The 57,671-nt window shown below is 45.3% G+C and carries 34 protein-coding genes (2 of these 34 running past the window's edge); 5 read left to right on the forward strand and 29 right to left on the reverse strand.

The window, feature by feature from the left end; genetic code table 11:
• From ACRRU2_RS10360 to ACRRU2_RS10395, 8 genes are all read right to left on the reverse strand, one after another.
• Window positions 1-598, reverse strand: partial view of an FAD-dependent oxidoreductase gene (locus ACRRU2_RS10360; RefSeq protein ID WP_432501341.1) — the start only. The gene continues 980 nt to the left of window position 1, outside the view; the window shows 598 of its 1,578 coding nt (coding positions 1-598); its start codon is at window positions 596-598; its stop codon lies beyond the left edge, outside the window.
• A 146-nt stretch (window positions 599-744) separates the two neighbouring features.
• Complete coding sequence (locus ACRRU2_RS10365; RefSeq protein ID WP_432501343.1) at window positions 745-2,283, reverse strand: extracellular solute-binding protein; 1,539 nt, start codon at window positions 2,281-2,283, stop codon at window positions 745-747.
• A gap of 109 nt (window positions 2,284-2,392) precedes the next feature.
• Window positions 2,393-3,301, reverse strand: a complete 909-nt coding sequence (locus tag ACRRU2_RS10370) for a carbohydrate ABC transporter permease (protein WP_331699703.1) — start codon at window positions 3,299-3,301, stop codon at window positions 2,393-2,395.
• 13 nt (window positions 3,302-3,314) lie between these two features.
• Window positions 3,315-4,271, reverse strand: a complete 957-nt coding sequence (locus tag ACRRU2_RS10375) for an ABC transporter permease (RefSeq protein ID WP_331699704.1) — start codon at window positions 4,269-4,271, stop codon at window positions 3,315-3,317.
• A gap of 130 nt (window positions 4,272-4,401) precedes the next feature.
• A complete protein-coding gene (locus ACRRU2_RS10380; protein ID WP_432501346.1) occupies window positions 4,402-6,003 on the reverse strand; it encodes a response regulator transcription factor in 1,602 nt (533 codons plus the stop codon).
• Complete coding sequence (locus ACRRU2_RS10385; protein ID WP_432501348.1) at window positions 6,000-7,838, reverse strand: sensor histidine kinase; 1,839 nt, start codon at window positions 7,836-7,838, stop codon at window positions 6,000-6,002. The genes ACRRU2_RS10380 and ACRRU2_RS10385 overlap by 4 nt, the downstream gene beginning before the upstream one ends.
• A gap of 217 nt (window positions 7,839-8,055) precedes the next feature.
• Complete coding sequence (locus ACRRU2_RS10390) at window positions 8,056-9,672, reverse strand: S-layer homology domain-containing protein (protein ID WP_432501350.1); 1,617 nt, start codon at window positions 9,670-9,672, stop codon at window positions 8,056-8,058.
• Window positions 9,673-10,634: 962 nt separating this feature from the next.
• On the reverse strand, window positions 10,635-11,450 hold the full coding sequence (locus tag ACRRU2_RS10395) for a TerC family protein (RefSeq protein ID WP_331699709.1): 816 nt from the start codon (window positions 11,448-11,450) through the stop codon (window positions 10,635-10,637).
• 366 nt (window positions 11,451-11,816) lie between these two features.
• Here ACRRU2_RS10395 and ACRRU2_RS10400 point away from each other — a divergent pair, with 366 nt between their 5' ends.
• A complete protein-coding gene (locus ACRRU2_RS10400; RefSeq protein ID WP_331699710.1) occupies window positions 11,817-12,137 on the forward strand; it encodes a thioredoxin family protein in 321 nt (106 codons plus the stop codon).
• A gap of 34 nt (window positions 12,138-12,171) precedes the next feature.
• On the opposite strand, the gene nfsA is transcribed toward ACRRU2_RS10400, so the two are convergent.
• From nfsA to ACRRU2_RS10425, 5 genes are all read right to left on the reverse strand, one after another.
• Window positions 12,172-12,915, reverse strand: coding sequence for an oxygen-insensitive NADPH nitroreductase (gene nfsA, locus ACRRU2_RS10405; protein ID WP_432501352.1), 744 nt, complete (start codon window positions 12,913-12,915; stop codon window positions 12,172-12,174).
• A gap of 25 nt (window positions 12,916-12,940) precedes the next feature.
• Window positions 12,941-14,146: an MFS transporter gene (locus ACRRU2_RS10410; RefSeq protein ID WP_331699712.1), complete on the reverse strand. Its 1,206-nt coding sequence runs from the start codon at window positions 14,144-14,146 to the stop codon at window positions 12,941-12,943.
• A 103-nt stretch (window positions 14,147-14,249) separates the two neighbouring features.
• Window positions 14,250-15,248 (reverse strand): LLM class flavin-dependent oxidoreductase, encoded by a 999-nt coding sequence (locus ACRRU2_RS10415; RefSeq protein WP_432501354.1) that lies wholly within the window; start codon window positions 15,246-15,248, stop codon window positions 14,250-14,252.
• Window position 15,249: 1 nt separating this feature from the next.
• Entirely contained in the window at window positions 15,250-15,687 is a 438-nt protein-coding gene (locus tag ACRRU2_RS10420; protein ID WP_331699714.1) for an Rrf2 family transcriptional regulator, read from the reverse strand.
• A gap of 70 nt (window positions 15,688-15,757) precedes the next feature.
• Window positions 15,758-16,516 carry a DUF4184 family protein gene (locus tag ACRRU2_RS10425; RefSeq protein ID WP_432501357.1) on the reverse strand — a complete coding sequence of 253 codons (759 nt, stop codon included), beginning with the start codon at window positions 16,514-16,516 and terminating at the stop codon, window positions 15,758-15,760.
• A gap of 69 nt (window positions 16,517-16,585) precedes the next feature.
• On the opposite strand from ACRRU2_RS10425, the gene ACRRU2_RS10430 reads away from it, so the two are divergent.
• The gene (locus tag ACRRU2_RS10430; protein WP_432501359.1) at window positions 16,586-19,885 is read left to right on the forward strand and encodes an SNF2 helicase associated domain-containing protein; all 3,300 of its coding nucleotides are present in this window, start codon (window positions 16,586-16,588) and stop codon (window positions 19,883-19,885) included.
• An 817-nt stretch (window positions 19,886-20,702) separates the two neighbouring features.
• On the opposite strand, the gene ACRRU2_RS10435 is transcribed toward ACRRU2_RS10430, so the two are convergent.
• The 4 genes from ACRRU2_RS10435 to ACRRU2_RS10450 all read right to left on the reverse strand — a co-directional run bounded on the left by ACRRU2_RS10435 (window position 20,703) and on the right by ACRRU2_RS10450 (window position 29,681).
• Entirely contained in the window at window positions 20,703-25,883 is a 5,181-nt protein-coding gene (locus ACRRU2_RS10435) for a chitinase N-terminal domain-containing protein (protein WP_432501361.1), read from the reverse strand.
• A 157-nt stretch (window positions 25,884-26,040) separates the two neighbouring features.
• Window positions 26,041-27,684 carry an extracellular solute-binding protein gene (locus ACRRU2_RS10440; protein WP_432501363.1) on the reverse strand — a complete coding sequence of 548 codons (1,644 nt, stop codon included), beginning with the start codon at window positions 27,682-27,684 and terminating at the stop codon, window positions 26,041-26,043.
• 128 nt (window positions 27,685-27,812) lie between these two features.
• Window positions 27,813-28,703, reverse strand: a complete 891-nt coding sequence (locus tag ACRRU2_RS10445) for a carbohydrate ABC transporter permease (protein WP_432501365.1) — start codon at window positions 28,701-28,703, stop codon at window positions 27,813-27,815.
• A gap of 12 nt (window positions 28,704-28,715) precedes the next feature.
• Window positions 28,716-29,681 carry an ABC transporter permease gene (locus tag ACRRU2_RS10450; RefSeq protein WP_331699720.1) on the reverse strand — a complete coding sequence of 322 codons (966 nt, stop codon included), beginning with the start codon at window positions 29,679-29,681 and terminating at the stop codon, window positions 28,716-28,718.
• A gap of 241 nt (window positions 29,682-29,922) precedes the next feature.
• Here ACRRU2_RS10450 and ACRRU2_RS10455 point away from each other — a divergent pair, with 241 nt between their 5' ends.
• Window positions 29,923-32,274: a helix-turn-helix domain-containing protein gene (locus ACRRU2_RS10455; RefSeq protein WP_432501369.1), complete on the forward strand. Its 2,352-nt coding sequence runs from the start codon at window positions 29,923-29,925 to the stop codon at window positions 32,272-32,274.
• Window positions 32,275-32,357: 83 nt separating this feature from the next.
• Here ACRRU2_RS10455 and ACRRU2_RS10460 read toward each other — a convergent pair whose 3' ends face one another.
• The 7 genes from ACRRU2_RS10460 to htpG form a co-directional block, all read right to left on the reverse strand.
• Window positions 32,358-33,743, reverse strand: coding sequence for a Glu/Leu/Phe/Val family dehydrogenase (locus tag ACRRU2_RS10460; protein ID WP_432501371.1), 1,386 nt, complete (start codon window positions 33,741-33,743; stop codon window positions 32,358-32,360).
• Between the two features lie 47 nt (window positions 33,744-33,790).
• Window positions 33,791-34,975 (reverse strand): DegT/DnrJ/EryC1/StrS family aminotransferase, encoded by a 1,185-nt coding sequence (locus ACRRU2_RS10465; RefSeq protein WP_432501373.1) that lies wholly within the window; start codon window positions 34,973-34,975, stop codon window positions 33,791-33,793.
• A 47-nt stretch (window positions 34,976-35,022) separates the two neighbouring features.
• A complete protein-coding gene (locus ACRRU2_RS10470) occupies window positions 35,023-36,711 on the reverse strand; it encodes a hypothetical protein (RefSeq protein WP_432501375.1) in 1,689 nt (562 codons plus the stop codon).
• A gap of 14 nt (window positions 36,712-36,725) precedes the next feature.
• The gene (locus tag ACRRU2_RS10475; RefSeq protein ID WP_331699766.1) at window positions 36,726-37,967 is read right to left on the reverse strand and encodes a DegT/DnrJ/EryC1/StrS family aminotransferase; all 1,242 of its coding nucleotides are present in this window, start codon (window positions 37,965-37,967) and stop codon (window positions 36,726-36,728) included.
• Between the two features lie 327 nt (window positions 37,968-38,294).
• Entirely contained in the window at window positions 38,295-38,939 is a 645-nt protein-coding gene (locus tag ACRRU2_RS10480; RefSeq protein ID WP_331699725.1) for a hypothetical protein, read from the reverse strand.
• A 20-nt stretch (window positions 38,940-38,959) separates the two neighbouring features.
• A complete protein-coding gene (locus tag ACRRU2_RS10485; protein WP_432501377.1) occupies window positions 38,960-39,928 on the reverse strand; it encodes a stalk domain-containing protein in 969 nt (322 codons plus the stop codon).
• A 285-nt stretch (window positions 39,929-40,213) separates the two neighbouring features.
• Window positions 40,214-42,094, reverse strand: coding sequence for a molecular chaperone HtpG (gene htpG, locus ACRRU2_RS10490; protein ID WP_331699728.1), 1,881 nt, complete (start codon window positions 42,092-42,094; stop codon window positions 40,214-40,216).
• A 381-nt stretch (window positions 42,095-42,475) separates the two neighbouring features.
• Here htpG and ACRRU2_RS10495 point away from each other — a divergent pair, with 381 nt between their 5' ends.
• Window positions 42,476-44,182, forward strand: a complete 1,707-nt coding sequence (locus ACRRU2_RS10495; protein ID WP_432501380.1) for a methyl-accepting chemotaxis protein — start codon at window positions 42,476-42,478, stop codon at window positions 44,180-44,182.
• Window positions 44,183-44,292: 110 nt separating this feature from the next.
• Here ACRRU2_RS10495 and ACRRU2_RS10500 read toward each other — a convergent pair whose 3' ends face one another.
• The 3 genes from ACRRU2_RS10500 to ACRRU2_RS10510 form a co-directional block, all read right to left on the reverse strand.
• A complete protein-coding gene (locus tag ACRRU2_RS10500) occupies window positions 44,293-45,171 on the reverse strand; it encodes a carbohydrate ABC transporter permease (protein ID WP_331699730.1) in 879 nt (292 codons plus the stop codon).
• Window positions 45,172-45,186: 15 nt separating this feature from the next.
• Entirely contained in the window at window positions 45,187-46,152 is a 966-nt protein-coding gene (locus tag ACRRU2_RS10505) for an ABC transporter permease (protein WP_331699731.1), read from the reverse strand.
• 94 nt (window positions 46,153-46,246) lie between these two features.
• Window positions 46,247-47,896 carry an extracellular solute-binding protein gene (locus ACRRU2_RS10510; protein WP_331699732.1) on the reverse strand — a complete coding sequence of 550 codons (1,650 nt, stop codon included), beginning with the start codon at window positions 47,894-47,896 and terminating at the stop codon, window positions 46,247-46,249.
• Between the two features lie 346 nt (window positions 47,897-48,242).
• On the opposite strand from ACRRU2_RS10510, the gene ACRRU2_RS10515 reads away from it, so the two are divergent.
• A complete protein-coding gene (locus tag ACRRU2_RS10515; protein WP_432501385.1) occupies window positions 48,243-50,543 on the forward strand; it encodes a helix-turn-helix domain-containing protein in 2,301 nt (766 codons plus the stop codon).
• Between the two features lie 168 nt (window positions 50,544-50,711).
• Here ACRRU2_RS10515 and ACRRU2_RS10520 read toward each other — a convergent pair whose 3' ends face one another.
• Together ACRRU2_RS10520 and ACRRU2_RS10525 are read right to left on the reverse strand one after the other, a co-directional pair.
• Window positions 50,712-51,296: a 50S ribosomal protein L25 gene (locus ACRRU2_RS10520; RefSeq protein ID WP_331699734.1), complete on the reverse strand. Its 585-nt coding sequence runs from the start codon at window positions 51,294-51,296 to the stop codon at window positions 50,712-50,714.
• A gap of 253 nt (window positions 51,297-51,549) precedes the next feature.
• Window positions 51,550-57,671, reverse strand: the 3' portion of a protein-coding gene (locus ACRRU2_RS10525) for a GH36-type glycosyl hydrolase domain-containing protein (protein WP_432501387.1). The gene runs 2,056 nt beyond the window's last position; only the last 6,122 of its 8,178 coding nucleotides appear in the window; its start codon lies off the right edge, out of view — the gene reads right to left on this strand; it ends in the stop codon at window positions 51,550-51,552.

Here is a 57,671-nt window from a genome sequence, read left to right on the forward strand (position 1 = left end):
CATGCGGCTCACCCGTCTCGCTTTTGGCTTCGGCTCCGGTTACATATTCCGCGCCAACGAGCGGAAGTAAATCCCCGCATTCCGTAGCGTCCAAAAAGTAAGCCCCTGTCAGCCTCAACACCTCTTCAGAGACGATATTCTTCACCTGCACCCATTCAATGGCGTCAGACGCAGTTGAAGCTGATTCAGGCACATAGCCATATAAAACAGTGATTCTGCCGCTGCTTATATAAGGAGCAAGCATATCCTCGATAATTTGCAGCGCAACCCGCGGCTCGTGACAAATGCGGCTAACCCAGCCATTGCCGGGATTGAGCCGTTCATCCTCCAATGCCTCTTTCGTCATCGGATAATTATTCTTATAGTAGCTTCGCACACGGTCGCGGAATTCCCGGTATGTCCGGGTGCAGCCAAAGCTTTCGATCCAGCGATGCTCATCTGGCGGCACCGCCTGGCTTGTCAGCTGGCCGCCCAGCCAATCGGTCTCCTCCGTCATGATGACTCGCATCCCCATGCTGGCAGCGGCAAGAGCCGCTGTGCAGCCGCCTGTTCCGCCGCCTAATATGACAACATCTGCTTCCAACTCGCTTTTTTTCATTTTTCAAACCACCTTTACAATAGAATGAAGCTGTTCCTATATTCAAGTGTAACACTTTCAACTATGGTATTCGATACATTGAATCTTGCTCTCCGTTACAGCCAGAGCCCGCAGCAGCTTGCTGCGGGCTCCATAGGCCTGCTTATTTATTTTGTTGTAGCATACCAATCATTGGCTGCCTTCATCATTTCATCCCCGCCGTCAGCTCTCCATTGCTGTACAAACTTATCGTAGTTGCTGATTGGCTCTGCTCCAGTAATAAACTTAATAAACTCATCCTCCACAAATTTGTGAAGCTTCAGCTTATGCTTGGAAACATCAGCGATTGGCGGAGCAAATGTTAAAGCATCGTAGTAAATTATGCCCTTCGCATTTTCCTGCATCGTTTCATAATAAGTTTGTACGAATGGATTTTTGCGTACACGCGCCTGCCAATAGGTTGGATATTTCTCTTCATCGATTCCTGTTAACAGATCGCTCGCAAAGTTCCATTCATCCTCAAAAATAGGAAGGATCGGGTAGTATTTACCGTCCTCAAACTTATGATGCTTGCCTTCTTCTCCAATCGCAAGCTTTTTGAACGTTGCTTCTTCAAATTTCATATCCAGATATTTGATCGCTTCTTCTTTATTAGGCGCCCACTTCGGAATAACGATAAAGTTCGAAATACCGCCTGAAGCCATCGCGCCTGCTTTGCCGCTTGCGTCCTTCATTGGAGGCAGTATGCCGATTATAGCATTCGGATTGCTGGATGACATTGCATTATTAATATTTGCCGCATTCCACCAGCCTTCACGCAGCATAAAGGCCTGGCCGCTTGAGAATCTTTCGATAAGAATGTTTGCCTGATTAATCGCCCACTCCGGATCAAGCAAGCCATCTGTATACAACTGATTCATAAACGTTAAGTATTCGACTGTTTTCGGGTCTTCTACCATATGAATAATCTTATCGCCTGCCACATTGAATTGTTGGCCTATGCCATAATTCCAACCCATAGCAGAACCAATTTCACCTTGGAAAGGGTCCTTGCCGCCCGTCAAAGGAATAACCTTTTTCTTTGCTTTAATTTCTTTCAGCACATTGACCAGCTCATCCAAATTCGTCGGAGCCTGCAAGCTCAGCTCATCCAGCCAATCCTGCCTGTATAATAAGGCAGTGCCGACAGACAAGCCGCTCGCTGAGGACTCAGGGATCGCCAGTATTTGCCCATTCATCTTCGCGCCGTTCCAAGTATTTTCACTAATCACATTTTTCATATTCGTTCCATGCTTTTCAATCAGCTCATCCAGCGGCTCTAGTGCTCCTGACGAAGCCAGGTGAGCGAATTGAGTGGGATTCACCTTCACAAAATCATAAGGCTCTTGATTAGCCATTAGAAGATTTAATTTTTCATCGGCATTTTCTACCGGCAGCATATCATATTTGACTTCATAGCCAGTAGCTTCTCTTAAAAAATCAGAAACAACATAACTGTTAGGATCAAAGCGGTTGTAAGGCATAAGCTGGCGCAGCACAGGTTTTTCCTTATTTTCTGCAGGCGTTTCACTAGCAGGTGTATTATTGCTTGGAGATGGCGATGGCGAGCTGGAGCTGCCACCCTCTTTGCCGCCTCCGCTGCTGCAGCCAATAATTAATGACAGGATCATAATGATGGATATTGAAGTCATAATTGCTTTTTTCATATCTCTACCTACCTCCCTATTGTAAATGAAAAATTATAACCACTGCATAATTCCCATTCCCTGGCATCCTTCCGCCTTCTCCCTCACCTCCTGCTGAAATTTACATGCTTTAACCCTTCACGGAACCGATTAGAACGCCTTTGACAAAATACTTTTGCAAAAATGGATAGACGATTAAGATTGGCAGCGTCGCCAAAATAATGGAGGCCGCCTGGATCGACTGCGGCGATGCATTCATCGCAGCCTCGACATTTATTTGATTGCCGCTTCTTAGGAAGGCATCGCTCGATGTAACGAACAGCTCCTTCAAGTACAGCTGCAGCGGCTTTAAGCTTGGCGAGTTAATATAAATTAAAGATGCGAAATAATCATTCCAAAATTGCACTGCGTAAAATAGCGCGATTGTCGCAAGCACGGGCAGCGAAAGCGGGATCGTAATGCGCCATAGAATGGTCAGGTTGGAGGCACCGTCCAATTTGGCCGATTCCTCCAGGCTATCCGGCAAATTTTCGAAATAGCTTTTAATAATGAGCATATTGTAGACGCTGATCATCGCGGGCAGAAACAATACCGGCAGCTGGTCAACCAATCCGATGCTGCGCATAAGCAAGTAAGTAGGAATCAAGCCGCCGCTAAACAGCATCGTAAAAATATACATGATGATAAAAAATGTTCTGCCGCGCAGCCTCACCTTTGATAATGGATACGCTGCCAATGCAGTCATAAATAAAGCAAGCAGCGTTCCGACAACGGTAATAAAGACAGAGACCTTTAATGCATTGAGGAACATGGCATTGCTCGCCACGTATTTATAGGTGCCGAATTGGATATCAACAGGAAGTAAATTGACCCTGCCCGATAACACTGCCGCTTCGCTGCTTAGCGATTTCGCAATCAGATTGATAAAAGGAAACAGCGTCGTCAGACTGAAAAGAATGAAAAAAGTATAGTTGAACACAGAAAATATTTTTTCTCCGACAGAATCTTTAATAGCATTTGAGCCTGTTACTGCTTTCATAATTGATACCCCCTTACCAAATGCCGCGCTGCAAATATTTTCTGCTCAAGTAATTGCCTGTAATAATGAGGAAAAAGGCGATGATCGATTCAAACAATCCGACTGCGGTAGAAAAGCTGTAATTTTGCTCCCCGAGTCCGACACGGTACACATAAGTGCCTATTACGTCTGCCACCTTGTACACGCTCGGATTGTACATGACGAGAATTTGCTCGGTGCCTGCTTCCAGAATCGCGCCAAGCCTCAATATAAACATCAGGGCAATAATCGGAATAAGGCCCGGCAATGTAATGTGGAACGTCTGCCTCCATTTATTAGCCCCGTCGATTTTGGCCGCCTCATACAACTGCGGATCGATGCCAGCCATCGCAGCCAAATAGATGATCGAGTTCCACCCGATCTCCTTCCAGCCGGCAGAGGTGATCAGCAGGGAGCGGAATATGTCATTGTCCAGAAAAAAGCGAATCGGCTCTCCGCCCAGCGACACGATCAGCTTATTGACTAGCCCGCCATTTACGGAAAGCAGGTCAATGAATAAACCGCTTACAATAACCCAAGAAAGAAAATGTGGCAAATAGACGATCGTTTGGACGGTCCGCTTGAAAATAGCTTTTCTCAGCTCATTCATCATAATGGCGATAATAATCGGCAGCGGGAACAAAAATACGATTTTATAAATCGAAATAATGAGTGTGTTGCGGAATACTTGCATAAAGCCTGATGAAGTAAACAATCTTTCAAAATGCTTAAGACCGACCCATGCGCTTTCCGCCATGCCTTGAAAAATATTAAAATCTTTAAAAGCGATTATGATACCATACATTGGCGTGTACTTGAACAGCAGCAAAAATGCGATACCAGGAATTAATGCAATATATAAATCCCAATCTTTCCTTATATCTACCAGCAATTGCTTTATAAATTTTCCGAATTTAGAGCGGTTGGGTCCGACCTGGTGCACGGACTTCATAGTGTGTTCCCCCCAATCAAGTTGTTCGTAGCATCCAATCTGTGATCATTGTAAGATGTTTGGCACTAAAGTAGTAGGCGGCTATCATTACCTTTTCTGGTATTCTCATTTCCTTTTTTCAAAAAGAATGTCATTGTTTAACTTCGCCCGGTGTCACACCCCAATATTTGCGGAATACTTTTGTAAAATAGCTGACGTCCCGATAACCGACTCCATAGGCCGCATCATATACTTTAGCTCCCTGCTGCAGCAGCTGCTTGGCGCGCTCCATTTTATGCTCCAGCACATAAGCAGAAAACGTTTTTCCCGTTTCTTGCTTGAACAAGCGGCTTAAATAAGAAGAATTTACAAAAAGCCGGTCTGCTACTGTATGCAGCGTTAATTCTGTATCCAGCTCCTTCTCGATCATTTGTAAAATTTGCTTCACGATTTGATTGCTGACTGCTTGGCGCTGATACTGCACATGCGCCATAATCTGCTTGACCGCTCTCTGCAGCCAGGAATATATTTGCTCTTTGGTCGCAAGCTGATGATGATTGTACAAATAATCAAAATCTGCTCCAAGCACCTCCTTGAGCCGCCACCCCTGCTGCAAAATTACTTTAGTCAGCATGCTGCTGAAATAAAGCACCTGCTCCTGCACATCATCAATCGTTTCCGCCTTATCCAGCCCATGCTCCCATAATTGCAATAAGAGCTCCCCTGCCTGCGGCTCATCGCCCGTTTCAACCGCAATCTCAAATCTTTTCTCCAGATTCGGCAAAATAGACAGCTCGGCCATGCTTCTCTTCTGCTCCCGATAAGGGATCGCAATATTATGGCCGTATATGACTCTGCTTTGCAAAGCGCGTATCGCTTGGGCATAAGTAAGATGAAGCTGGGTCAACCGGCAAGTATCGCCGCAAATTCCTGCGCTCGCGGTTAGTTTCAAGCATTCTTTTACTTTCGACAGCAGCTTGGCAACCGTTACATTCACATGGAGCATCATATATTGAGCATCTTCAGACTGCGGGCTGCTGAAAATAAGTACAGTAAAGCCCTCCGGCGCCGTAAATACCCAAACATTATTTTCTTGCTCCAAAATTTCCTCGACGATACTGTGCAGTGTAAATTGAAGCAGCGGCCCGTCATCGCAGCCAAAACGCATTTCATCATCCGGCAGCGGATCCATATCCAGCACAACGGCCGCATATTGATCATCTGCAGACAACCGAATATGCAGCTCGCTGCTGTACTTTTTAATTTCCCACTCCGTATATTTGCCGCTTGTCCAATTACGGAAAAAATTGTTTTGCAAATGCGGCAGCTGCTGTCTCCACTTTTGCTGCAGCGCCGCCTGATTATGCAGCTGATCCAGCTGTCTGCGCAGCTGCCCGGCTGCATCCAGCACCGATTCCAAAATTTCCGTATCACCGGCAGGCTTTAGCAAATATTTCATAACGCCAATTTCAAGCGCTGATTGCGCAAACGAGAAATTATCATGCCCGCTTAAAATAATAATTTTAACCATTGCATCTATCGCCAGTATTTCACGCGCGAGCGTGATGCCGTCCATCTCTGGAATATGGATGTCCAGCAATACAATATCAGGCTTCTTAAGGCGGTACATTTCCAAAGCCTCATACCCTCGCCCAGCCAGGCCTATAACTTCAATGCCATGCTCCTCCCAAGCGATATTATTTGCCAAGCTTGTTCTTAAGCGAATTTCATCCTCAACAATCATTAAGTTCATGCTTCCTTCACCCCATGCTGCTTATTTTTAAGCGGTTGCAAATTAAAGGATTCCTGGCAATGCTCCAGCGGCAGCTTAAGCTCGATCGTCGTTCCGCTTCCTTCCGTGCTGTCTATGCTAAGCTCTGCCTTATTGCCATAAAACAATTTGATGCGCGAAAAAACGTTGCGCAGCCCATAAACGTCTTGCGCATTGTCTTCCAAAAAGGAGAATGGGCCGACAGAAAAGTCGGACAGCCGGTCAAGCTGCTCGCGAATATAATCCATCCTTTCTTTTTCAATGCCAATTCCGTTATCCTCAACAGTAAGTACTAGAAATGCATCTTCCAGCCTGCTGGATATCCACAAGTGGCCGTCTGTTTTACTTTCCAGCCCATACAATATCGCATTCTCCACCAATGGCTGCAGAAGCAGCTTCAAAATATGGACAGATTTGCTTTCCTCCTGGAGCTCGTAGCTTACCGAGAAGGACTCGAGGAACCGCAGCTGCTGCACCCGTATGTAGAAATGAAGATGCTCAATCGTTTCCTCCACCGAAAAAGTTTCGCGGCCTTTGCTTAAACTAAGTCTGAAAAACCGCGACAGGTTAAGCACCATTTCACTAATTTCAGCCGCTTCATAGTTTTTGGCTGTCCAATAAATCGAATCGAGCGTATTGTACAAAAAATGCGGATTAATTTGCGACTGTAAAAATTTCAGTTCGGCATTGGCTAGCCGCAGCTGCTGTTCATAATGATTTTCGATCAAATTTCTTTGATCCTCGACCATTTTATTGAATGTGCGCGTCAAGTAGCCTATCTCATCAATCCGCTTATTTTCAAGGCGAACATTTAAGTTACCGCTCCCAAAAGAGTTCATTCCTTTCCATAATCTTTGAATCGGATAAGCGATGCCCGAATAAACCGCCCATGAAATTAAAAGCGCAAGAATGACACTGACCCCGATAATGATATAGGTGAATAATCTCGTTTCGTTAATTTCGCGGAACAGCTCTTTCTCGCTCTGATACAGCTTCAGTGTCCATTTATAGTGGCGTGAGTCAGCTTTTACGGTAAATACTCCGGGTATAGACTCTTCCATATGAACGATTTTCGAGCCGTATATGCCAGTTCCGACGACAAGCTCTTGCTTGTTCGTATACAAATTGATTTGTGCATTCGGAGAAGGCAGCAGCGAGCCGATAAGATCGAGCAGCTTCTTCTTGTTCAATGACATAATAAGTAAATTGGGCTCTCTGCTGGGATTGTTCAGATCCATCACTCGAATAAGCGAAATGCTGTCTGTGTTCATCACAGCACCAAAGGTAGTCTCCTCAGAGAGCTGATAATCCGGCATAATGTACATAATGCCCGTCCCATAATTAGAAGCTAAGTTTCGCAAATTATCGAGCACTTGCTTGTTTTCGAGCTTTTTGCCGCCATGATTCGTTGTAAGCAGCATATGCGAACCGGAATGGAACAGGGAAACCTGAGAAACCATATGGTTAATGGAAGTAATCCCCGCCAATTCCTTCATCACATCGGAAAACATAATGTACGAAAGCGCATCCAAATCTGGACTAACTTGATTAATCTTTTTCAGAATTTCATTGTCAGTAGTCGTCAGTGTCGATATTTCCTCCACATTTTGCAAAGTGACGTCAATATAATCCATCGACGAAGCAAGGGCAGCCTTCGTTGTTTCGATGGTGCGCTCCAGCAATATGCTCTGTGATCTAAAGTTGACATACAAGCTGACAATAACTAAGGGCAGCAGTATTAGCAAAAAGTAAATCGTCAACCGGAGCTGAATCTTACGCGCATATTTTTGATGCAGCCATAAAAAGAATCGTTTCATAACGCCTCCTTGCAGCATAAGAAGATGCCGCCAAATTAATATTGTCACTCGTCATATTTCATGCAGGTATAAAGGAGAAAACTTCCACCTGTCACTATATATTAAGGTGAAAACCTCTACCTGTACCTATATTTTAATGAATTTCCTGAAAAAAACTATAATTGAATCGTTTTGTTGCACAAAAAAAGACTGCCGGCTATTTCAGCAGTCTTTATAATTAAAAATTATAACGATAAAATTTCTCAGCATTCCTCAAACCGGCCCATATTTCTTCACTTTCTCCGCCTATGTACCAGTAAGCTGTGCCTGCAAGGCTTTTATCCTCCACCAGCTTATATTTAGCGGCCAGCGAGCGGCCTTCCTCCAGCCAAATCCGGTGCCCGGCTGCAAATTTCGTATAACTGACAACGTATTGCGCTAACTCCGCATCCCATACAGGCTTAAGCGAGTAGGCTCTGACCAGCGCATTTTGCTCAGCAATCGTCAAATAAGCAGAAGACAACGCAGCGCCGTCTGGTTTTAACGTCCAATCACGATTATAAAAAGGCAGGGCAAGTATGACCTTAGCGTTAGATACTGTCTTGAGAAGCTTTTCAATGGCATGCTTGACGTAAGGAAGCGACGCATTCGGACCTGCTTTGGGACTTCCGCCATAATGCTCATCGTATCCCATCATGACGATATAATCCGCCTGCTTGCCAAGTGCGGCATAATCGAATGCTTCCGTCCAGTCGGTCCCCAAATCAGGCGACACATCAACAGACAGGACCGCCTTGAGCGCATCCAGCCTTTCCGCTAATTGCGTAACAAATGCCGTTAATGCCGGACCATCCTTCGGCGCTACATTTTCAAAATCGATATTCAAGCCGTCCAGTCCATATCGGCTCACCAGCTCCGCTAATTGATCAATTAAATGATTGCTTGCTGCTGAATTCGTCAATATTTGATGCGTTAGAGCCTGATCCGACCGGTTGCCAACCATTGCCCAAATCTGTTTATCGCTTTTTTTTGCCCATGCGATAAGCTCAGGATCTGTTTGATCAAGCACAGCGCCTGTCTTTTCTATGAAATACCAGCGGGGGGTTAGTGTGTTTACATTAGACATAGAAAGGTTCTCAATATATTGCCCGGTCGTTTGTCCGTATTGCCAGCCTATCGTAATTTTTTTATCCGGCTTTTTGTCCAGCTCCTTCACCCATTTGTCTTTCTGCAGCACACGATCAATAAGTACTGCTGTTTCTTCCCTCGTTATAGGTTCAACCGGTCTGAAATTGCCTTTATTATCGCCTTTCATTAATCCCAGCTTATAGACTGAAGCAGCAGCTGCGCTGGCCCAGTCAGCAATTAGGCTGCCATCGCCAAAAACAGTTGACCCAATGGGGGTGTTTCCCGCCTGCTTAAGCGCTCTTGCTATCCATACAGCAGCCTCTTGGCGCGTAACCGGCTTCTCCGGCGCAAAAGCTGCAGCGGATTTTCCGGCTGCCAGTTCAAGCTGAACAGCCGCTTGTACCCACCCGTAATACCAAGCACTCTGCTTGACATCAGCATAAGCATTAATTGGAGTTTCCACTGGCTCAAGCTTTAGCAAGCGATTCAGCACTGCGATAAATTCAGCTCTTGTTATCGATCTGGCCGGCGAAAAGCTGGAGGGCGATGTGCCCGCCAATATTTTTTTATTATATAAATCTATAATTTCATTCTTCGCATAGCTCGTACTAATATCGTCAAAAGGCAGCGCCTTTTCAGCGACAGCAGCCGCAATCGGATAAAATATATTTGCAGCACACAAAATAAGTGCCGTTTTTACTATTAAACGATTAAAATTGTTTTTCATAAAAACCAGATCCTCCTTGCCGCCAACCTACGAATCATATCAAAAATTCATCCAAACATCATCGTAAAAATATTGGCAGCAAGCAAGTCTATCGCCTACTATAGTTTTCTTGCTTTGATAACAAAAGTTACAGGCAGCATCTAGGGGTGCCACTGCGATCAAAATTGGGATTCCGACCGCTGTTGTAGTCCAATTTTTTTGATGAAATAACCCCTGTAAAGGATAAAATTGGCCTACAAAGGCGGACGCTACCGCTTCTCCATTCCCAATCTTGCTCTCCGTTTCCCCTTTCTCATTGCTTATCAATAGTTGCACAGAATGAATCGACAGTCTTCTGAAAAGCGCTATTTCAATGAATCGACAACCTCGCTAGATGGTCAGTCGTTCCGCTATTTGGCCCAAAATCACCATTTTGAGGAGGTAAAGTGACAGACGTTCCGCTATTGGTAAATAAATCGAAGAAAAAGTCCTATTTAGAGCCGAATAGAGGAATGTGTGTCCGCGTAATTAAAAAAATGGCGGTTTTTAGGCAAATAACGGAACGTGTGACCATGTACATTCATTTTGGGCAACATTTGGTAAGCAAAAGAAGGGAACGGAGAGCAAGTTTGGGCATCATTCACAATGAATGGACAATCTCGCCAGCTTCGTTAGAAAAATACTTTTTCAACAGCTTGATAAAATGCATTTAGATTACTTTTTTCACCCAGAGACTAAGCTATCTTCAAGTGATTCTTCGTAAACTTCAATTTAAATATACAATAAATTAAATATACAACAAATACACGAAATTGTTGCAACAGAACCTGATCGCGTAAAGTTTATAATTGCTGTTGAAGGCTAGCATCTATCAAGGAGAGTATGTTCATGAAAAAAAAGCTGACCAGTACGCATCTAGAGGACAAGCCCCGATGGCAGCTGATCAGCTTATTATGGAAGCAGCTATTAAATCATTCTAATTGCTACTTGGAGGAAGATGTAGTAGATGAAGATGACGAAGCAGTAGTAACTGCCGCAGCCTTCTCCTTATCACTGGATAAAAACCAGCCGCATGCGCCGATCAATACCAGAACGATATAGAAGGATGCTTTCCAAGCTGTAGAATGTGCAAATTCCGCAGGGATTACACCTAGCGCAGGATGCGACAACGTATATACAGCTAGCTTCACGCCTACCCAGCCAACGATTGCAAAGGCAGCAATTTCAAGCCCCGGTCTGCGTTCAAGCAGGTTGACGAACACATTGGCAGCAAATCGCATAATCAATAGCCCAATAAAGCCGCCCAAGAAAATAACAAGGAAATGTCCGCCATTCATGCCGCCAATATTAGGCAGCGGAGCAGCAGGCAATACAACGGCAAGCGCAACTGCAGCCAGGATTGAATCGACCGCAAAAGCAATATCGGCTACTTCTACTTTAATAACGGTCATCCAGAAGCCGCTGCCTTTTTTCTCACCCGGCTTATCTTTAGCGCCGGATTCTTTTTTCTTGAATACCACTTTTCTAAATATATGATTGAAGGCCATGAACAATAAGTACAGCGCACCTATCGCTTGAACCTGCCATACATCAACTAAGTACGAAATAGCAAACAACGATCCGAATCGAAATACAAATGCTCCCGCCAGGCCATAAAATAAAGCCTTTTTCCTTTCTTTTTCAGGCAAATGCTTAACCATAATAGCAAGCACTAATGCGTTGTCCGCTGCCAGCAAGCCCTCCAATACGATAAGTACGAGCAAAACCCAGCCATACTCGAGCCATAGCCCTAAATCCATGTTTGTTCCTCCTAATAAATGATGATTTCTAGTTATCACACATTACCATTTCTAATATCCCAGTTCCGGAAAACAGAAAAGACCTTTGCCTAAATAGGCAAAGGTCTCGCAAACAACGTCAAGCGTTGCCAATAAAGCCGGAGAAAATTCTCGTCATGACGACTTTATTGTAGCAGCTACTCCCCTTTGGAGTGTGTGATAATATGAAATTGATATTGTGTCTACAACATGCTTATACGCGGGTGCCTCACAATAGTTTCACTTTTTTTTAAAAAAAGTTTATAGTCTTTAATAACCCGATTATTTCAATATCAACCACATATTTTATATATATTAGTTTTCATTCTTTTTTAGGAGTGTTTTTTTATGTCTATCGAAGAACTGCAGCAAGCAGCCATTATATCGCTTATCGAGCAAGCTGACAGCAGCTTCGCACTGTTGTTTTATACGCCCTTCTGCGGAACCTGCGGTGTTGCGGAACGCATGCTGAGCATCGTTCAGGCAGCCGGTGTTCCCCAGCCCATTTATAAAACCAATATAAACTATACTCCGCTCCTGCGCGAGCAGTTCAAAGTGACGAGTGTGCCTTGCTTGCTGCTGTTCAAAGCGGGCAAGCAGGTAAAAACGATTTACGCAGTGCAATCGGTAGATTACTTGTACAAGCAGCTGCAGCAAACTTTGGAATAATGACAGAGTGCAGCAGGGATAGCACACGATCACTTTAACGTTTCATAAAGCCCCGCTCCTGCAAGAAGCTCTTCATATGAAGCCGGACAGGCTCGTTCAGGCGCTTGCTCATTTGCACAGACCACGGTACGCTCGTTTTCCCATTGCTGCGTGCTAATAAATAAGCTGAAGAAGCTTGATCATAAGGTGCAATACCGCTTGTGACCTGCTGCTTGTCATAGCTGTTATGCTGCAGAACACTGCTCAGCGGCAGACGCGGCCTTAGCATCGGCTCCTGATCAGGATAGCCGATGCACATGCCGAACAAAGGATAGACCAGCTCAGGCAGCTGCAGCTCCTTGGCTACAGCATCAATATGATTGCGAATGCCGCCAATAAAAACGACGCCAAGCCCGAGCGACTCCGCAGCAACGGCAGCATTTTGAGCTGCCAGCGCCGTATCAACTGTTGCTACAATTAAATTTTCAACAGAATCGGCGTATTGATCCGCTTTTCGGCTATGAAGCGCAGCCGCTTCGGATAAACGATACAAATCTGCGCACCATACTAGAAACACCGGACTTTCCGCTATATAAGCCTGATTGCCTGCCAGCTCCATAAGCTTCGCTCTTTTTTGCGCATCGCTAATTGAAATTATGCTGTATGCCTGAACATTGCTCGAAGTGGATGCCATTTGCCCTGCGCTAATAATGCTTTCCACCATTTGTTCAGATACAGGCTCAGCCGTAAATTTTCGAATCGAACGATGCTTCATTAACTGCTCGATGATCTGATTCATCCCTGCACCTTCCTTGCTGCGTAGACTACGATGCTACAGTAGCCGATTGTTTTTTCACCTTAATCCGGGACATCGATAGGAACAAACTCAACACAAGAACAGCTGCCCCAAGCAAATATGGAGCGTTAATATCTACATCATAGATCGTGCCTGCAACTGCCGGTCCAAGAATATTGCCAAGGCTCATGTAAGCATTATTCATGCCTGCTACAAAGCCCTGCTCCTCGCCAGCTGATTTGGATAGCAGCGTATTGATTGCCGGGCGCATAATCGAGGTAAGCGTGAAAAATATCGTTGTAATGATCAGTATAAAGTAGAAGTTGCCTGTTATCAGCATAAGCACAAGCGATACTGCTGAAAGTAGAAACGTCCAGTTAATAAGCGCCTTTTCACCGAAACGGTTAATTAGCTTGCCGATATATATCGATTGAATAATAACGCCCGCCAGAGCGCCTACTGTAATAATGATCGAGATTTGTCTCGTCGTATAACCGAACTTGGCATCTACAAATAGCGGAAATATCGCTTCAAAGTTAATTAATCCGAACGTAAGTGTAAATACAAGCACGAGTAAAATAAAGTAAGAGGACTTTGTAGATCTTGCGAATTGCTTCAAAATATTTTCTCTTTTTTCTTTCATCGCTCTTGCAGCAGTCCGCGCTTCCATGGAAAGGGATTCCGGCACCAGAAGAAGCGAGCCGAGCATCGCAACAGCGCCTGCTCCTGCCGAAACGTAGAATGGCGCACGAACGCCAAGCTCTGCAAGAAAGCCGCCCACGCCAGGACCGACCACGAAACCTAGCGACATTGCTGCGCCTAGCAATCCAAGACCTCTGCCTCGCTGTTCCTCTGTCGTAATGTCAGCCACATAAGCCAGCATAGCCGGCACCATAGCGGCAGCGCCCACCCCGCCTATTAAGCGTGATACATACAGCCATGAAACATGATCTGCCATAGCAAATACCAAATTTGAGATTGTAAACAATACAAGCCCTGTTACAATCATCAGCTTGCGTCCGTATTTATCGGACAGCTCTCCAGCAATTGGAGAACAAATAAACTGAGTAATTCCAAATGCGGCTATAAGGTAGCCGGCTGTTTTGCCGCCAGCATTGAACTCGCGCAAAAACTCCGGAATTACTGGAATAATTAGTCCAATGCCAAGCATGGCAATGAACATGTTGACCATTAACAGCAGCATTCTGCTGTTATTGCTTTTTGACAGTGTCATCGTTTCTCCATCCTATTCTATTGTCAAATTTTCTCTATCTCTATATAGTTGGGGCGGCTTTGTATTTTATACCGATTAATTACTTACCTACTTACTTGCTTACTTACATCAGCTGTGAAATTATTTCGTAGGAACGCAATCTGGCTTGATGATTATAAATATAACTGGACACCATAATCTCATCCGCTTTGGTCGCTTCTATAAACTGTGCCAGCTTCTCCCTTACCGTTTCCTTGCTTCCAATAATAGAAGAGCCTAGCTGATGCTCAAGCGCAATCTTCTCCTGCTCGCTCCAGACTTCATCCATATTGCGCACTGGAGGAGGCACAGGCGCTCTGTTGTTGCGTATAAAGCCCAAAAACAATTGCTGCATGGAGGTTGCAAGATATTGCGCCTCCTCGTCTGTTTCGGCAGCAATCACATTTACTGCTACCATACCGTAGGGCTTATCCAGCACGCCGGCCTTGAAATTGCTGCGGTACAAGTTCATCGCAGGCACTGTAAAGTTAGGCGAGAAATGTCCTGCAAAAGCAAATGGCATACCAAGCTGAGCGGACAGCATCGCGCTAAAATCGCTCGATCCAAGCAGCCAGATCGGCACTTCCGCCCCTTCGCCAGGAATCGCTCTTACTGCAGGTACATATTCATTGCGGCTCGGATCAAAATAAGCCCTTAATTTCTCCAGCTGCTCTGGAAAATCATGACCATTCGAGCCGCGGCTGCCTCTAAGCGCGGCTGCGGTCAAATGATCCGTGCCCGGCGCGCGTCCAAGCCCCAGATCGATCCGGCCTGGATAGAGCGCATCCAGCGTGCCAAACTGCTCGGCAATAACTAGCGGCGCATGGTTTGGCAGCATGATGCCGCCTGCTCCTACACGGATCGTATTCGTTCCGCTTGCCACATGGGCGATTACAACTGACGTAGCGGAGCTCGCAATATTAGGCGCATTATGATGCTCAGCCAGCCAGAAGCGATTATAGCCCCAGCCTTCTGCATGCTGCGCCAGATCAAGCGTATTTTGCAGCGATTGCTTAACGGAGCCTCCTTCTACTATAGGAGACACGTCCAATATTGATAATGGAACTTTCATATTGTTCGACATTTTATTCACCTTCATGCTGCTGTTGGCACAGCTTCAATCGATTGATCACTGTGCTTAGCGTACTTTTTTCCAAATAAGCTACATAATGCTGTTCAGCCTCCGTAAAGAACTGGTCCATGACATGCTGCATATTCGCGGAAATAACACATTCCTCTTCCGGGTTTCCTGAGCACCAATGCGGCTTCAAGGTACCTTCAGACATCGTTCTGTAAATATCAGCCAGCGTTAAAATATCCGGATCGCAGTTAAGCATATAACCTCCGCCGATCCCTTCCTTCGTCTTAACGAAGCCCTTCTCTCGAAGCGAGCCCATAACTTTGCGAATTCTGGTCGGATTAGTTGCTACATTGCGAGCGATATAATCGCTGCTGGCCATTCGTTCCGGCAAATAAGCGAGCAATGCCAAGCTGTGCACAGCTACAGTAAATTCGCTATTCAAATTATCCCCCTCTTCCCACGCAAGGATACTGTGATTTTATTTCATACAGTTATAAATGTCAATGTTCTTCTTAGCGAAATTTATACACAATTGATGCTGCCAGCACACCTAGCATAAACCCGCTTATTGGTGCTACAACTAATATTCCAATTATATTTGCGCTGCTTGTCAGCAGCAGCTTCATTCCCGTTACGGCGAGCATAGCGGTAAAAACGAGCAGCCAATACACCCGTTTCTCCTTTGTGGTTACAGCCTGCACAGCTTGCCGTTCCTGCCCGTTCAGCCTGTCCGGCTGTTTAGTGAATAAAGCCAGCAATATAACCGCCTCTGCTGCCAAGCCTAACAAGGATAAACCGCGCTGCAGCCACTTGTATACAGGAATGCCTCCATATATTTGCTCTAAAAATGGGATCTGCGTTACGAAAAAACCATGCTTGTGTGTAAAAGCATCAACTAGAATATGAGTTAAAAAACCGATGCTCACTGAAGCGAAAAAAATAAAAAGCTTTGCAAGCGAGCGTAAATTCCAGCTATTATTCAATGCGATACGATAGAGCTTGCTATTGATGCCGCCCCAATCGGGCAAATGCAAAGCAGCAGTCCCCTTCACTATTTTATGAAACAAAAGAGCAAATAATAGGCATAGCGGAAATGCTTGCAGCAGCAAGCCCTGCCAAGTGTGACCGATGCTTTGAAAAGGCTCCAGTGCAATAAAATACTCAAAGTCAGGCGACATGCTGCCCAGAATTAATCCCGTTATGCTCAAATAGCGAGGCTTGACCAGCTTAAGCGGCGCAGCAAATATAGGATGCGAGAAAGTGAACGGCATTGCAGTAAGCTCCCTTCAAATGTATAGTATACTATTACTATCACTCCTAAATGTTAAAGAGGGATGTACATGAAAAATAATGTTCTTACCTTGCTGTCAATTGACAAGCTTAGCGGACAAGCTGTTTATGAACAAGGCCTGTCATACGTAAAGGCTGAGCGTGTGGAATGGTTAATATTTGATGCAGAGAATTCACATTATGAAGCGACCATACACAGCAAACGCAAGGAATTTGTAGTCATTGATATAGATTCGCAGGATCGGATCGAAGCTTCCTGCTTTTGCACTATTCATAAAGACTCCTATTGTGAGCATATTGTTGCTGGAATTCTGTCTTTGCGGCAAATGATTTTTGGCGATCATAACGATGACAGCATGAGCACTATGTCTTTATCCACTGAAGTTCAAAAACATACGGCATTATCGGTCAATTCGCAGCGCACTTCAGCCAGTGAGGCATCTGAGCAGCTGCTGGCCATATTTCATGAGCAAAAGCTGCCGCCTGCCAGCAATTCCTATATTCATGATGCCAGAACAGAGCTGTCTGTTGAATATATTATAAAGCTGACAAGCAATGAGTCGGGGCGAACGATCATTATGCTGGAGCTCCGCATTGGGACTGCCAGATTATATGTCGCACAGCAGTTGAAGCTGCTGCTGCAGCGCATCGTACGAAAAGCCTCCTATGTATTTACAAGTCAATTCACCTATTTGCCAAAGCAGCATCGTTTTTCTGCTACAGACTTTGACATCATCGAGCAGCTAATTCAGCTTGCCCTGCAGGAGCAGCTTTACGAGGAGCCTCTTACGCGTCCAAGAAAAAGCAGTGAGCGGATGCTGTTTATCCCTCCGCTGGCATGGGAGCAGCTTATGCCTAAGCTGGAGGCGATCAAGCATGTCAGAGTGATCGATGAAACGAGAGGCAGCATGCAAACCGTATTCAACCGGCTGCTTCATTTTCAACAGCCGCTGCCTGTACATTTCCATTTTCAAGAGCACAGCAATCAGAAAAATGGTTACGAGCTTATAGCAGATGGTCTAAATGATCTTACTTTAATGCCAGATTACAGGCTCGCCTTTTCAGACGGAAGCTTAATTGATGTTGGAGAGCAGGAATGCAGCCTGCTTGCTCAGCTGCAGCAAGTAACGAAGCGTATAAATAGCACCGCTATTTTTATACCAGGCCATCATATGGAAACTTATATTGACCAAGTTATCCCATCACTAAAAAAGCTGGGCGAGGTACAGCTGGCCGACAGTATAGCTGATAAGGTCGTGCAATATCCGCTTAAAGCACGCATCTATTTGGATCGAGTCAAGGATCGGCTGCTCGTCGGGGTGGAGTTTCAATATGGGGATATTATTATTAATCCGCTGGCAGATAGAACGAGTGCTCGCGGAGCTGAGCGGATTCTTATTTATGATAACGAGAAAGAAGCACAAATAATAGGTCTGCTTGAGCACGATCACATTTTTCGCACAGAAGGCGGATTTATAATTGAGGATGAGGAAACCCAATTTATGATGCTCTATGAGCTTGTGCCAGAGCTTGAGCATTTGGCAGACATTTACGCCACAACGGCTGTTAAGGAAAGATTGTTCGCCGAGCAGCTTCACCCTATCGTCCATTTGAGCTTTAATGAGCGGACAGACTGGCTGGAATTCAAGCTGCAGCTTGACGGCATTTCCGAGCAGGAAATTCGCGAGCTGGTTAAAGCAATTGAAGTACAGCGGCGCTACTTTAAATTAAGCAATGGCTCCTTAATTCCAATGCGCGGAAGCGGGTTTGAGCGGCTAATCAAGCTTATGAATGAAATTGGCTTGCACCATATCGCATGGGATGGCGCGGCTGGACATGCTCCTGCGGTGCGTGCCTTGTCGCTATTGCAATTTCCGGACGATATCGGTTCATCCTTCAAGCTGAGCCGCGCCTTGCGCGAGCGGCTGGATAATATTAAGCATCCGGATCAATTAAACTTTCCTATTCCGCCTTCGCTAGACCCGATTTTGAGAGGCTATCAGAAATTTGGCTATCAATGGATGCGCACGCTAGCTTATTACGGCTGTGGTGGAATACTCGCGGATGATATGGGATTAGGAAAAACGCTGCAAAGCATTGCCTTCCTGCTGTCCATGCTTGATGAGATTCGCGGAAAGCAGCCTGCTTTGATCGTCGCCCCTGCATCGCTGACCTACAACTGGTTAAATGAGCTGGCCAAATTTGCACCCGAGATAAAAGCCACTGTAGTTGACGGCACCTATGCAAAGCGTAAGCAAATGATTGCCAATAAACAGAAGATGGATGTTCTAATTACATCTTACCCTATGCTGCGGCAGGATATCGAGCATTACAAAAAGCATCATTTTCATACCTTGCTGTTAGACGAAGCGCAATTTTTCAAAAATGAAACTACGCAAACCGCCCTTGCTGTTAAAGCTCTAGCAGCCAAGCATAAATTCGCTTTGACAGGAACGCCGATTGAAAATCGGATCGAAGATTTGCGTTCTATCTTTCATGCAGTATTTCCAGAGCTTTTCGATGATAGGGACATATTCCGTTACATGCCTCACGAATTAATCGCGAAGCGTTCGGCACCTTTCCTATTGCGAAGATTGAAGAGCGATGTCGCGCGCGAGCTGCCGCCCAAAATTGAAACAACCCAAGCAAGCGAGCTGCTGGCAGATCAGAAAAAATTGTACCTTGCTTATTTAGCAAAGCTTCGCCAGGATACATTAAAGCATCTGGACCAGGATACCTTTGGCAAAGAGCGCATAAAAATTTTAGCCGGCCTGACTCGGCTAAGGCAGCTCTGCTGCCACCCTGCTCTATTCGTTGACGGCTACACTGGCGGATCGAGCAAGCTGCTGCAGCTGTTTCAAATTATTGAAGAATGCCGCAGCTCAGGCAAGCGAATGCTTATTTTTTCCCAGTTTACAGAAATGCTCAGCATCATTGCCCGCGAGCTTGGCTATATGGGTGTACCTTACTTTTATCTCGATGGCGCTACACCTGCACGCGATAGGCTTGCGCTATGCGAAGCCTTCAACCAGGGCGAGAAGGATATCTTCCTTATCTCCTTAAAGGCTGGCGGTACGGGACTGAACCTGACCGGCGCTGATACCGTTGTTCTGTATGATCTATGGTGGAACCCTGCTGTCGAGGATCAGGCTGCTGATCGTGCGCACCGGATTGGGCAGAAAAAGGTTGTTCAAGTAATTAGACTTATTGCGCAAGGAACAATCGAAGAAAAAATGCTCCAGCTTCAGCAGCGCAAAAAAAATCTGATCGATGCCATTATACAGCCTGATCAGCACGCCGCCGCCACTTTGACCGAGCAGGACATTAGGGAATTGCTTGCCATTGAATAATGGCAAGCTCTTGATTTCGCGTTTGAAGGCGCGGGTCGGAATCAAATCGCGCGGTGAGTCACAAATAGACGTTGAAGAAACTACCAAATGCGAGCACTAAATGTATTTTGTGCATCTAGTTTCTCCTTTTTCGCTGAAAAAAGGAATCTAAATACATTTCCTGCATCTAGTTTGATCAAAAACCGCTGTATTTTGCAAAATGCTCAAAACTAACTGTAGTTTTTCCCCTTAGAATCGAAAATTAGCTAAATTTCTTAAAACTAACTATATGAAATGCACTTAGTTTAAAAGTATGCGTAGTTAGCTATGCAGCAACAAGAAGATCGAAATGAGATAGCCAAGAAAAACGGGCTGCATCCATCCGATATCTGACGTACTTGTTGGAGCAGTTGCCGCAGCCTTGCCGATTTACCATACTCCACTCTTACTATAGAATGAATGACAGTGCGAACCTCCGAATGAAATGTCAATATGAGACTGTCGATTAATTGTGGGCAACTATTGATAAGCAATGAGAAAGGGGAAACGGAGAGCAAGAATGGGAATGGAGAAGCGCTAGCGTCCGCCTTTGTAGGCTAATTTTTTCCTTTACAGGGGTTATTTATTCATAAAAATTAGACTACAACAGCGGTCGGAATCCCAATCTTGATCGCAGTGGCCCCCCTTTCTATTACTTGTTGCAACTATCCACAATTAATCGACAGTCTCAATATAATCGTTATATGATATTTGAGCAAAAAGAAAAACGCCTGATGGCGTTCCTCTTAAAAAACATAGTATATCCACGAGGGAGGGACTGTCCCTATTGATATAGTCGTTACCGGACAACTGTTACGCTTAATACAGCGCTGGAAGTGACGCCTGCCTCATTGAGAAGCTCGACGCGATACACGTATGTGCCGACCGGCTTACCGCTGATCTGTATCCGTGCAGTCTGAGCTCCTGGTGTTGCTGCGGTTAACGGCTGTTCGTCTATGAGCACACCGTTCTCATATAGACGATACGCGGTTCCGTTCGTTCCCCACCACATATTCATCGTTACAGCGAAGCTGCCATCACCGTCCCAGTTGTCATGAAATAGGACTGGCGTACCCGGAGTTGCGTCAGTCACGGTGACAATAAGCGGATTACTTGTTGTAACACCGTAACCATTAATTAACTCTGCACGATACGTATAAACGCCGTTTGCACGACCGCTAATGGCTGTTGCTGTTGTTTGCGTTGTCGGCGAATGGTCGATTATCACATTCGTCTCAATCAGTACATCATTCTCATACAGACGATAAACGGAACCATTATTCCCCCACCACATATTCATCGCTACAGTGTAGTCGCCATCGCGCAAGCCAGTATCATGACCGTTGTTGTGAGACAAGATTGGTTTGCCCGGCGCGGCGGTACTCGCCGCCGTACCAACAACTTGAATCTCCAACGGTTCTGCCGCAAGTTCGCCATAGGTTGCGCCAATAATCGTCGTGCCTGCCGCTTTGTACAAGATCACACCGCCGGCAAGCACTTCGGCTACGGAGTTGTCCGAGCTTGTGTATGATGCCAGAGCTGTAACATCTGCCGATCCACTAATAGGATCAACAACCGTTACGCTTAGTCGACCAGCTGTGCCGGTGCTAGCCTGTGACACAGAGCCATTAACTGTCAGCGATGCCTGCGTGGACTCACTGCCGCCTTCCCGGATATATGATAACGGTATATAGAACACATCCCCCGGTGCGATATCGTATACAAACCCTTTACTGAAGTCGTGATCGTCGACGTAGCGGTGGATAAGTGTACTGTTGCCCAAATGTAAAATATATTGCCCTGTACCGATAGAATCGACGCTCTTAATTTCATAAACAGCATTTCTCCCGGACTGATTCGCCACATGAATATAGCGACCAATCCATTGTTCTAGCATGTGTTCAGATGTGCTTTGAGCGGTTGTTTGAATCGTAATTTGATTGTCGTCTGTTAAAATTCTGGTGAAATCAACAATCGTTCCTTCTACACGATCCGTCACTTTCGCGATTAACGGATTATCTGTGTAACCGAGCGTTACACCATCGTTCAGATAAGCTTGTGCTTCTTTTCCACTTTGCTCTATATAGGTTCCAAAATAGCCCTGGAATGCAATACGATCATCTACTACGTACAATTTGTTGCGGTCCATCGCTTGGATGATCCAATCCGTTCGCTCCCCGATCACTACTTTAATAGCGACAGCTTCCTCATCAGAAACGATTTGACCATTGTAGGTTACGGATACTTTCTCGATCTCATCTATAAATGGTGTGCCAACATACGGCTGAATAACCGAAGCGAAAACAGAATGAATATCGGAACCTTTGCGCTCTGCCATCATGTAGCGCAACTCTCCTGGATTTTGACCAGTGACTGGTGGAATACCTGTTGCCAGTGCTACACTGCTTACATCGTTCAGCATGGTTAGTTTCATGTGAACTTCTTTGTTGTTGATTCCATTATTCTTCATTGTCCAGTCGACACTGAATGGTTGCGTCACAGATTCATCTTTCTCGACATCTTTCAAATAGTGAAATCCACTGCCCATATACCCGGTGCCTGGAACACTATCATTTGCGGGACGAACGCCGTACTCTACATCGGGACCTGCAAGCGTTCCTGTAGGCTGACTGATCAGTTGCAAGCCATCTGTGGCAACCGTGCCTTCTCCGCCATGAAAGCTGTAGTGATGTTCATCACCGCCTGCAATTCGGAAAAGATCGACCATATAAGATCGGCTGTCATCTACATGAATCATAGCTGCAGTTCGACGATATTGCGATGTTTGGTCATAAGCGTCTGATGCGTCCACATCGATTAATTGTATCGGACCATTTCCTTCAAAATGTAGTGGTGTAGCTCCCCAAAGTGCTTTCTGCCGCGAGCGGTCTACTAGTACTGTATTGTGGCTGACCGTATGACTGCTCCATTCTATGCGGCTTGGCCAAGCTCCGGTGCGCTCTGGATAACCAAGATCGGGCGCTAAATCATAGCCATAGGCGAGAACACCTAGATTCAAAGAATCGGCATGTGCATGTGATGATCCGGACCTCCCATAATACATGAACAATTCCCGAATTTCATTTCCGAATGTATTTGCCAGTTCCATCTGTTGACGGCTGCTTTCATCAATCAAACTAATACTAATTGCTCCAAACTTATAGGAGCTTCCATTGCCTGAGCCTGCTGAGCGGAAAGTAAGTTTATGCTTGCCAGGGGTGATGTTCAAATCTTTTGCAAGTGTGACCGATGGTGAGTTGGCGGCCAGCGTTCCAGTAAAAGAATGCGTCGCTATCTTCACATCGTCATAATAGATATCATAATCGCCATAACTGGCCGCGGTGAATGGCCGCAGATCCAAATCAAATACGCCGTGCTTTTCAACATTAAATTCGAAGGAGATCGCAGACTGAGCGTTGATCGCTTCGAATTGCAGCGTACTGGAAGCAGGGAAATATTTCGTGGAGGTTCCTTCCGATAATTCGATAATTCTCATGTCGGTAAAGAAAATTGGATTGATCGCAGCCATCGTATAGTTTTGTCCGGCTCTCAGCACACTGAAACCATAGCCCGTCAAATGATTGCTTTGCGGCTTGAATGTACCATATTGTGCGATCACATCGGCAATGTCGTTTGTAAGTTGACTTGGATCAGCATCAAAAATATCGCCTCTGATGCCACCAATCGTTCTTCCATTCAATTGGTAGGCCAATTGTGCATAGATTGGGTCACCATATATTTTGAAAGCATCTACAAAATCAATAGCTTTCGTAATAATGCCGCCATTCCCTGTGCCGCCAGAGTCACCGATATGAGCTGTAAATTGGTCTGATAAAGTTAAAGGGTAGTAGGCATCGAACATCTTCTTGAATTTAGGATGTTGGTACAAATCGGCAGCCGGATATTTATCATATCCTTGCAGTACATCAGCTACTTGTTTGAATTGATCGAACCAAAGCCTATTATAGAGCGGGGCTGTTTCATCTCCATGACCATCCCGATCCACCTTGCTGACTAATAACGGCAAGATGTTTCCGCCAGTGATTTTATGTTCGCTGGATACATAGGAGCCTGCCTGGAAATTAAAGTCCAGCCACTCCTTGGTTTCAGGGAAGGTATCATAAACAACAGCTGCAAGTGCCAATGTTAATTGATGCATACCTTCATTACCGCGGATCAGGTCATTCTGAATCGCCGGATAAATTTGCTTCAAGATTCCGTCTTCAATGTTTTTGCGAATAGCTGCAGCGGAATTTTTTGGTGTCAAGCTGCTTGTGCTATTGGCCTTGTTCTGCAAAAAGGCTAGAGCGCCTGGATGATCCATTGCCGGGAAAAAAGCATCGTATGCCCGAATCCAATCCTGAACCATCAAACTTTCCCAAATTGAACCGACGACTTTTCCTCTGCCGCCAGTGCCGCCGTCAGAATTCAAATAACCTTGCGCCGGCTTATAAATGCGCAAATCCATATCCGGATAAAGATCAGCAATGCGATCCAGAATTACAATTCCAGTAGCAGCATACTTTTCATCGCCTGTAAACAAATACGCATCGCGAAGACTTTGAAGCGCCTTGGGAAGCAGTGCATTAGCACCATACCAGATCGCCCAATGATTATAATACGCTATGAAAGTAAAACGATTTCCACTAGCGTCCACCCATCCCGAACCATCATCGATCCCCCAGTCCGCCGGTTTGCCGGGACAAGAAGTATTCGTCAGCAGTGATGCATTCGCAGTTGATTTCACGAATACGCCATCCACTAAACCACTTTCATAATACGCGCCAAAATCATTACATGGATACCACATGTCATTTGTAGGATCCTGGATTTTCCATGGGTGATTAATAGGATCCAACCGATAAGGATAATTCCCGAATTGATTAATCGCAGTGCCAGTTACCGGACTTCCTTTTACCTGATTGACCGCGTAACCCCGTGGAATGGACTGCGGAGTAATCAAACTCCACCAGAAATCGAGGCCCAATACTTCATAGCTGTCAGCGAGAGTGACCGCATTGTCGCGCTCATATCTCGCCCAATCGTATAGTTCAATATTATGGCGGGCATTCGCTATCTTTTCGTCTGTATAGATGGTCGAACGTTGCTTGCTGCTCTGTATATTCGCGCTATCTAATATATTCAAATCAACGAAGGCGAGCCCCTCCCGCTCACCGTATGTGATCTTGACAGTAATGCGTGCTTCACCTTCTGTCAATGCTTCCAGTGACCAGCGTTGGTTCGGTAATGTTGACACAGCAATTACAGCATCATCTGAACTCGTAACGGTTACGGAGGCATTTTCCAATGGAAGAGTTGAGCCATCATTCATTACAGCTTCGATGGCGGGTTCCAGTTTTTGACCAATGTAGTAATCGGTTCTCCCGGTGCTGATCCTTGCCTCCAACAATGCCAAAGGCATGACTGCAATTCCAAAGTAAGCATCGTCAAAGTAAGCGGTTCCAACATTAGTGCTATTTGAATATAACAAAATGGTCGCATGCGTAGCATTAGCAGGCGCTTCAGAACTCACATTCATTTCCACCCAATTTTTATTCGAATTATTTCCTACAGATTTTGTACTAATTCTGGAACCGGAGGCATTCCAAAACTCCAGATATAGTGACGATTCACCGTTTATAATGTACACCATGACCGATGCCGTATAATCTTGTCCGGGAACAACGGAAACTTTGTCACTTCGCAATCCCACTGTTTGAACATCTGATTGGTCATCGATACGAACGCTATAAGAACCTCTATACACGTGGTCATTGGATGCCTCATAAGTTTCAGTCCCCATACTTGGTAACGAAAGTTTCCAGCCAGCTGGTTTATTGGACTCAACTATTTCGAAGTCTCCATTATCAAGCAAATTATTCCCAGCAGCAGCAACTGACGGTGGAGTGAAGTTTTGTCCAATAAATGGGAGTATCAAAATAAATGACAAAATTATAAGAACACTTTTACTAGCTTTCATCAATATTTACACTCCTTTAATTTAAATATAATAACATGATCAAATCTATACATTTTAAACTCCTAATCTAAGGAAGCGCTTTCAAATAAATGTAATTTAGAACTCCCGCATACTCTGGCATACGGGAGGTGTTAATTAGATACTGTAAGACTAGCCGTTATTCAAAATCTTTTAGTTCATATCCTGCTTTGCGAATTTGCTCGACATAGGCTTGGAATAACTTCCGCCCGCCATATCTTGTCATCAGATCTTCCCGATATTGCGGCCAGTTACTTCCTGATTTATCATCAAACAGCATCTTCTGGTGGTACTCGTACATCTTCGTACGGAAGTCCGCCAGATTAAAGCCTGCTGGTGGGCTTGTGTTTACTCCCTTATAGTAAGTGTCATGAAGGTAAGTGGAGATCGTTGCAACAATTTCCCGATCACGATCGCTCATGCTTGGCTCGATTATTTCCAAGCCTAACACATTCGCTTCGTCCGGAGTAAAGAATTGATATACGTCAAGGAAATTTCCTTTATCGACAATATCTTTTTGATAAGCGTCCTCATTCAATGTAATCTTGTTTCCATCACGCGTGTAATGTTTTCCTTCCAGACCATAATGCGTCATCAAAAAACCTTCTTCGCTTGCCAGCCAATCCAATATTTCAATACTGCGCTTTACTTTCTCCGGTGATGTGTCCGCTGCAGTTTTGGCGAATAGAAACGCGGATGCTGCTACTCCTTCTCTCCATTGCGGTTTTTCAGGAATAGGGTTGAACGGCACCCATTCTGCCCCAGGAATGATCGACTTTGTTTTTGCTTGCAGACCTGTGGGATTGGAATCGAAAGCGAAATTTCTGTCGACTCCGACTACAACGCCTATTTTCCCTTGTGCAGCTTTGTCGATATGAGCCATGCCTTTGTTCAGGAACCAGTCAGGATCAACAATGCCAGCGTCCAACCACTCCAATACTTCATCGACTACTTTTCCTGCCAATGGGTCAGAACCATTATCATGATACATATGATCTTGTTCACCTACCACCGTAGCCTGGAATAATCCATTATTATACCACTGCGGGAAATCCCACGGCATGCCATTGCCTCCGGCGGATACGGAAAAGCCGTAAGTATCGTTCTTCTTGTTGCCATCAGGGTCATTGAATGTAAAGGCTTTCAATACATTGGTTAATTCATCATAGGAGGTTGGTATTTCGAGATTTAAGTTATCCAGCCAGTCTTTACGAATATAGTAGGAACGGTAGATGCTTCTCGCGAATGGCAGCGGTGCTCTGGCGAATACATCTTCAATCGCATAACGTTCCAATTCTTCTAAAGTAACCCACTTGAAGTAATTCGGCATCGTTTCGGGAGAAACAAACGGTGTCATATCTGCAGTCAAGCCTTGCAAAATATACTCTTGTGATGTACGTCCGTCAGTAGTGAACATGTCCGGCACATCTTTACTCGCCAGCAGCAGATTTAGTTTTTTCTTATAATCTTCTCCTACAGGCATGTAGTTCATATTTAGTGTCACATTGAATCGTTCCTCAATGGCTTGCTTGACAAAATCATCACTTGCGTTAGGCAAGTTACTGGTCGCTTGGTTTACAAACGTAAACCATTCCAATGTTAAATGCTCTTTCTTTTCTTCCTTGTTTTGTTCTTGACTTGGCGCCGTGCTAGCAGGAGCGCTGGCGCTAGGTGTCCCGCCTTCTGTACCCTTATCTTCCGGTTTTCCCGTGCTTGAACAAGCGCTTAGCAACATGGCAAGCGTCATGCCAGCCAATAACATCGTTTTCCATTTGTTTCTCATTGTTTTGCCTCCCTCTTGTCGATGAACACCTATCTCATATTATCGCACTTGCTGCATTGCTTGTCTCGTTTAGGCCTCACCTCCTTAACGTCATGGCAATCGCCATTCCGATATAAATCTGGTAATCATTAGCCCTTCACAGAACCTAACAAGAAGCCTTTTACGAAGTATTTCTGCAAGAAAGGATATACGGCAATAACAGGTATGATAGTGACGACTACTGCCGCCATTTTCATCGTTTCCGGTGGCAGCTGCTGTATCATGGCAGGATTTTGCACCAGCAGCTCCTGACTGACGTTTTGGGCTTGCAGCATATTTCTCAATACAACTTGAATGGGCTGCAAATCTCGATTATTGATGTACATAATTCCGGCGAAATACGTATTCCAGTGATTTACACCGTAGAATAGCCCTAGCGTTGCCATAATTGGCTTGGAGAGCGGCAAAATGATGAGCATCAGTGTGGAAAATTCATTGCTGCCATCAACTTTGGCGGCTTCCTCCAGATCCTCCGGCAAGTTCTCAAAGAACGTCTTCATAATGAGTACATTAAAGGCGCTTACAAGTCCCGGAATGAGCAGTGCCCAAATCGTGTTCAGCAAGCCTGTTGCGCTTACCGTCAAATACAAGGGAATTAATCCGCCTGAAAATAACATGGTGAACACAATCATGAATAAAATCGTATTTTTTCCCGGCAATTGTTTCCGTGACAGGGGAAAAGCAGTGAGTGCGGATACAAACAAATTCATCGCTGTGCCCACAATCGTAATAATAACGGTAATTTTCAAAGCTTGAGGAAGCACCTTGCTGGCGAATATCGCGGCAAAGCCTTCGAAAGTGATTTTCGTAGGAAACAGAACAAATCCGCCTTTTTGCAATACAACTTCGATGGGTGTGACGGACATCACAAACACATAATAGATTGGGAGTAATGTAGCCAGTCCGAATAAAGTTAGAAATATATACAAGATCGTATCTATAACGCGATCACTTTTTGTTTTATGAAGTACGAATGACATGTTACTCCTCCTCTACCATACTCCTGAACCGCTTGTTCGCTTGGCCAGTTTATTTGCTCCAATAACGAGAATCAAGCCAATCATTCCCTTGAACAAGCCGACGGCTGTGGCGAGACTGAATTCCAGATTTTCCAACCCTCGCCGGAATACCCAAGTATCAATGATATCTCCGGTTTCATATACTCTTGCATTAAGGAAGATATAGACTTGTTCGAATCCGGCATCCATAATATGGCCGATTCGGATGATGAGCAGCAGAATGAATACATTGCGGATTCCCGGCAGCGTAACATGCCAGATTTGCCGTGAGCGGCTTGCCCCATCCACAGCGGCTGCTTCATACAGATGGGGATCGATAGCCGCCAGAGAAGCAAGATAAATAATGGCGCCGTAGCCAGTGTTCTTCCATAAATCGGTGGATACCAGAATGGTTCGGAAATATTCTTTGGTCGTCAGAAAATCAATGACTTGCCCACCGCTTTGTGTAATCCAGTTGTTAATTAGTCCAGAGCCGGGAGCCATGAAAGCGAATGCCAAGGCGTATACAATTACCCATGACAAAAAGTGCGGACCATACGAAATCGTTTGCACAGTCCTCTTGAACCATTGCACGCGAACTTCGTTAAGTATAATGGCGAATGCCACGTCGGGCAGCATGCCGAAGATAATACGGTAAAAACTCAATATGAGGGTGTTTTTGATCGTCCGATATATTTCAGGCGTGGAGAAGATCGTTTCGAAATGTTTGAAGCCGACCCATGAACTCCCCCAAATTCCTTTCAGCAGGTTGTAATCTTTAAAAGCAATTAATGCTCCGCCCATCGGCAAATAATGATAGATAATAAAATATAACACTCCAGGTAACAGCATTACGTAGTACCAGCGATGGCGGTAAACCGTCTTCATCAGTCTACTTCTCTTCGAAAGACTGGATTTGCCCGGCGCAGTAGTGGCTGGCGGCGCAGTTGGGTTGGACATAGGCGTGCTAACTCCTCTCTTTATAAGTGGTTGCAGAATTCAGATTAATCGAGTACGAACTTTCCGTATAGGCAAAAAAAACGTTATTTTATCTCAATTACAGGTTTAAAATTAGTGAATTAGTCCGTTTTGAACAATTGTACTCAAAAAATATTGACACTTATGCGACCTGTACCCGACAATAAAACATACATTGCACAAGAGCTGGTGTACATTCTACAGAGTAGAGGATGATAGAGAAATGAGAAAACGCTATCTTCATGGTCTGTTTATTCAAATCACTTTGTTCACTACCATTATTGTGCTGATTTTAACGTTGTTTCTTTATTTTAATTTTCGCAATATCCAATTGGAGCTGCTCAACTCTTCCAATGAAAAGTTAATGAATCAAGTATTTGAACATGCCATGCAAGTGAACGACTATGTCAATAATTACGCCTGGTATATGACGAATAGCCCGGAAGCAAAGCAGCTTATGTATGGAACAGACGTTACCTTGATGCAATCCTTGAATAATATCAAAGTTCTGGATGCATCCTTATCCAGCACGCCATTTCTTATCTCCGCCTATATCTACAATGGTGAGCAGGAAATGTACTATAACATCGGGCCTAATCCGATCATTCGTCAAGGCTCCTTCTATGATCAGGAAATCGAGCAGATGTTAGCGAATTCGCAATTTCAACCGCTTATACCGATTCCTAGAAAGATGCCGCATACAGAATGGGAACCACACAGACTTGTCCACACGTACACTTATATTTTGCCGCAGTATGCAGGCATGGGTGCGCGAATCAAAAATGCTGTCATTCTCAATGTGCGGGGGGATTGGCTCTTTAATACGTTATTGTCTTACGCGGAGTCGCCTTCCTTGAACGGGAACAATATGATGATTATCGATCCGATGGGCACAGTTATCGGACATTCTGATAATGATTTATTTTTGCAAAATTTATCAGATGAGCCGTATGTTCGAAACGTACTTTCATCCGGGCGGTCGTCGGGCTATTTCGTGGCAGATGTGGACGGGGTTCCGTCTGTTATTACTTATGCGACTTACGATGCTCCGGAGTGGACAATGATTAATATTACGCCGTATGCGTATGTGGCAAGTGCTATTCAAAAGGTTCGAACGATTACACTGACGATTACTTCTATTGTCCTGGCAATTGGTTTGCTTGCCACCTTCTTGCTGTCAAGAAGGCTGTATTCGCCTATCGACTCATTGCGGAAGCAGGCGGGCGTCCTAACAGGAGGTAAGGGGAATTTTACCTTGGCAGAAGGAAAGGCGGGCAATGAACTAGAGTATATTTCGCAAACATTGGCGACTACCCATCATAAGCTGGAATCATTGGAATCATTCAAGAAAGAGCATATGTTTCAAATCAATCAAATTTTTCTGAAGAAGCTGCTTTCAAACAACAACGCTGCCGCAGACAATGTGCAAGCAGATCAGTTCGAAGCGTTTAACGTACAACTGCTCCCTAATCAGCCTGTTATTGCTGTTTTATTGCGTTTGGATCGTTATCGCTTGTTTTGTGAGCGATACAACGAGACAGATCGTTCATTATTGAAATATGCGCTGGCGAATATATCCGTGGAGGTGTTTCGCCCGCATTTCACGGCTGATGCAGTAGATATGGGCGGGGATCATATTGTGGCGCTTCTTAATGTGAAGGAACAGGAAGGAGAAGGGAGCGGTGAGCTGCCGGGACAACTGGAAGGGCTAATACGGCAAATTCAACAGCAATACGAACAGTACGGCAGTCTATCCGTATCTGCCGCGATCGCTGGTCCAATAATCGATATTCATCAGCTGTCAGTCCTGTACGAACAAGTACTGTATATTTCCAATTACAGAATGGTGTACGGCTATAGCTGTCTGATCAAGCGAGAGGAAGTGGAGCAATTCACTCTGGAGGATCTGGATGTCGATGACACAGCAATCGCAGACTTGCTGGACGGCATTAAAACCGCAAACTGGATTATCATCGTACAGCACTTCAATTCCATTATGAGCCAGTTGTATAAATATCATTACAGCAATATGATGTTTTATCTGTCACTGCTTACCTCTTCTGTATTCCAGACGTTGAATGCGATCGAGCGCAACAGTTCTCTTCATTTTGAGATCGACTTTATTTCCTTCAGTAACAATATTCAGTCCCTAGAAACCTTGGAGGAGATTAAAGAAGAATATTTGGCATTGTTCAAGCAAATTACGGAGAAAATGCAGAAACAAAAGAACGAGAAGTCGGAACTGATCGTCTCCAATACAATGAAATATGTAGAGCTTCATTACGAGGATAAAAACTTATCACCTCATGCCATTGCCGATTATATTAATTTGACGTCTGCCTACTTGAACAAATTGTTTCGGGAGTATACCTCCATTTCATTGTCCAGTTATATTACGAATGTGCGCATGGATAAAGCGAAGCATCTGCTCTTGGAAAGCAGTTATAACGTAGATGAAATTATAGACATAGTCGGCTGGGAGAATAAAAAATATTTTTATACTGTATTCAAAAAAAGTCATGGCGTAACACCATCCGAGTACCGGCTAACCGCCAAGGTGAAGAATCTGGGGTGAACGTTGTTAACTTACAGAAAGGGGCTTCTCCAAGTCGTGAGATCGACTTTTGAGAAGCCCCTGTTCAATTATAAGTATATTTGCTAGAATAACTTTCCTTGACGGTATAACGCGGTAGACAGTCTCATTACGGCATGCTTATAGCAATGCTGCCGCAGCGTTAATCCGTCTGCGAAGAAGGCAGGCAGAATGCTGTGCAAAGTACCTTCCATCTTGCCGAATAGCAAGCTGTAGACTTGTTCCTCGCTGTAAAACTGTGTTTCGCGGTCTTGCAGCCATTCAAAGTAAGAGACGATAACACCGCCTGCATTGGCCAGAATATCAGGAATAACTATTATGTTCCGCTCAGCCAGTACCGCATCTGCTTTCCCGGTGATCGGCGCATTGGCTCCTTCAACAATGAAGCTTGCCCGCACAAAATCGACATTGTCCTCACGTACTTGATCCTGCAATGCCGCCAAGAATAAGATATCGACATCGAGATAGAGAACATCTTCGCGTTCCAAGATTTGTGCATTTACGCCAAGTGCGGCAAGTTCTTCGGCAGTTTTCGGCAAGTCGCCCCAATTCTTGGCTGTATATTGTTGCAGAACGGCAACGGGAAGTCCGTCGGGATGGTACAATGTCACATTGCGATCGCTTACGGCAACTACCTTGGAATCGATATAGGAACAACGATGCGCCTCAAAAGCAGCAACCGCACCGACATTGCCAAAGCCCTGCACTGCCACGGTCAACGGCCGGGGCTGATCGGCAAGCGCAAGCAGCGACTGGGCGAAGCGGTTGGCTGAGCCAGCAAGCCAATCGCGCTGATCATTCACGAAATGATGCAGCATATAACGGAAAGTGAAATAAACGCCTTTGCCGGTAGCTTCCCTGCGACCGAGTGATCCGCCGCTTACAATGCTTTTTCCTGTGAAGCTGCCCAAATACGGTCTGCCGGGATTGACACTCTTGTATTCCGCCATCATCCAGTCCATCTCGCGCTCGCCGCTGCCCATATCAGGAGCGGGAATATCTTTGTCCGGACCAAGAATATCGTTAAAGTATTGCACATACTTTTTGCAGATCAGATTTAGTTCTTTGTTCGTATAGTCATGCGGATTGATAATAATGCCGCCCTTGCCGCCGCCGAACGGAATATCATGAAGTGCGTTTTTTAATGTCATCAGAGCAGCCAGATTCGTTACTTCCGCTTCATTAACCGATTCGTGAAAGCGAACGCCACCTTTGTAAGGGCCGAGCGTGTCATTATGCTGAATGCGGTAGGCTGGAATACGCTTCAAATTGCCATTCTCCAGTGGAATGCGCAGGAATGCCTTGTGTACTTTGTTGGGAGTAGACAAGATGGCTGCGAGTGATTGAAAGACCTGTTTCCTATGGGCATCAGTAACATCCGGCAAGAAAGATGGCATATCGCTAAGTTCTTGCAACGAATGTCTTATAATTTCATCTGTTTGTGTTTCCATCAACGAGAATATCTCCTTACAGTTTAGATATAATCGATCATTAATAATTATTTAGTGCTAAGTACCTTTTTGACCGCGATAGCAATATCGTGCATATCCTTTTCTTCTGCCAGCAGCATGTTATGAGGCAGCCAATAAACTTCCTGTTCTGCACGTTCACTGTTCGGACAGGAATAGAGCCTGCTTTCGCCACTCCATTTCTGCGTGCTTTTAATGACTGCTTTATTCTTGTTAAGAGACACATAACCAGGTGATAAGGGGATGCCTTCTGCTAGCAGTTTTTGCAAAATGTCGGCCTTTTCTTGCTTGATTGCTACCGGATCGATTCTGAACATGTACAAATGATTGGCATGTCTGGTAATACGGGCATCTTTTGCCATAGTGCTGACACCATCAATATCTGCCAGAAGCTCGGTTAATAAACGGCTATTATGCTCCCGCTTGCGCATTTGTTCGTCGAGACGTGTCATTTGCGCCAGCAGGATGGCTGCCTGAAACTCTGTCATGCGCAAGTTCCAGCCGATTTCCTCATGCTGATACCAGCCGCCGCCCCGGATTCTGCCTACATTAGCCAGTGACCAGGCACGATCAGCGAGTGCTTCATTGTTGGTAACGATAATACCGCCTTCGCCAGCATTAATGTTCTTGCTCGATTGGAAACTGAATGTACCGAAATCTCCAAGCGCACCTACCGCAGTGCCATCCCATTGGGCGCCGACTGCTTGTGCAGCATCTTCAATTAACTTCAAATGATGCTTAGCGGCAATTTCCTTCAATCTGGTCATATTCGCCGGAGCGCCTGCAATGTGTACGGCTACGATAGCTTTGGTTCTAGGTGTGATTGCCGCTTCTACTTTCTCAGGATCAAGCAGCAGTGTATCCGGCTCCACATCGACAAATACCGGCAAGGCGCCGAACATAAGAGCAGATGTTGCAGTAGCGATAAAAGTGTATGGTGGCATAATAACTTCATCGCCTGATTCAATTCCGGCAGCCATTAATGCAATCGTAATCGCTACCGTACCGTTTACGATGGTGATTCCGTATTTGGCATCTTGCAGTGCAGCAAATTTATCCTCTAATTCCTGCAGTTTAATTCGCCCGGTTCCTCCCCATTTGCCGGAACGAACGACTTCCAGAATCAGTTTCTCCTCCAACTCGTCATAATAAGGCCATTCCGGAAACGGTTCTGTTCTGACGGGGGTGCCCCCGGCAATTGCTAATTTGCTCATATTCAATTCCTCCTTGGGCTAGTTATCGTGCGAGTTCGAACTACCTCTTATATTGTATATTTGCGGCATAGAACACCAAATTTCAAGGCTGCCTGACCAGCTTCAGCTATTGCTTCTCCTTCAGGAAGAGGAACCCAAACAACAGCATTGCTTAAGCTTCCCTCTACGTTGAGCTGCCCGTTTTCACTTAGACCCTGGATACGAATTTGTCTTCTCGCTCGTTCCCATTCATTGATCTGTCTGCTCGTCCAGAAAACAAACCCGCGCTGTTTCGCTTCTTTGACCACTTTACGCAGAGCATCGGCTACATCCGGCAAGTTATCTATATGAACTTGATGGAACAAGAAGTGAGCGATTCCCTCGACTTGTTTAACTTGCTCCAGGAAAGGAACGAGAACACTGCTGTCCGTAACGTTTGGATTGTCTAAATCCTGTGTCAGAAATCCGATCTCTAAGACATCATAGAACCGGTTGTTTTCATCGAACAAAGAGATTGGGAAGTAAGGATGACAAGTGCCGAATAAAAATCCGACATTGCCTGTCTTGCTCGGTCCGCGTGTCTGGTCGGCTTTAATGCCTGCCGCTTCGCACCATGCGAACAACTCACCCCAACCTTCAAAACGTGTGTAGTGATTTTTATTGGAGATGATTTGATCCATATCAGCAGCTTGTTTCAACCAGTCTGCCTGACGGTCAAACTCGGCTTGGTCCCAATGTCCTCCGCCGATATCCAGAGCATTGTAGTGCAAAGCCAGCTCATGACCAGCTTTCTTAATGGCATCGAACATTTCCGGGCTGTACCCTGGCTCGATCATGCACCAGGTAGAGTGAATACCGCATTCCTCCAACACTTGCAGAGTAGTGGCTGCGCTTTTGTCGATATTATGGTCGCTGTCATGAGAGATGTGCGCGATATAGTCAATTCCATCTGGCCAATATCCCAGAAACGGAAGTGTCAGCCCTAATGACGTTACTTTCTTCAAAAGATGACCAATGAGCCGTTCTCTCCACAGATCTGCATAAGGGTAAGCGAAGTAAGGAGTTCCTTTCTCTGTGAAAGAGCGATCCAGCTCCCAGTCCATAGCTATTCGATCGTCGGCTTTTAGTATATTATCGTTGACAGCCGCACTGCCGTCGGGGGCAGGAACACCATCATCTATAACGGGGCCGATGCCCTGCTGCATCGTTACAATCGTATGCAAGATGTCGACGGACCAGCGATCAATCTGGCCTTGACCATACTTGAATTGCAGCAATACAGCTCCGGCTTCCGCTCCTTGGGCTGTGCCCGAGCGCAAACTGCCCGTCGCTTGCCTTAATCCCGCATTATCCGGGTTAATGCTCCATGGTCTGGCTTTTAGACAGCGCAGTGCATGCCAGTTGCTTGTACCGATCTCGCCTTCCAACACGGCGTAACCGACTGACAGATGCTGGCGCTCTGTGCAGCCTAGTATGCTGGCCATTCCATTTAGACCGGCATAGCTGATCAAATGTCCGCCTTGATCCACATAATCGAGCAATTGCTGCCTCGTGTTCTTATCTTCATCCGTCAGCGCAGCAACCAAAATATCCGGCTTAATCTCCGCTATTTGTTCAGGGTGATCGATCCGCACGTATGGCATGCCGACATGAGATAATATTTCTTTTATATAATTCCCGAAAACATTCAAGCCGTATTTCCTATGTTTTTCTGCAGTTTGTTGATCGATCAATATGCCAACGACAGCTGTTCTCATCTGTGTGATCTCCTTTATAAATGATAGTATAAAGCTACTTTGCGCACGCCTCTGATCATATCCTCTATGTCCTCATCCGTATAAAACTCATTAACAGGCATTCTCACTGCTGTCTCCAGAATTTGCTCCGCAATCGGACAGCTTCCTGGCTCATAGCTTGTATCAGTCATGTCAAAAGGGTAACTGCTTCCCAGATATGCTTGTTTTTGTTGAAAAAGAGGCTGAAGATACAAAGGTTTGGCTATATATCCTTCGCCGCAAGGCACTCCTTCCGCAATCAAAGCTTCGCAAAACTCGCTTCTAGTACAAGACAGTTCATCAAGCTTCAGGCGCATCATATAGAACCAATAGCTGCATTCTGCATCGGCTTCCACATGATGAACGGAAATTCCTTTGAGCCCTTTGAGTCCTTCGCTAATTCTGTCGCCTAGCGTTCTGCGCCGCTGGCAGATTGACTCTAGTTTGTCTAACTGGGCAATTCCTACAGCCCCTTGCAGTTCCGTCATCCTGTAGTTGGGAGCCAGGCTTTGAATATCTTTAATCACAACATTGTCGAATCGATGGTAATTTTTATCCGCAAATGCATGTGTGCGATAGAAATCCATCTCATCATCCGAATTGATGGTCACCATGCCGCCATCTCCGGTCGAAATATGTTTGAAATCATTCGTACTGAAACAGCCATAATCCCCGATGGTCCCTACATATCTGCCTTTATATTTCGCTTGATAAGATTGAGCGCAATCTTCTATGACGATTAAATTATGTTTGCGTGCAATCGCCATAATCGCATCCATGTCGCATGGATTGCCGGCAAGATGAACGACTACAATTGCTTTAGTGCGAGACGTGATGCACGCTTCGACCGATATGGGATCCATATTATAAGTATGAGGGTTCAGGTCGGCAAAAACCGGAATCGCATTTTGATATAAAATTCCAATCAATGTCCCCATGTCCGAAATCGGGCTTGTAATTACTTCATCGCCGACGCTGACTCCGGCAGTACCCAGAGCGATATGGATTGCGGCTGTCCCAGAAGAAGCAGCTACACTATAGCGAACATCGTGCATTTCATTAAATTTATCCAAAAAACGTTTAACCTTGCCTCCCAAATGGTAGAACAGTGTGCCTTGTTCTAATGCTTCAGTCAATTCCTTCAGCTCTTCCTGACCAAAACGCTGTCCTGTGCCGAACGGAGTTTGCTTCGTCTTTGTGCCCCCATGAATTGCAAGCTGCTCCTTTGTCCCATCCACGTTACTCAAATTACACACGACTCCTTTCTCCATCTCCGAATTTCACTTCTCGTTTCACCCTTCACTTCATTTACACTACGCGCTGTATCCACAACGCAATAACCTCACAGTTCACATTCAGGTCATTGCCTTGCACTTCTACCTTAGCCTGAACAGGAGCTGGACAGTAGTCTCAAAATGGATGAATTTATTCAAATATCACGTTCAAAAATAGCGAAAAACTCAAAAAAGAGAGCCGGATTAAGGCTCCCTTAGCAAGGATTGGACATTAGCCGATAACAAAAAAAAGCGCCCTGTCATTGTCATGACACGGACGCTCTGCATCGTTTACATTAGAATGCTAGTTAAAATTAGCATGACGATAAAATAAGCACCTACGCTGCTTACAATGTACAAAGCAGAAGACTCTTCCTTCACTTTATACATTTGGAACGCAGCTTGAACGGAAAAAATCATAGTTGAAATCAATGTAATTAGAAATATAGCCAACGCCAGCTTGATGGTCATAAACGCAAGTATGCCGGCAACAATAAATCCGACACCGGACAAATATTGCATTGCGCCCAGCTTCGTAATAAGCGCCTGAATCGATTGGCTCTCTTGCCCCTTCCACAGGCTAATGAGCCATAGCGAGAAGAACAGAGAAAGCAGCGATAAAATACCAAGCAAAATCATTTTGCCTATAAAAACACCTGTTCCCGATCCTACTCCTGTTAAGGCCGCAAGCGGATTGAAAAATATACCTTTCAAATAGCTGCTGACCGCCAATACTAACACGATGTAACCGACAAGCGATGCGCCCATACCGATTAATCCGTAAAGGAAGTCTTTTTTTCCATCCAGCTTCAAGGCTTCAAAAGGATTTTTGAGCAATTTAATAATTAATTGGATATCAACAGCAGCAGCTGGCTTATTATTATTGTTGTTATTATTAAGTATAACTAGATTCTCATCTTGAAACTGCTCACTCATACACTCTCCTCCTCATACAATTATTTTTGCTCTTCCGTGTAGCCTATAGAAGTATCAATTGCAATTGTACGGAGCTTAGCATCCCAATCCACGCCAAAATCTAGCGCGCTTGCTATATCTCTAAGTTTAAAGTAATTATTGCCGTCAATTTTGTAAGCAACCAGCTCTAGCTCTGCGCCGTCAAGATAAATCTTCGATTTCGTAGGCGCGGCTTTTTTCGCAGTCGGATTTTTGGTCGTTGCCAGCTCATTGCCGACTTTCGTATATGCTTTGCCTGACAGAAGCTCAATAGCATTGTTCTCGCTGTCCCAAGTTACTTCAAATTGCTTCTGAGAGCCATTGATTGCAGCTGCCAGATCACGCAGCTTGAAGTAGTTGTTCCCTTCGATGCTGTAAGCGTCAAACGCAACCTGCTCGCCATTAATAACGACCTTGGAGGAGGTCGGATTAGCAGCCTTTTCCTTCACTGCTTCCGCTGGCGTTTCGAATACAAAATTAAGATCGTATACGTCAAACACTACTTCATTATTTTTATCGAAAACATAGAATCCAAAAAAGAAAATATCATCTTCTAAAACATCCAGACCCTCTTTATTAAAATAAGACGGGCTAAAAATAGCACTGCCATCGCTGAATTTAGTTTGATAGGTTTCAAGAATTCCCGCGTTAAAGCCCTCAGGGTGAGACTCCAGCGTGTACGCCTGCTTGTCATCTGTTATTACTTCAAACAGCTGGTACGTGCCATTTGCGCTTTTCTTTGGCTTTTCAACAACGATTACATCGTACTCATATGCCTCGCCATCTTCATCATATATTTCGTAAGTTGCCTGTTCAATAAAGCCTGGAACAACTATTTGATAGCCTGTCTCTTCGTTAATCAGGTTGAATACCTCGCCTTTAAGCTTTGCTGCACTTACAGGCACTGCTGCTAATCCCATAACTAGAATGGCAGCTAAAAACATCGTAATAAATTGCTTGGTCTTCTTCATCGTTTCCTCCTAAAATGTTCTGTTATCTACTATGTATGTCGAACTCCACCTACATATTACCCCAAAATCTAGCAAGTTTCTATCCTAACTTTTGGATTTTTTAAAAAAAGTACTAGTTTTGAGCCTAAATTTCAAGGATAAACGGCTTCGCCGTCCTTTGGACAGGCGCGTTTACCGATGAAATATAAGTATAGATATAAGGTTACAAAAACTTATACTTTCTTATACTCCAAAAAAACAGCCCCGCTGAGGGACTGTTTTCGCTCTATTCGCTTTATACCAATTTTATGCCATTACCTTGCACATATCATTCGTGAACTGTACCGGATCCTGCAGCGGCAAGCCTTCGATAAGAAGCGCCTGATTGTAAAGCAGGCTTGTATACAAATTGAATTTATCCTTGTCGGATTCAAAAACCTTTTTAAGCGTTTGGAACACGTCATGATTCACGTTGATTTCCAAAACCTTTTCCGCCTTCACATTTGGATTGTCAGGCATTGCGCTTAAAATTTTCTCCATCTCAATTGTCACTTCGCCATCTGCAGTCAAGCAGACCGGATGGGAACGCAGACGCTTCGATACGCGGACGCTTTTTACTTTATCGCCAAGCAGGCTGGCCATTTGCTCGAATAATTCCTTATTTTCTTCATTGGCTTTCTCCGTAGCTTCATCCTGCTTTTCTTCCTCGATGCCAAGATCGCCGCCGGAAACCGATCTGAATTCCTTTTCTTTATAGGAAGCAATCATCTTTATCGCAAATTCATCGATATCCTCTGTGAAATAAAGAATTTCATAGCCCTTTTCAGCAACCAGCTCTGTTTGAGGCAAGCGGGCAATACGCTCATGAGACGGACCGGACGCGTAGTAAATATATTTCTGATCTTCAGGCATGCGCTCTACATACTCAGCCAGCGTAACAAGCTTCTCTTCCTTGGAGGAATAAAACATAAGCAAATCTTGCAGCTCTTCCTTATTGGCGCCATAGTCGCTGTAAACACCGTACTTCAGCTGGCGGCCGAAGGACTCGTAAAATTTCTCATACTGCTCTCTTTCATCCTTAACCATCGATTGCAGCGTGCTTTTGATCCGATTTTTAATGTTTTTGGCAATTTGCTTAAGCTGACGGTCATGCTGCAGCAGCTCGCGAGAAATATTTAGCGACAAGTCTTCAGAATCTACCATGCCCTTCACAAAGCTGAAGTAGTCCGGCAGAAGATCACCGCATTTGTCCATAATAAGTACGCCATTGGAGTAAAGCTCCAAGCCCTTCTCATATTCCTTCGAATAGAAATCAAATGGAATACGCTCGGGAATAAAAAGAATTGAGCGATAAACGACCGCACCGTCTGCGCTGATATGAATATGTTTAAGCGGCTGATCGAAGCCATAACGCTTTTCATTATAGAAATTCGTATAGTCCTCATCTGTCAGCTCGTTGCGGTTTCTGCGCCAGATCGGCACCATGCTGTTAAGCGTCTGCTCCTCTGTATATTCCTCAAACTCATTTTCCGCGCCTTCCTTTGGACGGCTGCTCGTCATATCCATCTTAATCGGATACTTAATAAAGTCAGAATACTTTTTCACAATCGCGCGAATACGGTATTGCTCCAAATATTCATCGTAATTGTCGTCCTCAGTATTTTGCTTAATCTTCATGATAATGTCTGTGCCGACGCTTTCTTTGGTCGCCTCTGTAATCGTGTAGCCTTCCGCGCCGCTTGATTCCCACATATAAGCTTTGTCGCTGCCCAATGCGCGGCTAATGACCTTCACCGATTCTGCTACCATAAAAGAAGAGTAGAAGCCAACGCCAAACTGGCCGATAATATCGTGGCCGTCCTTCAGCTCCGTTTCCTTCTTAAACGCCAAAGAGCCGCTCTTCGCGATAACGCCCAGGTTGTTTTCCAGCTCCTCTGCTGTCATGCCTATACCGGTATCGCTAATCGTTAGCGTACGATTATTTTTATCAATCGATAGCTTAATAAAATAATTATCCTTGTCGAAAACAAGGCTGTCGTCAGTCAGAGCTTTATAATAAATTTTGTCAATCGCATCACTGGAGTTAGAAATAAGCTCTCTTAGAAAAATTTCCTGCTGTGTGTAAATAGAGTTAATCATCATCTCTAACAAACGCTTGGATTCTGCTTGGAATTGTTTTACTTCCACTGCTAACTCTCCCCCTCATTCAATAACAGGCATCGCTGCTTGCGAATGCGCTTTATACTATATTAGCACTCTTGATACTTGAGTGCCAATTATACATTTTATATATCATCCATCAATTGGATTGTCAATATACTAACTAAAATTATTATAGGTATAAAGTCCTTAGATCTGCTAGTGTTAACCAAAACCGTTTCCATCTCCAGCAGATTTTTGCATTGTCTACATTCAAGCCCATTTCAGCATGACAGCTGGGATTCGTTAATCCTCTCAAATAATTGTAACAGTATGCCACAAACCAAAAGATAGGTCCTAAGAACTATATTCATCATAAAATAAAAAACCGATAATTATTCCATCTTAAACAACAGGAGCATGATGCATATGGGGCTAAAGAACATCAAAATTGGCGGTAAGCTGGTCATACTAATTGTATTTTCAATCATTATTTTCGGAGTGATTGGCATCACAGGCTTTAATTTCATGAAAACGATGATCAAAAATTCCGAAAGCGTTTTTATCGACGCCCTTCAGCCGATCAAGTGGCAAGATCAAATCCGCATCAACAATCAAATGATGGATGGCCACATTTTGGAAATGCTCTTAATACAAAACGATGAAGTGAAGCAGCAGGTAAACAGTGATATTAATCGTATTTTTTCGGAAAACGAAACGTTATCTCTAAAACTGGCAGCCAGCCTGTTATCAGAGGAAGAGAGGAAAAGATTTTTACTCTATGATGAAGCGTATAAACTATACATAGAGGATCTAAAGCAGCTGCAAGAGCTTGCTTTTACTGATTCTTCCAAAGGCTATGATTATTATTGGCATGAGGTGAAAGACAAGAAAGATAAAGCCAATGCCATATTAAAAGAAACCGGAGACTATTTGGAAGCCTATGCGGTAAACCTTGAAGCGAGTATTGATAGCAACTATAAATCCAGCAGAATGATCATTATCTTCATTATTTGCTTGTCTATCGCAGCAGAAGCCGTAATTGGGTTTATTATATACCGCATGATCGTTTCTCCGTTAAAGGAAATCCAGAGCTTGATGAGCAAGGCTGAGCAAGGGGATCTTACCGTAAGCGGCAGCTATAAATCAAAGGATGAGATCGGCCAGTTGACTGCCTCGTTCAACAATATGATGAAAGGTCAGCAAAGGCTTATGCTTAATATTAGCGAGACGTCTACGCAGCTTGCAGCCTCCTCCGAGCAGCTCCGCGCAGGTGCTGAACAATCAGGACAAGCAAGCGAGCAAATTGCTCATACGATTCAGGAGGTTGCCGAAGGAGCAGAGCGTCAGGTTGCAGCAGCTGCAGAAAGCAAAAGAGTCGTAGAGGATATGATTACAAGCATTCGCGCGATTACGTCAAATACACAGGAGCTGTCCGAAAGTGCAAATCTGGCATCTGAGGTTGCTTACGAAGGCAATGATTCTCTGCAAGCAACAATTGAGCAAATGAACTCTATCAACCTCTCTGTTACGCAGCTTGCCGAAGCAGTAAAAGCATTAGGCGAACGGTCACAAGAAATAGGCAATATTACAGAAGCTATTACTGAAATATCTTCACAAACAAATCTGCTTGCCTTGAATGCTGCAATCGAAGCGGCCAGAGCGGGAGAGCACGGACGCGGGTTTGCCGTAGTAGCTGCTGAGGTACGGAAGCTTGCGGAACGCTCCGCTCAATCAGCTAATCATATAGCCGAGCTGATAGCCTTTATTCAAAAAGAAACCGTTCAAGCCGTGCAAACGATGGAGCAAACAAGCCATGAGGTTACCGGGGGCATCAATATCGCTCATCAAGCCGGCGAATCCTTTACACAAATCATTAAATCAGTTGAGATGGTATTCCAGCAAATTCAAGAGGTTTCAGCATCCTCACAGCAGCTGTCAGCTGGCTCGGAGCAGGTGCTGCGCTCAGAAATCCGACTTTCTGAAATTGCCCATGAAGCCGCATCAGGCACGCAAAGCATTGCTGCCGCTACCGAGGAGCAGCTGGCGTCCATGCATGAAATGACGGCATCCTCCAATTCACTTGCCCATATGGCAGCAAATATGCAAAAGCAGATTCATGCCTTCAAGCTCTAAGCATGCTGCAATAATTGTCCTTCGTTAACAAATGCTCTCTGACTGCCATTGTTTTAATAAACAGTGACAGTCAGAGAGCATTTTTGTTCTATTTTATGCATGCGGCATTATTAGCCTTTAATTGCTCCAATCATAACGCCCTTCACAAAATACTTTTGCAGGAATGGATACAGACATAATATTGGAATAGTCGCTACAATTATTGTAGCGTATTTTATGGACTCGCCAATTGGCATTTTATCTCCGCCGCCGACTCCCGTTGTCATCGAATCGGTGCTATTCGTAATCAAGATTTCTCTTAATATTAATTGCAGCGGGAACAAATCGCGCGTGCGCAAATAGATCAGTGCATTAAACCATGAATTCCAGTGCGCGACACCGTAAAACAAAATCATTACGGCTACAACGGGCATGGACAGCGGCAGCACAACCCGGAAAAGAACGGTAAAATCGTTGGCGCCGTCCAGCTTTGCCGATTCCTCTAAGCTAACTGGAACCCCCTGAAACGATGTTCTCATAATAATCAAATTGTAGGCGCTCATAGCGCTCGGAATGATTAACGCTAAACGGTTATCCACCAATCCCAAATTTTCAATAAGCAAATAGGTTGGAATAAGACCGCCGCTAAAAAACATCGTGAACACAATCATAAACATAACCGGGTTTTTCCACATCACATTTTGCCTGGAAAGCGCATATGCGCCAAGCGAGGTCATTAATATATTCAGCGCTGTGCCTGCAACGACGTACAGCAGCGTATTTCCATAGCCTATAAGAATGGAAGGATACTTGAACACATGCACATAGGAATTAAAATTAAGTCCTTCCGGATACCAAATAAGTCCTCTAACCTTTACCAGCCATGCCGGATCGCTTAATGAAGCGAATAAAACATAGATGAATGGGTAGAGCGTAACTAGCGACAGCAAGGATAGTAATATAAAGTTTAAGCCGTCAAACAGCAGCTCGCCAACACTCCGCTTTGCCATATGCATCCCCCTCCCTCACCATAGCTTCGTTTCGCTGGTACGTTTGCTTATGGCATTTGCAAGTACCAATAGGGTGAAATTAATAATAGAGTTGAACAATCCGATCGCTGTGCTATAGCTGAAATCAGATTCCAATATCCCTTTGCGATAAACGAAGGTTCCTATTACATCCGCTGTTTCATAGGTTGTACTATTGTATAGCAGCAATATTTTCTCCGTGCCGACAACCATAAAGTTACCGATTTGCAAGATGAGAAGAATAATAATGGTAGAAGAAATACCCGGAAGTGTAATATGAAATACTTGCTTCCAGCGGCTTGCTCCATCTACCTTCGCTGCCTCGTACAAAGAAGGGTCAATTGAGGACATTGCTGACAAATAAATAATGGAGCCCCATCCCACACCTTGCCATATGTTAGATCCAACATATAATGTGCGGAACCAGCCGCTCTCCGATAAAAACGCAATCGGTTCAAAGCCGAACCAGGCAATTACATGGTTAATCAATCCGTCACGGGATAAAAAATCAACCATCATACCAGAAACAACTACAATAGATATAAAATGCGGCATATACGTAATCGTCTGCACAGCCCGCTTGAACATCACATTCCGTACCTCATTGAGCAGCAAGGCAAGCAGAATCGATGCCGGAAAGCTAAATAATAAATCATATAAACTCATTAAAATCGTATTTCGCAGCAATCTCCAAAAATAATAGCTGTTAAAAAAGCTTTCGAAATGCTTAAACCCTACCCAAGGACTATTCCATAAACCCAATCCTGGAGAAAAATCTTTAAACGCTATTTGTACGCCATATATCGGCAAGTAATGAAACACAATGTAGTAGGCGACTACTGGAAGCAGCATCATATACACATATTTGTTAAGCTTGAAATCTTTTATAACACGATACCGAAAGGTGCTTTTATTGACAGGCGCTTGACGGAGAGCCGTCTCTTCCTTCAAGGGTGCGGACATATTATCAGCCCTCCTCTAATTTGATTGCCAGTGCCGTTCCCGGTACATGGGGGCTGCAGCGGCAGCCTCCATGCACCAAACGATGCGCGGCAGATTAACGATTGTTGAAGCGGTCAAGCGCCGCTTGCCTTGCTTTGATAGCTTCCTCGATGCCCATACTCTTCATCGTTGCAACATATTTGTCAAAGTTGTCTAGCGATTCAGCTCCCATAATAAATTTGGTCGTCATTTCATCGCGGTAAGTTTTAACATCATTCATAATGGAAGCGCTCTTCGAGCTCTCCTCCGCAGTTAGCGAAACTGGCGGCATCAGCTTGGAATGATCAGCCTGCATCCAGTTTTTCTGTGCTTCGCGCTGCTGTTCCAATACATAATACTGCTCAATATAACGTTTATCCTGAAGTATTGGACCGCTCCAGCTTGCAATAAAATATTGCGCCATTGCTTGCGTTATCGGCAGATCGTCAGGGTTTTTCATAATCTTGTCTGTATAAGTCGGGTAACCGTCCTTCATCTCGTAGCTTTCGCCTTCAATACCAAAGTTAAATAGCATATGTCCTTCTTCGCCATATTTATAATCGAGCCATTTTACAATTTGCTCTGGATTACTGGCGCTGGAAGAAATAGCAGCTCCAATCCCGCTAAACGGGAAGGTATACTGACCTAGAGCTTTTCCGCCTGCTTCAAGAACAGGATATGTCGTGCCTGCAATTTCGAAGCTCGGATCCTCCTTCATCAGTTCGGTGTAACGTCCGATCCCGCTGCCTGCATAAGCCGTAAAGGAGCCAAGCTGATTGCCTGTTACTTTAGCATCCTTCAGCTTTCCGTCCTGGGTCATATAATCTTTATCGAGCAGGCCTTCCTTGTACCATCTTGCCATCAGCGTAAGGTATTCTTTGTATTCAGGCTGGATTGGGCCGTATTTCACAGTGCCGTTTTCATGGTAGAAATCCCCGGTAATGCCCCAAGCGCCAATAAATGCATGGTTTTCATCTGTTTCAGGCGATGGAGTTATAGTAAAGGAGTAAGGAATTTCATCCTTTTGAGAATTGCCATTCGGATCTCCATCGCGGAATGCCGTCAGCACATTTTCCCAATCAGCAATCGTCACAGGCAGCGGAAGATCTAGCTTATCCAGCCAATCCTTGCGAATAATTGGACCGTTAACACTTGAAAGCTGAGGATCTCCAAGCAGAAACGGCATCACATAAATGTTACCTTCATCAGTAGTAACCAGCTTTTTAAAATCTGGATTATCATTTAATATTTTTGTTAAATTTGGAGCATGCTCTTCAATCAGCTCATTCAAACGTATAATGCGGTTTTCTTTAATTAAGCTGTCTGGCCCTTTGGCTATCGTATTCCAGTTGAATTCAATAACATCAGGCAGCTTGCCGGAAGCAATCATTAGATTGAACTGATCCCTTTCCTGACCTGTAGGGGGATGCTGAAATTCAACCTTCGTCCCTGTAATTTTCTCAAGCTCCTTGTATGCGGCTATTTCATTGAAGCTTTTCATCGTCGCAGCAGCGTTTCCGTTTAAAGACACCCAGTAAGTAACAGACTTCGGATACTCAACCTCGGCTTTTGGCGTATCGGTTTGCTGAGCATTAGATGGAACGGATGAACTGCTTGCTTCAGGCGATGCAGCCGGCTTTCCTCCGCCCGAGCAGCCTGCAGCTATAGCAGCCATCAACAGGCAAGCGATTGCAATAATTGTTACTTTATTCATCTTTTGTGTCATCCTTTTTGACCCTCCTGCTTAATTATTATTGTTGCGGCGTGTTATCCGCTGATTGAATTATAGATGGCAACGCTTCCTGCTGCCTATATTCTATTGCTTTGGGAATAAACTGATCTTCGTTTTTAAGACCAACTGTTTTTTTCTATAATAAATCACTTTTAACTTGATAACATTATAATTTCCGCGGCCTATCAGACAAACCTTATCGATATAACCAACCGTTTTTATAAGCATAAACAATTATTAAGATTAGCCCATTTTCACCAGAATAAGGATTGATGTACAACATTCAATTGTGTTAGACTGGCACTCTAAAGGATAGAAACTTTAGGGGGTTGGATAAAAGATGCACCGTCGAAAAAAAGTTTTCCTAACTCTATGGTTATCCTACATAGCCATTCTCATCATTCCTGTAGCGATTGCCGCTGCCATGTACAGCAGCATGAGCAGCACGATGGTCGATAATGCTAACCGTTCCAATCTGGCCATGCTTGAGCAGATCAAGCAAATGAACGACAGCCAGATGCAGGAAATCGACAGGCTTATAATGCAGATCGCATCGCATCCCAAGCTCCAAACGCTATGGAGCCTGCCTGACAGCGAACGGTATATTCAGTACTACGAAGCTGTAAGCGCTTTAAAAAACATTAATAACGGCAACACGTTTGTTCATAATTTTTATATCCATTTGCGCAATCAGGATATGATTATATCGCCAACGTTAAAAACAGATATAAAAACATATTTTCGGATTATTTATCCTTTCAAAAATAAATCGGTGGAGCAAATTAAAGAGCAATATTTGACGGGCTACCACTTCAAAACCTATTGGCCGGCTATCAGCATCGGAGAGCCTGCCCAAAATGTCATTACAACAACGGTTTCGTTGCCGCTTGGAGAGAAGGAAAAGACAGCTGCTACGCTTGTACTTATGATCGATGAGGAAAAAATATTTAATATGCTGCGGCAAATTGAGTGGGCGAATAGCAGCTTATTGTATATTTTGGATGAAACAGGCCAAATGCTTACTTCCACCTCCGGCATAAATGAGCTGCCTCAAGAGCTAAGCGAAATAACTTTGGGCGCAAGCCACTATCAATCTTTTCAATTAAACGGGAAGCAGATGATGCTGTCTTATACAAAAGGGGAAAACGGGTGGCAGTATATGTCGCTTATTCCGAAGCAGCTTGTATTGAAAAAAGTAAACGAAACTAGAAGCTGGGCGCTTTGGCTGCTTGCTGTTACCTTTGTCGTCGGTTCAGCTGCTGCATACTGGATGGCTTATCGCAGCTACAGCCCGATCCGCAATATGGTGCTGACGCTTTTGAATGGCAAATCAGCGCCCGCTGCTTCAATGGGCAATGAATACGAATTTATCCAGTCCTCGATCCAACAAAATTTAGCTGAAGGAAAACAGCTGAAGCAAATGATTGACGGGCATGCGCCTGTAGTGAAGGCTTATTTTTTAATGCGTCTATTGAAGGGGCAGGCGGAGCCTGATTTATCGCCAGAAAGCTCCTTGGATTTCATGGGGCTGCAGCTGCAGCATGACTATGTATTTGTGCTAATCGTAGAAGTAAATGACTGCAGTGCTTTTATTAAAATGGATAATGAGCAGGAATGGGCGCTCGTGCGCTTTATTCTGTTCAATCTAAGCAGTGAAATGGCAGGACATAACGGATATGCCGTAGAGACAGAGCGCAATCAGCTGGCATTAATTTTTAATGTGAGCGATGCCTCCCAATCATCGCAAGCCTACAGGGAGCAGTTTATTCATAGCTTTAAGCAGGAAATTGAAGGGCGCTTCAAAATAAAAATAACGATTGCCTCCAGCTCGATCCGGCAAGGCATTTCCGAGATTGGAGGATGCTATCAGGAGGCGCTGAACGCACTCGATTATCAGATTGTTCGCGGCATCAGCTCTATCCTTTATTTTGAGGAAATGAAGGAGTCGGGCCTGACCTATTTCCATTATCCGCAGGAAGACGAAGGCAAGCTGCTGAACTGTCTGAAGAGCGGCGACTTTGCAGGGGCAGAGCAGCTGCTGGACCAATTGTACCGGCATAATTTCACCAGCAACAAAATTTCGCCTGAAATGGGGAAAGGACTTTTCTTCGGTTTGCTTGGCACTGTGATGAAGCTTTCCAACTCTTTAAAATTAGATAATCAGCAGCTCTTCCAGCATACGAGCGAAACAGTGAAGTTTATAGGCAGCAGTCTATCCTCAGAAGAAATGCTGGAGCAGATCAAGCAGCTTTGCCGGCTTATATGCAGCAGCATTGAAGAAGCAAAATCGCAGACCACGAATAAGCTCAATGATCAAATATTGGAGTATATATTGCAGCAAAGCTCTGATAACGGACTTAGCCTAACTTCGATTGCTGATCAGTTTGCGATGACGCCGCAATACTTGTCCAGCTTTTTCAAAAAGCATAACAATATGAATATAACTGATTTTATCGTCGGCATTCGTGTCAAAAAAGCCAAGTCGCTGCTGGAAGCTACAGGCTTGACTGTACAGCAGGTAGCGGAGAAGGTGGGCTACGCCACCGATATCGGATTTATTCGCGTGTTCAAAAAGCTGGAAGGCGTCACGCCTGGCAAGTTCCGTGAAATAGCACTCAGCAAAGATCAGTTATCATCGTAGAATACGTAAGGATAAACGGCTCCGCTGTCCTTTGGAAAGGCGCGTTTACCGCTAAAATATAAGAACCGGTATAAGAATACAAAAACATATCCATCCTTATATTGTAAGAAAAAACCTGCCTGAATCCCTTAACGGGCGCAGGCAGGCTTTTCCTATAGGTTATGAAATCTACTCAGCGGCTTCCTCTTCGGCAGCCTCCTCCGCTACTCGTGGTGCGGTTACTGACAATAAGTATTCATTAGCCGATGATACAAGAGCTACTCCTTCCGGCAGCTTAATATCGCCGCCTTGCAGTGTTGCACCAATATCAAAATCGCTAATATCAATCGTAATGGTTGTTGGCAGATTAGCTGGCAAAGCCTGAACCTCTATAAAATTGCTGTCCATTTGAATAATGCCGCCTTGCTTCGTCCCTTTAGCCGTGCCTGTAAACTGAATAGGAATTTTCGTACGCACTTCCTCGTCTTGCTTCACCCTTAAAAAATCAGCATGGATGTAATCCTGCGAAATCGGGTCTTTCTGTACATGCTCCAATAATACAGGGATTTTCTCCGCGTCACCAAGCTGAAGCTGAACTACACCTGCTCCGCCGCCTTTAGCCCACTGATGAAATTCCTTGCGAGATATATGAATCATAGCATTGTCCATACCTGAGCCAAAGATAATACCTGGTAAGCGTCCTTGTTTGCGCAATTGCTTTAATCCTGAACGATTCAAGTGCTGTCGTTGTTCCGCATGAATGGAAATACTCATTTTGTTTAGCTCCTTTAAAAAAATTATTGTGCCCCCAAAACCCATCGCCTGCTTCCGACTACTGATTTTGCCCCCACCCGCGGGGGTAAGCTGAGCACCATGACATCACCTCCAAGCTTGTAGAAAAATAAAAAAATAGATAGTAAGGCACCTCGTCTGTGTGACGAAATGCCTTGTTATCTATTACCTTAACATATTCAATTAATGGTGTCGAATTTAACGGCCAGCAGTCAGATTGTGCAAGGCTAATCCGTTACATTGTAATTTCTACCTTGTAAATACGGTCATCGTTAGCGATTGGAATTTTTGCACCTTCTTTTTTCTCGTCATCGCTAATCGCAATTTGCTGCCCGTTGATCTTCAGCAAGCTTACACCATTCGTTCGCTGCTCAGGATTTCTAACCTCAATATGATACTCAGCTTCACCTGCGCGGTATTGAATCGAATAGCCCGGCCAGTCGGACGGAATGCTTGGACGAATATACAAGTAGTTGCCACGCTTTCTAAGCCCGATAATCCACTCGACGCCGGCCTGATACATCCAGCCCGAAGCGCCGGTATACCAGGTCCAGCCGGCATGGCCTTTATTCGGATCCTCGGAATATACATCGGCAGCCATGACATAAGGCTCGCCTGCATATATTTTTGCCTCCTGCGCCGACTTGGCATGATTGATCGGATTAAGCAAATTGAACAGCTCAAACCCTTTACCGCCCTGCTCCAGCTTGCTCCAGGCGAGGATGCTCCAAATAACTCCATGCGTATATTGTGCGCCATTTTCTCTAATACCTGGCGGATAGCCTTGAATGTAGCCCGGGCTCGGGTTCGTTTCATCAAACGGCGGCGTTAATATGCGCGCAAGCTGCAGGCTGCGATCGACCAGCTCCTGGTCAAAGGATTGCATCGCCTGCTCCGCCTTCTCCTCGCTTGCCATGCCAGAAATTACTGACCACGATTGAGCGATAGCATCAATGCGGCACTCGGCATGCTCAATCGTTCCTAGCCATTGTCCAGAATCGGTAAAGGCTCTTCTAAACCACTTGCCATCCCATGCCTCATTGTTCAACGCCGCTACAAGCCGCTCATAGCATTGCGCATAACGCTGCGCTCTTCCCTCATCACCGTATTTCTTGCTAATTTCGCTGAAAGCAGGCAGCAGGCCGCCTAGAAACCAGCCCAGCCATACACTTTCTCCTCTTCCTTCAGGACCGATCATGCTCATGCCATCGTTCCAGTCGCCGATGCCGATAAGCGGCAACCCATGCTCCCCTACCGGCAAGCTGCGGTCGATCGCCCGGAAGCAGTGCTCGGCTATTGAGCCGACCTGCTCGGAACGCACCGTTTCCTCGTAACGCTCATGCTCGTCTGGTCCAAGCGGCGCGCTGTGCAGATACGGAGCTGTCAAATCCAATATTGAATCATCTCCGGTCTGGTCAATATAGCGGAGCACGGCATATGGCAGCCAGAGCAAATCGTCTGAGAAGCGGGTGCGTATGCCCCGCTGTGTTTCCTCATGCCACCAATGCTGCACATCTCCCTCTTCATATTGATGCTCTGCATGCAATAAAATTTGCGCCTTCGTCCGGCTGGGCTCGAAGTGCAGCAAGGCAAGCGAGTCCTGCAGCTGATCGCGATAGCCGTAAGCGCCGCCCGCTTGATAAAAAGCGGTTCTGGCCCATAGCCGGCATGCAATTGTTTGATACATTAGCCAGTGATTGATCATAATATCCAGTTCTTGGCTTGGAGTCGAAACCGATATCGTCCCTTTGATATTGTTCCAATAAGCAAGCACAGCCTCATACTGCTCGCGGCAAACATCCGAGTCACGATAGCGTATCGCCAGTTGCGAGGCGGACTGCCCGGAATCGGTGCAGCCCAGCAAAATATATACGTCTCTTTCCTCTCCTGGCTGCAGGCTCAGCTTCAATTGCATCGCACCGCAGCTGTTGGACAAAGCTCCAACCGTTCCAGAAAGCTGCTTGCGCCTCATGCCATCCGGCTGATCGACCGAGCCGGCTTGCCCGATAAATTCAAAACGGTCGGCTGTCCATGACAGGTCCTCGCCTTCCTCGCTGTTCATATTGCGTCTCTTGGCTGCAATAGTAAGGAAAGCATGCGCGTCGCGGAAGTTTTCCTGATAGGTGTTGTGGGCGATTAATGAATGACTGCTCTCATCATATTGTGTAATGACCATAGCTGCCTGATCTTCCCGATGTACACCGAGCACCCATTCAACGTAATAAGTTACTGAAAGCTCACGCACGTCTTCAGTCGTATTTATCAAACGCAGCTTCATCACTTTCACAGGATCCTTCAGCGGGACAAAAACAGTCGCTTGCTGGACGATGCCGTAACAGCTGCGCTCGAATCTCGAATAACCCTGTCCATGAATGGCAAGCGCCTCCGCATCCTCAAGCTCAAGCCGGCTCGGCACAGGCTGCCAGACCTCGCCGCTAAGCTCATCCCGTATATAACAAGCCTCACCTGCAGGATCAAGAGCAGGGTCGTTCGACCATGGCGTAAGCTTACATTCCCGGCTGTTGCTCCACCATGTGTACCCAGTAAACATTTCTGATATAATACAGCCGAACTGCGGGTTGCTCAGCACGTTAATCCATGGGGCAGGCAGCGGCTGATTTCTTCTTACTTTAATGCGATACTCGCTTCCATCAGCTGAGAAGCTGCCATAGCCATTATCGAACAAGCCGCTTTCCTCCAAGCCCTTCAGCTCCATCGTTGCATGCTGGTAGCGATTCGGCTGGGCAGCAACAGACAGCAGCCCGGAGCCGGCAGGCTCCTGCTTCTCCAGCGGGACGGTTTGGGCCTGCAGGCTGGGCCCATCTGCATGAACGACAAATCGGGCAGCTGCAAACAACAAATGCTGATCCGCTTGATCTGCAGATGCAGCTGATATCATTCTAAAGCTGCCGTAAGGTCCGTCCAGCCCGCCATAAAGCTGATCGGCCAGCCTGATCAGCTCGTCGCGCAGCTGCTGCTGATAGCCCTCAAGCGATTCATTCCATACTACAGCATCAAATTGCAGACCATTTCTCCATAAATAGACACATCCGGTAAACAGCTTGAGCAGAAACGGCAGCTGGCTTGTATCACTGGCTCGTATAAGCAGAATCGGACGATCGCCCGAAATGCCATGCGCCCATAATCCTTGCTGGCTGCTCTTCAGCGATCGTATCGCTTCCGCCTGCTGCTCCTGCAGTTCTGTCCGATAGCGAATCCGGCTGCCAAGCTGCTGGAAAGCAACAATATCGTGCGGCTTAATATGCAAATGAGCAAGCTCGATCTGGCTGTAGGTCCAGGCAAGCTGCTTCGATCTGGCAATTTGCTGCCGGTCCGATAAGCGGATAGCCAGCTCGACCGCTTGATTGCGGCTGTCCGCTGCGCCTGTAATCATAACAAGCTGGGCTGTTTTGCCTGCTTCAATCCGGATGCGGCGCCGCATGACAAATGCCGGGTCAGCTACCGAGCCTGTTTTGCCGCTTAATCGCTCCGTTATGCCCTTTGGTTGGCGAAGGGAATAGCCGCGTCCTATAAACTGCGCCCGATTCGTTTCATATTCAGCTGCGCCCAGCCCCTCATCTCCGACTACATAAAGCCTGTGGAAAACCCATAGCGGCTTATCGCTTGCTTGACGCGGCCGCTTGTTGGCAAGCAGGCTGCCGGACGCTGCGTCCATTTCCGTCTGAATAAACAATCTCGAGAAAGCAGGATGCGCTTTGTCGGCTTCATGTCCGGCCATTGCTATTTCCATAAACGAGGTAATCTCAAGCACCTTTGCTTCCTGACTTTTATTCGTTAAAGTAAGCTCCCGTATTTCAGCATTCAGCTCTGGCGAAACCGATACATCCAGCATGCTTCCCACATCATCATATTCACTGTAATACAACGTTTTTTCCTGAAAAAATTGAACGCGACTGTTTTCTTGCTCGATTTGACAAGGCTGATACGCAGGTGACCAGAGCTTGCTGCTGCTGGCATTGCGTATATATACAAATACGCCCCACGGATCAAGCACAGCATCCTCACGCCAACGGCTTATATCGAGGCCATTATACTGAATATAGCCGCTGCCGCTATTCGTTACAGCAGTTGTAAAGGAGCCGTTCGACTGAATATTTTGTTCGATCGCATGCTTGCCGTCAGCTTCAAATTGGCGCAAGGGACCTGCTTGTCTATTCCCGATTGCTGCTTTGCTCGACTTAATTGTTAATTCCCGCTTCATTAGAGCTGAGATTGGCGGAATGCGCTCGGTAAGCAGCAGCTCTGCAGCCTGTACGCGCTTGTCTTGATGGAAATAGTCGTACATGGCAACCGGCAAAAGCATATTCGCCAGTGTGAGCATACTCATACCCTGATGATGCGCCATAAAGCTGCGGATCACTTTATATTCACTGCCTCTTGGCAGGCGGCTTGGTGTGAAGTCAATCGCTTCATAAAAGCCATATTGGCCGCGGGCTCCGATAAGCTCCAGCTCTCTTAAATTGTCCATGCCTGCTTCAATCGCATAAGGCAATGCCATGATGGACGCGTATGGCGCCACAACGAGATCCTGCTCCAATCCCCGCTTGAAGCCGAGGCCTGGAACGCCAAAGGCCCGGTATTGATAGTTCATGTTGTAATCGAAGGCATAGTAGCCTGACTCCGATATGCCAAACGGTATGGCATTCTCCCGCGCATAATCGATTTGCCGCTGAATAATGCCTTTATACGTACTGTCCCAAAGCGTATTGGCGTAGGTCCTCATAATAAGCCAAGGCATCATATATTCAAACATCGTCCCCGTCCATGACAGCAAGTAAGTATATCCAGCCGCCTGCTTCACAGAGCGGCCAAGCACGGACCAGTGTGCAACTGAAATTTGGCCAAGCGCAATCGCTACAAAGCTGGCCTGCCGCGCTTCAGAGGCAAGCAAATCGTACAATATCGTATCGCGCTTATCCGTGTCGGCATGATAGCCAAGCACAAATAATTTCGCTTTGTCGTCATACAATTGACGGAAATCAGTAGCGGTAATCAAATGCTCCAATCGATCAATCTGATTGTCCATCCTGTGAATAAATTGCAGCTTCTGCTCTCTTTCCTCAGCTGCTTCAATCGCCTGCAGCTTGTAGCGCTGCTCTGCTAGAAGACGGACTAGCGCTTGCTTGACTGTCATCATACTGGCTACAAAATTTCCTGAATCTACAGTGGAGACATAGGCAGGATGCAATACGCGCAAGCTTTGCGTATCGTACCAGTTAAATAAATGCCCATGCCACTTTTCCAGCTTTTCAACAGTAGTTAACGTTCGTTCCATTCTGTCCAGGAGCTGCTCGGCAGTAATAAAATCGAAATCGCGTGCTGCAACAATTGACGTCAGCAAAAAGCCGATATTGGTTGGCGAAGTGCGATGCGCTACGCCTTTATCCGGTTCGAGCTGTACGTTGTCTGGCGGCAAATAATGATCCTCTTGCCCCGCATATGCCTCATAGAAGGCCCAAATTTCCTTGGCCAGCCGCTTCAGCTCATGCTTTACACCTTCATCCAGCGGCCTGCGTGCCGCTATGACCGGCTGATCCAGCCAGCTGGCGAGCATCGGAGCAACCGCCCATATTAAACAAAGGATGACGGTCAGCCACCTCGCTGATAAAGAAGGCTGAATGATGGCGACTATGACTGCAAGAGCAATCAATGCATAGCCTCCGCCCACAAAAACGAGCGGAAGAGATGCATAGGAGCTTTTTCTCGCACGCTCGACATGCGAGGAGCTGGTCCATTCAAGCAAATGACGCTTGCTTACTATTAAGCGGTATAACGTTTTGCAAATAGCGTGAAGCAGCAATGCCGTTTGAAAAGGCAGCATCACAAATTGCACTGCAGCCTGAAACAAAGCGACGCTCACTCTGCGCAGCTGCTTCTCTTTGTAAATAGAAGGCAGCTGCCTAATTGCAGGCAGCAGCAGCGTAATCGCCAGCACGAGCATCCAGCGCAGCAAAGAGCCCGGCAAAATCGTAACAGCAAGTAATATTAACAGAAAGTAAGCAATAGGCAGCAGACTTCGTCTAAGATTATCGATAAGCTGCCATTTTGTAATGATCGATAAGTCAATGGGCATCAATTCGCCGCGCCGATTGTGGAGCGAAGGAAGCAGCCAGCAAATAAGCTGCCAATCTCCTCTTACCCAGCGATGCAATCGTTTCTGATACGCAACAAAGGTAGACGGATGATCATCAATCAGCTCTACATCGCAAAGAAGACCTGCTCTCAAAAAGCCCCCCTCCAGCAAATCATGGCTAAGCACACGATTATCTGGAATTCGCTCGCACAGCACCTGATAAAACACATCGACATCAAATATGCCTTTCCCTGTAAATATTG

Source organism: Paenibacillus sp. GXUN7292 (assembly GCF_050864975.1).
In the GTDB taxonomy this organism is placed as follows: Bacteria; Bacillota; Bacilli; order Paenibacillales; family Paenibacillaceae; genus Pristimantibacillus.

What these genes read in the sequence shown, in the direction of transcription:
- ACRRU2_RS10375 (WP_331699704.1), bottom strand. Translation starts at nt 4,271, where the DNA reads ATGAAGTCCGTGCACCAGGTCGGACCCAACCGCTCTAAATTCGGAAAA.
- ACRRU2_RS10415 (WP_432501354.1), bottom strand. Translation starts at nt 15,248, where the DNA reads ATGTCGAACAATATGAAAGTTCCATTATCAATATTGGACGTGTCTCCT.
- ACRRU2_RS10400 (WP_331699710.1), top strand. Translation starts at nt 11,817, where the DNA reads ATGTCTATCGAAGAACTGCAGCAAGCAGCCATTATATCGCTTATCGAG.
- ACRRU2_RS10495 (WP_432501380.1), top strand. Translation starts at nt 42,476, where the DNA reads ATGGGGCTAAAGAACATCAAAATTGGCGGTAAGCTGGTCATACTAATT.
- ACRRU2_RS10430 (WP_432501359.1), top strand. Translation starts at nt 16,586, where the DNA reads ATGAAAAATAATGTTCTTACCTTGCTGTCAATTGACAAGCTTAGCGGA.
- ACRRU2_RS10365 (WP_432501343.1), bottom strand. Translation starts at nt 2,283, where the DNA reads ATGAAAAAAGCAATTATGACTTCAATATCCATCATTATGATCCTGTCA.
- ACRRU2_RS10390 (WP_432501350.1), bottom strand. Translation starts at nt 9,672, where the DNA reads ATGAAAAACAATTTTAATCGTTTAATAGTAAAAACGGCACTTATTTTG.
- ACRRU2_RS10385 (WP_432501348.1), bottom strand. Translation starts at nt 7,838, where the DNA reads ATGAAACGATTCTTTTTATGGCTGCATCAAAAATATGCGCGTAAGATT.
- ACRRU2_RS10520 (WP_331699734.1), bottom strand. Translation starts at nt 51,296, where the DNA reads ATGAGTATTTCCATTCATGCGGAACAACGACAGCACTTGAATCGTTCA.
- ACRRU2_RS10500 (WP_331699730.1), bottom strand. Translation starts at nt 45,171, where the DNA reads ATGGCAAAGCGGAGTGTTGGCGAGCTGCTGTTTGACGGCTTAAACTTT.
- ACRRU2_RS10370 (WP_331699703.1), bottom strand. Translation starts at nt 3,301, where the DNA reads ATGAAAGCAGTAACAGGCTCAAATGCTATTAAAGATTCTGTCGGAGAA.
- ACRRU2_RS10380 (WP_432501346.1), bottom strand. Translation starts at nt 6,003, where the DNA reads ATGAACTTAATGATTGTTGAGGATGAAATTCGCTTAAGAACAAGCTTG.
- ACRRU2_RS10485 (WP_432501377.1), bottom strand. Translation starts at nt 39,928, where the DNA reads ATGAAGAAGACCAAGCAATTTATTACGATGTTTTTAGCTGCCATTCTA.
- ACRRU2_RS10465 (WP_432501373.1), bottom strand. Translation starts at nt 34,975, where the DNA reads ATGAGCAAATTAGCAATTGCCGGGGGCACCCCCGTCAGAACAGAACCG.
- ACRRU2_RS10455 (WP_432501369.1), top strand. Translation starts at nt 29,923, where the DNA reads ATGAGAAAACGCTATCTTCATGGTCTGTTTATTCAAATCACTTTGTTC.
- ACRRU2_RS10445 (WP_432501365.1), bottom strand. Translation starts at nt 28,703, where the DNA reads ATGTCATTCGTACTTCATAAAACAAAAAGTGATCGCGTTATAGATACG.
- ACRRU2_RS10435 (WP_432501361.1), bottom strand. Translation starts at nt 25,883, where the DNA reads ATGAAAGCTAGTAAAAGTGTTCTTATAATTTTGTCATTTATTTTGATA.
- ACRRU2_RS10425 (WP_432501357.1), bottom strand. Translation starts at nt 16,516, where the DNA reads ATGCCGTTCACTTTCTCGCATCCTATATTTGCTGCGCCGCTTAAGCTG.
- ACRRU2_RS10515 (WP_432501385.1), top strand. Translation starts at nt 48,243, where the DNA reads ATGCACCGTCGAAAAAAAGTTTTCCTAACTCTATGGTTATCCTACATA.
- ACRRU2_RS10480 (WP_331699725.1), bottom strand. Translation starts at nt 38,939, where the DNA reads ATGAGTGAGCAGTTTCAAGATGAGAATCTAGTTATACTTAATAATAAC.
- ACRRU2_RS10450 (WP_331699720.1), bottom strand. Translation starts at nt 29,681, where the DNA reads ATGTCCAACCCAACTGCGCCGCCAGCCACTACTGCGCCGGGCAAATCC.
- ACRRU2_RS10510 (WP_331699732.1), bottom strand. Translation starts at nt 47,896, where the DNA reads ATGACACAAAAGATGAATAAAGTAACAATTATTGCAATCGCTTGCCTG.
- nfsA (WP_432501352.1), bottom strand. Translation starts at nt 12,915, where the DNA reads ATGAATCAGATCATCGAGCAGTTAATGAAGCATCGTTCGATTCGAAAA.
- ACRRU2_RS10470 (WP_432501375.1), bottom strand. Translation starts at nt 36,711, where the DNA reads ATGAGAACAGCTGTCGTTGGCATATTGATCGATCAACAAACTGCAGAA.
- ACRRU2_RS10440 (WP_432501363.1), bottom strand. Translation starts at nt 27,684, where the DNA reads ATGAGAAACAAATGGAAAACGATGTTATTGGCTGGCATGACGCTTGCC.
- ACRRU2_RS10395 (WP_331699709.1), bottom strand. Translation starts at nt 11,450, where the DNA reads ATGGATTTAGGGCTATGGCTCGAGTATGGCTGGGTTTTGCTCGTACTT.
- ACRRU2_RS10410 (WP_331699712.1), bottom strand. Translation starts at nt 14,146, where the DNA reads ATGACACTGTCAAAAAGCAATAACAGCAGAATGCTGCTGTTAATGGTC.
- ACRRU2_RS10505 (WP_331699731.1), bottom strand. Translation starts at nt 46,152, where the DNA reads ATGTCCGCACCCTTGAAGGAAGAGACGGCTCTCCGTCAAGCGCCTGTC.
- ACRRU2_RS10460 (WP_432501371.1), bottom strand. Translation starts at nt 33,743, where the DNA reads ATGGAAACACAAACAGATGAAATTATAAGACATTCGTTGCAAGAACTT.